Origin of the sequence: Paenibacillus sp. FSL L8-0494 (genome assembly GCF_038003695.1) — a bacterium.
GTDB lineage: Bacteria > Bacillota > Bacilli > Paenibacillales > Paenibacillaceae > Paenibacillus_AQ > Paenibacillus_AQ odorifer.
The window spans coordinates 2,133,845-2,188,691 of the sequence record NZ_JBBOPQ010000001.1 but is presented as its reverse complement, the minus strand read 5'-3'; the positions used below and the strand labels follow the sequence as shown (position 1 = coordinate 2,188,691).

The window sequence follows — 54,847 nt, the reverse complement described above, 5'->3', positions numbered from 1 at the left end:
TACGCCCCTCGATCAGAAAACTACCTTCATTCAGTTTTTCCCCATTTACTACAGTGCTAGCCTTATCCACCCTCACATCTTCCACCTCCTTAGTTTTTAGAGCAGTATACAACCGACTCCATGGAAATTTCGCACCGGGACAATAAGGCTTTCGCACCGGATCAATTTGAAAATGACCTATCACATGTTTCTCGTCCAAGATGATAGCTTTACCGTAGAGCCTTTTTACTTCATCACTAATAAATTTATGTAGCCATACGGAGGCAGCAAACTGCGCCTCTGTCAAACTACCATCCATACCCTCATGCTCGATACTGATAGTGTACTTATTAGGATTCGTTGGTGCTTGTTCCTTGACGATTGCCGCCTTGGCTTTGGGAATTGAATCGACTGTGATTCCGTTACACCAAGCCATTTTTGTTATATCAACGTATTGGTGGATCTCCCCCAATTTAGAAACGCCAAAATGAGCGCTACTAACTAAATTACCAGAAGATTGAAACCAACTATCCATAGAACTCATCGTACCGCCACTTATATGATTTACAATAGCAATCGGTATATGACCACCTCGACCGCTACAATTTGTGTGCTTATTTCCCTTCTGAAAGATTTGCATTACTCATCAACCCCCTTTTTTGCCTGCTTAAGCAACTGATTACCATATACAGCCACAGCTCCGCACAAGATGCCTTGTACAAAACTATCTACATTAAAGCCAAGAGTAAGACATACAATGATGATCGCGGCCAATGTGACCAGATAAATGATTGTCCAATCTGGTATTCTCGGAGTTTGTTTTAAGCAAAAGCCAATCGCCCAACATACAGCAACAATAAATAATATTTCCGGTTTAATAAAATTCGCAACTACATTCCATTCCATATCAATTCATCCTCTCAATATTATTAGTTTCTGTGTGGAAATCTCTCTTTCATTTCACGCAACTCCACAATGATTACATCGTATTTTTCAGAAAACTTACCTAGTAGATCCTGCAATCGTCCTTCCCTCTCTTTATTCGCGCGCATTACGTAGATCAGCAGCCAAACGAATAACACCGCGAATGGACCTTGCGTTAAAAAATATTTAAGTACATCCATTTCTGTCACGATTGCCCCTCCCCCCATCTATCTCCCCAAAATGAAAGCCCCCGGTGATCCGAGGGCAAAATAAAAACGCCTCTATAGGCGCCAGCTTTTTCTATCTATTCTTTTAGCAGTGCTGCTACTTCCTCACGTTTTGTTTCGGGCACCTGCTCCAGTGTCTTCAAATCCTTGCGTATCAAACTTGCATATACTTTAGCCATTATCTTCTTCACCTCCCTCTACGGTTTCTGAAGGTTCTGCCGAATCCTCTGGCGTTTCCGGTTTACCTCCGGTTTGTCCTGCAAGCACCAGCTCATACAACTCAGTTAGTGCCAATTGTGCCTCTACCGCCTCTTGTTTGGCAGTCTGTAACTCTTCATAATTTTCTGTAAGAGCAAGCTGCGCTTCTTGCAATTGGGTTTCAGTTTGCCCCAGTCTCTCCAACGACTCAGCAAGTTGTGTTTCTGTCCACTTGAGTTTCATGTTGGTCTGCTCTAGCTCCTGTGCAGTCTTAGCACTTTCTCCCTCTACCATTTCGATACGTTTAATTAGCACCTCTGCTGGAACCTCGCCCGGATAGGTAAACTCTAAATCTTCGGTATCTGGATTAACACGGTAGCCATTACACTCCGCAAATTCTCGACGAAACTGACCGTATTTGAGCTTTACTACACCAATGGTATCGCGGACCCGTTCAGCCAGTGCCTTATATGTTGCAAAGTCCTGATCCTCGGTTGTCTCCACTACCAACCTACCTACCTGTTCACCCGTATTTACTACCACGTTTCCTGTTGCTTTATCAAAGTATATTTTCATTCCGATTTCCATCATAAAACCTCCTTTTTTATCTCCAAGCTGACCAACTAATGTTAACTAAATCCGGATTGTACGGAAGGGATGAACAAAAGGCATTACTACCCCATAAGTTAGGACTTAGCATCGCACCTGACGAAACTACATTCCCATAAGGGTTAGTCCCCGAAAACTCGGTATAAGACCACATAGTGATGTCAGAAGCAAAGAATACGAATGTACTTTGTGTAGATGCTCTAAAATAAGTGAATCGCACAATACGAGGGCTAAATGCTAACCCACTAACTCGGAATATACCATCTCCTCCACCTACCGAACCTGCATAGCCTTCTGCGTACATTCGCTCCACCAGTGTTCCTGTAACTCCAAATACTTCAACGCCGCTACGAATGTTAGCAGGGGCTAAGTCGCCCTCTACAGATCGTAGTTGTGCTGTTGTTACTTTTATTTCACCCGCCCCAGAGCCACCTTTGCGGTAGCCCTCTCTTGGGTACACCGCTAAGCTACCATCACCCCATTTCCCTACACTAAGAGCCGGATCTTCGCCAGATGTGATAACGGGCATGGTCCCCTGTTTCCCGAACATCGTCCTGTCACTTCTCCAAATGCTAGGGTCCGCTAAGTTATCTTCTCTCACACGAATAGAAGAAGTGGTATTGTAGTACCCCTCCGGTGTATTTAGGTACAAATCATACCCGCTTAATGTTGCGCCCGCCGCATCCTTAGCGACGGAACGATTGTCTGGCATCGTCCCGTTCACCAGTCCGTTTTCTGTGCCTATCGTTTTTCCCGCCAAGACTTCCGCTGCTGTAGCTGTTCCATATTCACCCCCTTCACCCTGTAAGATAAAAGCCGTTCCATCGTATACAACCGTATAGACACCACCAAGAGCCAAAGGCGGGTTATTGCCATTTGGCTTTTTGATAGATTTAGCGCCCAGACCATTTACATTGAGTGTAACCGGACCTGTTGTAGCTGCATGTGCTTTAAAAGATATTCGATCTCCAGCTATAAGAGATGTTATGACACCACCCGCGATACTTGCTGTTAACGCTGGAGCTGTACCTTTAGTTAACCCAGCATAGGTTAAGGTACCGTTTGCGATTTCCCCCATGTTTTTTCCAGCATGTAAATCCGCATCCAGTCCACTACCTACCCCATCCACTGTAAGCAACTTTAATAAAATATCAGCGGCAGTGTATGAAGTCGCTGGCAAAGGGACGAAACCTAACGAAGAACCCATAACAGGCGAAGTGTGGACTCCTACTCCTATTGCACCCGCTACGACTACAGGCATAGCAATTTGAACTACAGACCCCGCCGTCGCAGCTATACCTGGAGCTGCGTTATAGTATCCATTGCTTGCGTGGACTGTTTTTTCGATATGCACCCATCCATCAGCAGGAGTCAAAGAAATATAGTTGGCAGATGTTGATACACCGTTTTTAGATAGTCTGCCATCTCTAGGTATTGAAATGGTTGTTCCCGTCTTAACCCTAACCCAGAAAGATACAGTATACGCCTTGCCAACTCCAGTTGCAGGGAAGTTACTATTTACCGTCATTAGATATGTCCCGGCAACATTTCCCGCATTCGCTGTACCTGAACCCATCGTATAGGACGCTATATAAAATTCTGTGCCGTACCTTGATCCACCAAGACTCATCGCGGTTAATAAGCTAGTTACGTCTTCCGTGAGCGCTCCTGCCGTACCTCCGTTAGTTGTGTTGTCATGGATGAACTTTCCCCCACTAGATACAGTAGTCCCATTCCAAGGAGATAAAAAAGAGTTATTGGCGAATGAGGTGGTGATTTGTAAAGATCTAGGGTCACCATCAATACCCATAAATCTACCTGAGTCCCCAAGTAAATTTACAACTCCCCCGTAAGGCAAATTATTCGCACTTACAAATCCGTTATTGTCTAGTCCCGCATATCCGTTAGCTACGTTCTTTCTATCCGAACCCTCAATTTCGATCCAAGGTCCCCACGTCATTTTTTTGATACGCTCGTATCTAACGTGACGCTCCCCGCTTATGCTCCCGGCGAGTTGTGTAGCCCGTTGTAGGACGTAAGAATCTCCTGTCGTGTGCCGCTGCACTTCTACGTAGTACCATCTATCCGTATAGGTAGTAGGTGCGTTCACTAGGTTCGACCCGTTGTAAAATCCGTTCTCAATAATGGTGTCTAGGTCCGTACCGTTATTTAGCAGGATGTTTCTGCCTATGCTAGAGGTTAACGGGTGCTTTTGGAACTCTCTTCCTGAAAACATTACCGCGTCGTCGGGAAGCACCTGTACAGGCTTCGGAAGTTGGTCGCTAAATCCTCCGGCGTAGATGGCAGACAATGAGAAGGTCGGTATAGGGACACCCGTACCCGATCCTGCTTCGATCTTCACTGTAGGAGTGTTTCCATTTGCGGCGATGGCTTCCACGGTAAACTTCCATTTAGCGAGGGCACTGTCGTAGACAATATCGGAGATCGCCATCATATTCGGCAGATTTCCTGTGACGTCCGTATACTGCGTTACCTGATAGTCTATGGTGCCACCTGCGGACGTGATGATGTTAAAACGCTTTGTGATCTTTCCGCCGCCATTACCTCCACTCCACCCTGCGGAGAGTGTCACGTCCATATACCCGTGTATTTTAGTACCTGTAATGAGAACGTCAAACCTCTGGTTTTTAACGTTCGTGAACGGTGCAGGTACCAGTACGACGCGTGCAGACCTACCGTTAAGAATATCCCCGTTGTACGCTACTAGTCTGGCAGAGTCTAAGCCAAGGTACCCACCCGGGATATCCTTGCGACTGGCGTTTTCATCCTCGATCCACTCTCCCCACACGCTGTTATAGCACTCCCGAATGTACGATCTCGGTACAGTAGCGAAGGTAGTAGCACGTTGGAAGAAGATAGTATTGGGGTTCTGTGAGTGGGAGAACACCTCGATAAAGAACCAAGCACCTGTGTTGTTACCTGGTGCGTTTATAAGAGGGTAACCATCGTACTGACCGTTACGGTTAACTGTGTTCAGGTCTGTACTAGGAGCTAGGCGGATGACCTTACCTGCGTTATCAGTGAGCTTGTACTTCTGGAACTCCTGCCCGGACTGAAGCACGGTGTCGTCGGGAATTGTCTGTACTGCTACAGGTAGTGCAGTAGGTGCTGCGCCGCTGTAAACAGCACTCAGATTCCACGTTGGTGGCGCAGTAGGGCTCGCATGCTTTACAGATACAGCAAAGGCAATAGCAGCCCCTGGCGCATGTCTTGCTTCTATACTTATTTTCCAACGAGAGTTAGTGGCGTCCCAACTAATATCAGATATAGATATGTGCTGATTGATAAGACCCGTTACTTCTGGGTATTGCGTGCTCTGATAATTTAGGGTAGTAGCAGCAGCAGCAACCACATTAAAACGCTTCGTCATTTTACCAGCTGCGTTCACTGCATTCCAACTAGCCGTCACAGTCACCTCAATGTAGCCTGACAAAGCACCAGTTGTAAATAAGTCAATCCTTTGATTAGCTACGCTGTTTGAAAAGGAAAACCCAAGAACACGTTCAGTTATTCTACTAGATAGTACTGTTCCATCAGCAACCATTAGTTTGTTTGCTTCCAAGAGAGCCACACCACTAGCAGCACCTTTCTGCGCCAATGGAATCGAAGCTGCCTTTGCTGCTTCACGAGCTGCGTCCGCCTTTGTCTGCGCTCCTTCAGGAGTTTCTTTGACATTCCATGCGGTTTGTTTAGCTGCTGTGACATGTATATTGTTATCTTCTGTATGCGTATCAAACTTGCTGCGGATCTCCTGGAAAACTTTATAAACTCTGTTAAAATACCAATTTAGCCATGCGGCTGGAGGTTTGTCGTTGATCTGCCAACCTGTCTTTCGCTTACTCTCTGGCGGCTCTATACCTGGTTCCTGCCATTCAGGAAGCTTTTCATTAAATGCCACTTTATTCCCTCCTAAATACTATATAGGTAATGGATAATCATCGCCTGGTGCGTATACCGTTCCTAACTCCCCACCCGTAGTCATATCCGTGTCCGAAAGTCCTAATGAGCTTGTTTCAAGCACATCATACTGAGAGGACAAAGCAAACGTCCCAGCAAGCTCAATTTGAGCCACTCGGACGCCTGCTGCAACCGTCTTTTGTATGATTCGGGCAAACTGTAATGGGGACATGCCAACCTCATTCAAGCGCCGGACTGGAACACGAATCAAGTTGATTGCCGCTGGCTCCGGCTCCAGTGGATCGGCAAATTTCTCTTGGATTTTGATATCTGAGTAATCACAGTCCAAAGCAAGGGCTAGCACCTGGATAATGGTGTTAACGTCCGTTTTAGATAGATTTCGGGCAATCTTGGACTTTAGCAGTACTCGGTATACCTCGTCAGTCGCTGCCCCTCGTGGCTGGACCACATTGGAGCCTATTCGGTCCAGCGTCGTGCCTTGGGCAGCATCAATGTCTTTCCACTCACGGACACGTTCCAGCGTCTCACCGACTCTTGCCAATTCCCCATGCAAAATGCTTATCATCTTACCCAAGTTGCTTTCCGGATTTTTATTATAGGTGTCCGCAAAGCGTCGTAGCATGTCCTTAACACTAAACATGACTGTTCACCATAATATCCGCCGCTCGTGCCCGAGCTACTTCATAAACCTGAATAGGCACATTAGAACTGCCAAGGCCTCCGCTCGTCTTGCCCACTGTTAAGATCATATCTTCGACCCCCTCAACATTGGATACAACACTGATTAATCGGGTATACACTACGGTTGCTCCCATGCTTAAGCCGTTGTAATAGGACCCTGCGGCATCTTCGCCGCCGATATACGTAATAATGGCTGATCGAATTTGGTCATCACCATCGATCGGGTATTGAGCGTTTTTGGTCACAGATACAGATACTTTGATCCCCACCTCGTTTGCACGGGAAAACTTAACCGTGTGCAGCTGTCCACCCAAATCGGCAACTTGCTTACTGATGCTCCCGTGAGCTTCTACGCCGCCGGACTTGGTTGCAAAGATTGCCTTAGAGATTTCCAGCTCATCCCCGCCCAGCACATAAGCTTCGAAAGACTTGGGTGGCCGTCCGGCAGCATCCTTTGTCATACCTGTGTTCTCGATGATCGCTGCTGCTCGGACGGTGGGCATTCTTAGCAGCGCTCCCCGAAGTGCATCCACGGAAGCCGCGCCGCCACCCGCCACGGACAAATCAAAGCGACTGCGAAATTCGGCGTCTGTCTCCTTTTCCCTGCCCCCCGTCACGGCTACAACGTTGGTCACACCAGTAATGTCCGGTACCGGGTTAACTACCACAGATATTGCCCCCGCCGCGACATTGCCTGATACTCCCGGTTCCAACGCCTCAATTGCAACGGTGGCGGCACCAGTGGTCAGTGTAACATCAGCCATTGTCTCAAACACTACACCGGATTTCGTCGCCGCACGGGTACCCGCCGGAACAGTAAAGCCTATAGTTCCCGTGATTTCCAATGATCCCGCTGCCCATTGGGCAAGCGTTCGGGATATACCAACTTGCGGACCCAGCCTATCCAAGTTGTTGCCGGTGGCCGTTGGAATATATCCGCTGTTGTATACGTCCTCTGCGGTGCTCCAAATAATAGCTAAAAACCAAGCAAAAATACGAAGTATAATTCCAAGCGGTGAGCGAACCGAAGTGTTAACCGTGTCTCCAAATGATTCCTTGGCTTTATCCTCCATTTGCGAAAATAGATCATCAAATCGTAGTCGTTTAAAACCTGTGCTATCCAACAACGGTCTCGACCCCCTCAACCGTAATTACATCGCCGTTGACAGCTGTAGCCGTAAAATCTGCTGTAGCTGTTCGTTTCTTTCTGTCAAAGGTTACAGTCACCGTATCTACGCTCTGAATACGCGGTTCTTGTAAAACTCCACTGGTCAATTCGTCGCGAATTTCTTCTTCAGTAACCCCTTTTCCAGTGATCCGCTTAAAATCAATACCCATGTCTGGATCCAGTATCCACTCGCCTTTATTGGTTCCTGCTGCCAAAGTGCAACATTGAGCAATTTCCTCAGGACCGGAGATTAGTTGCAATTCACCGTCTAAAAACACCAAATCACCGGAAATATCTAGTTTTATAGACTGCATGGTAACACCCCTACGATTACAGCATCCATTCGACTGTGTCGCCTTTCGGTGTCCGGGGCTGCCACTTGACCGGATAATGTATTTTTAAGTTCAGCATCAGCACAAACAACATAAACAACGTCTCCAGCCTTTAATAGTGGACGCATAATTGTTTCGAATTTCTGCATCCCAGCACCAAGATTAATTTCAAATTCGACCTTTTGCCCTACGACCGGGACAGACATTATCTGTGCGGGTTGTCCACTCGTCAGTTTAAGTAATGGCTGCACAACAGCATTCAACTTAGCATCATCGAAGGAAATAACCTTGCAAGGCATCGCAACACTGATATCGTCGCCTTGTGTACCCGCATACGCGCCAAGCAAACGGGAAAGTGCTCCTGCTGGATTTGCTCTACTCACATAATCGCCTCCGTTTCTGTGATAAAGTCTCCTGTATTGGAAAACTTATGGGTTCCACTACGAATATGAAGCTTTCCTGACCATTCCCTGCAAGTCAAATTAATAACAGAAGCCGTTGTGATTCGTTGTTGCAGCTGTGCGGAAATATTGTATCCCTGAATGCCATTGTCCTCGAAATATTCTGGAGATCCTATCAAACCCGTTTCTGGAGACAAGGCAAAAACAGAATCAGCACCATTACGAATATTTCGAATATAGAGTTTGCTTTGATTGATATAACAAGATGTTCCACAGTCCTTGCAAACCTCCGATATGATGTCGGTGACTTTTCCCTTTGCTGTGTAACCATCTTGATATCTGTAGTCCTGGTTAAGTGCCATTTGCGCTACAGGCAAACCGATATACCCCGCCATCTGCTTAATGATCGCACTGGCTAGTGTCCCCTTTGCAAAAGCAATCTCTGTAACTTCTCGCTTAGAGAGATCCTCACTATCCAAGACATAAACAGTCGTTATTTTATCTACGCCCTCCCATTTGGTTCGAACCGATGAAATTCGACCATGGAGGATAAGCCCAACATCTCCGGTGTAACCAGCATTCACCATTAGGACAGCGTTACGCTTGATGTTATTTATCGTTGTTTGTGACAGGTTCCATATCCTCAGTTCCGACTCATTAGGTAAAGTGTCGTTGTCAAATGGAACCGTCCCTTCCATCGTGTATTTATCAAGAGTGAATTTCATATTAGCAGTCATAATCTCCACGACACGGCCAAAATTTTTACTCGTCATCTTCCTCATCCTCATCAATAACAAACAAAAAGACGCTTATACCAAGCGTCTCCCATGTTACTGCTGTGCTTATTTCCGATTCATCCCAAGGAACAATAGGTAATCTAGGAAATCGGTTATCTTGGACGTCATAAAAGAGTGTTTGCCCATAAACTAACTTTTCCCCATATACCAGCACTTCTCCATTCTTTTCAAGATCCACCGTAAAAAAATCATAGTCAGCATTGTAATGGACTTCAAACCCAAACATTTCACCAGCGATAGATATGTCAAAACGATAAGGGATGTTGTCCTTCTCTATCTCGATAAATTCCATAATTCACCGCCTCATGTTGCCCATTTACTTCCGGTTTTAAATTTTACTTTCTGAACTTTTTCTTTTTCCTTTTCCTTTACTTTTTTCTTACTTGTATTATTACTTTTCTTCTTAGTAGTCGTTTTTGCAGTTTTTTTCTCCTGGGTTTGCTTAGTTCCAGAATTTACGATCTTAGTAACCTGAGCCTTGATTGGAGGTGGCAACGTCTCCACATAAGAAGACGTTGCAATCTTTATCTCTCGCAGCTCCATCGTAAAAGTAAATCCATCCGCAGTGGTGTAATCATGTCCTGTCGAAAAATCAGTAATGAGACCTTTGAATTGATTTCTGCCGACGTAATTAATGATTGTGCCTTTGTCTTTCGCAGCTATGATATAGGCGCGTGTCTTCGCTGCATCCGTACCAACAATAACTCCCGTTAATGATAGCGTCCGGGCCTGTGCCTGCACATGATCAATTAAGTTGATCCCTTTTTCAACCGGTTGCTCTGTCACAGTTACGGGAAAGGACGGTGATTCATTCTCTACAGTAATGTATTTGCCATCAATAAGTGCCATTTACGCACCTTCCAATCCTACGCTGCGCATATATGATTCAAATACATCTTGCATTTCTTGCCGAATCGTCTCCCGCAGATTTGAAATGGTCTTATCATCGGCATTACCTGAAACCTTAATATTAAAGATTGGCTTAAAATCTGCACGATGATTATTTGTTGTCATTCGTGCTGGGGATGATTCAGGTGTGTGTGGCTCGTAATCAGGCTTTGCTGCTACGGGTTCCTGCTTCGCGAAAGGAATGTTTATCTGAGCTATTTGAAAATCAGGCAATTCAAAAGCCGGCATTTGATAAATTGGGAAGTCAAACTTAGGAAATGTTGCTTCCGGCTGGGAATACGCCTGGTTTTCTTTAGCCGTTAAAACGCGTTCGCCTTTGTGCAATTCACCGATATAACCGTCCCACGGAACGTAAGGCAGCCCATTCGCGTGGCTTCCGTCTACTGCCTTTATGCCAGTAGTTTCAGTAGAAACAGACACGCTTGCAGAGGTTTTAAAACCAAAGAAATCTTTAATGCCATCCGCTATGCTTTTGACCTTCTCCATCAAGGTCGATGCCATATTCGAAATTCCATCTATCAGACCACTAATAATTTTTTTCCCTGTATCAAAGAGGTTGATCCCATTGAAAAAACTTGTCACCTTTCCCCACATATCCGAAACGGCAGTCCAGACATTGACTCCGGCTGTCTTGATGCTTCCAACAATCTGCGCCCATATAGCAGTGATCTTGTTCCAAACTTTGGTCATCAGAGAGTTAGTTATCGAAAATACATTGTTCCATGCCCCGGTAATTGCATTCCACACAGCCCTGACAGCCCCAGAAATATTGCTACTGATGCTGCTCCATATGGATGACAACCAGCTACCAATTGCACTGAACACTGCAAATGTCACTGCCTTAATTTCATCCCAATATTTAACGACCAAAGCAACGATCCATGCAATTGGACCACCAATTACAACCAGAATCGTTACTCCCCAAGTCTTCAAAAATCCAGTCACTGCGTTAAAGGCTGTCATGAAGGTCTGGGGAACTGTAATTTTGAAAAAATTCAGTACTGCCATGGTAGCCGTCTTGATCCCAGACCACATCCCGTCAATAAACGCCCGGAACTTATCTGATTTTTTATAAGCGACTACCAGCCCCACGCCTAAACCCACTAGGGCGGCGATAATTATGCCAATAGGATTGGCAGCCATGACTATACTGAAAGCTTTCTGAATTGCAGTCCATGCTTTGGTCGCTGCTGCTGCAATCTTGGTTGCGACTGTTATCGTGCCTACGACTGTTTTATATGTGACCAGTGCCGCGACAATTCCGCTCACCACCGGTGCAAATCCTTCCCAATCGTAGAATGCTTTAGCTGCATCAGCAATTGAAGAGCCAATTTGCTGGATATGTGGCCATAATTGAACTGCGGCATTTAACAATGTCTCACCGATCATGACGGCCACTGGCTGGATAGAAGTCCACAATTCTTTCCCCTTATCAATCAGGTACCCAAACACCTGCAATGCTTGTGTTCCAAATTGTTGTAGATATGGCATTGCCGCCTGAATCCAACCGCTTACCATATTGATTGCTGCACCAAGCCCGTCACCGATTGCATTGCCCACCGCTTCGATCTGCGGCTTATGGTCAGATAGCCATTGCCCAAAGGCATTCAAGTAAGGTAGCAGCTTTTGACCAATTGGAATTAATATTCCAACCTCGACCTGCCTTCCAAACATTTTAAATGCCTCGCCAGGCTTTTCAAATTTGATTTTATTAAGCTCATCCATCGTCTTTTTTGTTTTATCAAAGGATCTCGTTGCAGCCCCCATTGCCGATATGACATTAACCTCAAGGTCTTCGAACTGCGAACCCATCAAAGCAACACCAATATTGTTACGGGCAACGGGGTCCTCGATATCCGATATCATAGAGACGATATCGCTAAATGCCTGTTTCGCGTCTGGTCCACCTTTGGCAAAGGTCTGCATCATTGCATCAGCGTTAAGGCCCAGCGCGGTAAAGGCATCCATTGATGTCTTACTGGCATCCTTAGACCTTATATTAAATTCCTTCACGGCGTCTCCAACTTTATCAACTTGAAAGACACCTTCGGCAGAGCCAGCGGCAAAAACGTCAAACATCTCGTCAGCCGTAAAGCCCAAGCTCTTGAACTGGTTAGCATATTCATTGGCTGAATCCACCAGTTCGCCGGATTTATCAAGTCCCCGCTGTGCGCCTTGCGCCAGTAAGTTATATGACTCTTCGGAGGTGATCCCAAACTGTCGCATCATAGTATCAGCGGATTTGATGGATTCCGGAATTTCAAATCCGAATTGATCCCGAAGTAGAATTGCGTTTCGAGTGGTGTTCTCAAGTTCTTCTCCTGTTTGGCCAGTAACTTGCTGAACATTTGAAATCGCTGTTCCTAAGTCGTTCCAATCCTCACCAAAATTGTTAGAGTACAGATTTTTAGCAACCTCTCTAGTTGCTTCCATCTGTTTCACGGTTGCTCCAGTTGCCCCCTGAACTTGCTTCATAGCCGTTTCAAATTTAGAAGCAGCATGTACCCCAGCAATTCCGATTCCAGTCATTGCAGCTACACCAGCAGCCCCAAGTCCGACCACAGTTTTTGTGAGTTTACCAACCTTTTTATCTGCATCGTTTATTCCCTTAGAGTTGAACTTGAACCCAACTGCATACATTAGTGAACCGATTATACCGCCTGCCATAGTTCCTCCTTTCCGAACAAAAGAAGACGCCCTAAAGGACGTCTCCTATTTCTTCTTATTTGCTTTGTTTGTCTGTTCAATATGAAGGTCTAAAGCTGCGTTCGCTTCGGCAATGTCATCATCATCCATACTATTTAGATCATTATACGTAATGCCCATATCGGAGAGTAGCAGCCTCCATTGACTCCAATTAGATCGTGCTCGTTTCTTAGCTTCCTTCTTGCTGATCGCCATCGTCGGCGCCCTCATTTTCATCATTTCCTGTCACAAAGGCGTATGCTGCATTAACAACTTCACTATATTCCGTGTAATCGTTGAAATCATCAATTTTCATTTTAGGATCCACGATAACATGTTTGAGTACTTCTTCAGATAAGCGTTCTTCCAGAATCACTCCAAATTTATTTTTTGAGCCATCATTGATTTTAGATATTGCGCGTACGCCTGGATGCTGGAAGGTATAACTTTTTCCTGATTTAGATTTGTACTCTTTCTGTTTAAAATTAGCCATTGATATAGGCCCCTCTCAATTTTGGATTTTAGTTCATGCTTAAATCAAGACATTGAAACTCATAGGAACGATCGCCAGCTTCTCCGCCATATTCCCGGTCAGCTGGTTTTTTCAGATAAGCTTGTGTTGCAGTATTCGTTTCCTTTGGCGTACCCGAGTACATAACTGATACAGGTACAATCTTCTGGCTGTTAGCCAGTCCATCCAAATATGCGGCTTGTGGGCTGGTGCTTTGAAGGGTAACAGTAATTGTGCCAAGTGGGTTATTAACCTTCGTTCGGACCACATCTCCTTGTGCCCCTACTTTAGTTGAAAAGTTTTCTTCGTCCTTCGCCACAGTTACTAGGTCTTCTCCGAATCCCGTTAAAAAGACGCCTCCAACAATTACAGAGACGTCCATTGCATCATATGTTTTTGCTTCTGACACCCTAACCCCTCCTATGCAAATTTAATAGTGCCACGAATGGCCGTTTTGTGTATGGCTCCCGCCTGAACAAATTCAAACTTTCCATCTGGATAATTGCGTGCTGCCACCTGTGCCGGATCAACTTGACTACGTGGTGGAAACGTCGTGTTATACAATGGAACGTTATCATCGTCAGTAGCAATCATGCCATTTAGAAATGACCGATGCAGAACCGTCCGAACGGCACTCTCAATTTGAGCGATACCCGTATTGTTGTAACTGATCTTTTGTAATGCGTGCTGTGCCTGATTGAATAAATCTTGAACGGCGTATTGAATGCTAAAAACAATGTAGTCCTGGGAGTGAATGAAGTCGATATAATCACCGCTACCAGACTTGCATTCACTGGTGACATTAGTTCCCGCTTTGGTCACGTATGTGTTGGCACCAAGTGCGTGGATAGCTGCTAACTCTGTCGCTGTAACATCCAGTGGTGCAATACCGGTTAGTGTCCATCCCATCCAAGTAATCGAGCCAGGTGGGAGACTTCCAGCTGCGCCGATCCAGCATGCTTCTGGATATTTAGCAACTTCTGCTGCAATATGATAAACACCATAGGTTCGAGTGTATTTCTTAGCCAAGATTGTAGCCAAATCGGCTTTATCGCTTGTACGGAAGAAAAATTGTCTGGATTTATCTGCCTCGATAGCATCACCTATAGTGGTAATGTCCAATACAGCCGTGCTCGTCGTAACGAGAAAATGCCAATCTTTCAAAAACAGTTTTGGTAAAATATCTGTCAATGTCTCAGGTGTTGCGCCCGTTCTCCTAGATACAATCGCAATTTCTGCTGGCGGGTTCTTCTGTGCAAAAAGCGCAGCCGCCGCTTTATATTCCTCGGTACTGGCAGCATAATCAGTCTTCACGGCATCTATATCTAAGTAATCTTTAAATTCTTTACCCGCTGTACTGGATCCTAGAATTAAGGGTTTGCCAAACCCACCCAAAATAGGTGTTGGCTTCAGTACAGCTATGTTTACAGTAACGTCGCTAATACTCAAAACTTATCACTCCTTTGTATTGGTGCAGTATCAATCCAGCCTGACATGTCTGTTGCTACAACATCCGTGGCCCGAAACTCAACATCAAAGCCCTGACGCCGTTCCCACTCTTCACCAATGTTAATGTCCCGGTTCTGGATCTCTCCAATCTCAATCACGATCACGTCAAGTTTGTCCTTTAACAGATCATGTCCATCTGACTTAAACCAATCTCTCGCCCTCATGGCGTTAACTAGAGCTATGTCTGAGTCATCCGCATAACAATTAAAAGAGACGGTAAATGTCACCGTCTCCATCCTGTACTGCTTTCCTAACTGCTGGGTAATGATCGGTTGTCCTCCAGTGGAAGCGAAGCCGCCAACGAAACTATAAGTCATGAAATCACCGGAAGGAGTATCCCCTCCGCCGTTCATTTCAATGACCAGACCACCGGAAGCCGATTCCATACCCTCAACAATGGCAACTCTAATATCCTCAAACGGGAGCATTGGCGACCACCTTCCGCAGCAGATATTGATTGATATCGGAATACTCTCGATCTGGTGATTCATTAACGGTGTACTGTACGCCCATGTAGTCAATACGTTCACCAGTACTGTGCGTCGAAGTCGTATATAACATTCGATCTGTCTCGGTATAGTTACCGCCCTCTGTCGCTTTCAATCGAGCGCTCACAGGCTGGATGCTGCCGCTCCGTGTTAGTCGTTCCGGTTGACTTGGAACCCATTTTCCCTTGACCCATGCACCTCCACTGTCTCGGATCAGGGTATAAGGTCTGAAATATTTTCGAATGACGCCAGCAAATCTAAATTGCCGCATGATTACCTTCCCTTCGGTACAATGTCATAAATCAGGGAGTCGCGCAGCTCGTCTTCCCGGTGCAGCAACTTTCGGGAGCCAGTCTTTCTTGAAGCATATCGGGCGGATAAGGGCGGCTGCTTAATTCGTTCAAAATTTTTCTTCATTCGATCAAGTCCCGTCTCACCAATCTCCGAAAACAATTCGTCTACCCGCTTACGCCCGTGGGCAATCTCTGTTACCCCAGCCCGGACCAACTTACCTATGGGAGCCTGACCTTTCTTTTTCCCTGTCCCGATAAACGAACGGGCAGGAATCTTCATTTTCACAGATCCATATTCGTGGACTCCGGCAATCATAGCCAGTTCAGCATCACCCTGCATACCAATACGAATCTTATTCTTAGTCAATGGGCGAAGTCGCTCGGCTAGTTGCCGCAGATTATCTTCGCCGGTGACTTGCACACCGACCCGCCTCGCCCTGGATCTTGATCCTGCCATGCTCTCACCTCATAATTCTGGTCTAATATGGGGATTAATCAAAGACTTTACTGCCATAGGCATGTCTGCTTCTGCTGCCGCATAGGTTACTGAGATATCCCCAACCCTCTCTGATGACACCCCATGTTCACGCTGAAGGTGTTTTGCCAGTAACACGCAAGCATATTCCAGTGTCTCCGGCAACGTAGCCGGATTCTCCTCTGTTGCATCATTTGGCAGGACATAACCCGCTGTGTAGTTCACGGTCAACCCCCGCTCCCCGCCCGGCCAGCCACAGTGTCGGAATAAGATTCCATGCTCCAGCCTTTCCACATCTTCAAAGGGGCGGTTCGCCATTTCGTAAATCCTCACTTCGTGAACAGGATAATTAGGTAGTCTGAGATATGACCCGCGCATCCCGCTCACCCGTTCAGAATAGGATTGCAGCTTGAAATTCCGGCGGCAGACCTCTTCAATAGCAACGGATGCTATGGTAAGAAGCGCGGCAAGCTCGTTATCGGGGATTTCACCACTTGGATCAATCCCCAACGTTCTCGCTTTGTCCAGGGTGGTAAGCATTAGCTACCACCCTTTTCTAGTGCAGCCACACGAGCAGCTAAAGCATCATATTCCTTACGGCTGACTTTTCCCGCTTCCAAATCGACCTCGCGGCCATCCTTAGTAATTTTCCCGTTTCCCGAAATTTCAAGAGTTCCTTCAACAACCCAACGACTCCCATTTTGATCTTGATAATTTTTGGTTTGCACCCTTATAACCTCTCTTTCAAATTCCTAAGCGCTTGCGATTTTAGGATAGGGTCAACTCACCATAAATTGCGGCTTCCGCATCCCATTTCTGGATATCATCGCGGATAACAGTTCGCAACTCTGTGGTACGTCGTCTCCAAGCGTCTCCACCTTCAGTTGTGCTAGCAAGCTCATAAAACTGGCGACTAAATAGAGCGATGGCCTGCTTAAGATCTCCCATAATAAGTGGAGCTTTAACGCTTGAAGATCCAACACTAGGCAAATAACGGTTCGCCACAACTGAAACGGGGCGGCCCTTAAAGAGCTTGCGTCCTGCTTGTGTAAGGTCGTCTGTAAGCAAGTAACGCCCGTTACTGTCCTTTTGCTCATCCAGCCAATTATATCCATCCTGGTTGGTCAAAATAATTGCAGTTGCACTAATCGCCGGGTCAAGGTCGACATTCAATACTTTTTTAACAGCATCAACGTTGGTCAGCGCCTTTTTCGTCCAGGTAGACAAAAGTTGAGTAATTAAGGTGTTCCGAGTAACAACAGACTTCCGTCCGATCCAACGGGTGATATATCGCAATAACGCTTGATCACTATCTTGTAGAAGATTGCTAGTAAGGGGAAGGAAACCGCCTCGATCTTTCAATTTGTATTCTACCGGACGGAACTTTGGTGAGTCGTGTTCTTCCATTGGATCATATTCACTAAGCTCTTGAAACGGAGTCATAGTCCCGTATGCCTCTAACACACGACTGCCGGACAGCGCCGTCACTTGCTCTACGCTGACGTATTGTGAAAGATCATCTAAGCTACGAATCACTTCGTTAATCTGAGTCTGAACATCTTTTGGCACTAAAATAGACAAATCACCGTCTGGAATGGCAGGATCAGTTTGCCCTTCATTCAGCACAGTACGTTTTTCATATTCAGCAATAACGCTTCTCATGTCCGCTGTGATTCCTTTACGACGCAGACCACGTAAGAAAATACCCTGGTATTCTTGCTCGAGTTCCACATCCTCACGCGATTCAAGATCCGGTGTTTCCTCTCCGGCTCTGTGACGTCCTCCGTTACCTAATCCGCCGCGTTCTTCAACTTCAAGCTCTTTCTGAATGTCAATTCTCTCCTGAAGAGAACGAACCTCTTCCATCTTCACTTTTGCATCAGCGGTTTTATCAAGGTTTAATAATGATCGTACTTCCGTTTTCGCTGAATCCAATTTTGCTAATAGCGCACGCAATTCTTTTGACACTGTTCATCACCTCATATAAATTTTGGTCAAACAAAAAGGAACCGGATTATAGTTCCAGTTCCAAGAGTATTTTTTCTTTTTCAAATTGATCTGCAGCCCGCTTTTCTTCAGCCTTGAATTCTTCAAGGGATCTAACAGATACTTCATTCTCGGGGTAAGCTGCAAAAGGAGTCATTGAGATTTCAGGGAGTGTCGCAAGTAATACTGTTCGTTTGTAAAGTGTTTTACCGTCCCTTTCAATTTTTGACCATCGATCTCCATTTGTGCGGACGTTAAACCCAAAGGAAACACCGTCAACATCACCTCGGTCGATGCTCTCATAAGCATCATTTCCCCAACTGCTATTCGGTAGATCAAGTTCAAACCTCAGCTCAGATTGACCGTCAAATAGTTTTAAGGTTCCAGAACGAGTATTTCCAAGGATCTGATCTGTTCGGTGACACCAAAGAGAAACGGTATTGTTCTCTCTCATAAATTCTGCAAAGGCCCCAGGAGCAATAACCTCTACGAATTCGTCACCATACCAATCCTGCATAACATGGGACTCTGAATCGTACTTAATTGAACCGATGATAGTTCGTTTACTTGTCTCCCCCTCCATCGTCTCCCGTATCTCCAGTGTCGCCGGCATTGCTCTGTTCTCCTTCGTCGGAGTTGGGTTCGTTCTCTTCTGGCTCAGTTTCTTCACCCCCCTTCACGTATTGTTGGCCTGCCATTGTCAACGGAATTACATTACCGTTGAATAGGAGTTGATCTCCACCAGGAAGTGGTGGCTTATCTTCGGCAGCTCGTGCCTCATTTGGGGTAATGAACCCTTTTTCAATCCCCTTTCCGTGAGCTTCGTAACGAGTTTTAAGGTCAGCTCTCAGAATCGCATCTACATTAAACTTGGAGTAATACCCTTCGTCCAGTTCATCATCCGTAAATAGCTTGTACGAAAGTTCCTGTTCATAGGTAGTGAGTATTGGCTGCTGTGTATCACTATAGAAAGCAAGTTGCTGCTGCTCCACATTGCTGTATGTGGCCTTCGCCAAGTCGTTAAGTTGGTGCATTTTGACGCCGAATGCATTCGCAATTTGGCGGAAAGTAAGCTCCGTGTTCTGCAAAAATTGAGCATCAGCCATACTAATTGCAATTGGTGTAAATTGATACCCGTATGGCATCATAGCTACTCTGTGGCTGTTCTTTAGGCCAGATGTCATGCTCTCGAAATTATCTTTGAATACTTTTTTGGAGCCATCATCTAATGTTCCGGTATACTGTACCAGCCCCTTGACCTGTAACCCTTGCTTGTAGAAATTATTAATGAATTGAGAAGCAGAGGCGGCGTTTTCTGCTGTGCATTTCAAGTAATCCATTGTATGGATACCTACAAGACCATCAAGTGTCACACTGCCCTTGAAATGAAGCATTTCATCCGGCATTATCTTCCTTTTAACACCATTACCAACATCAACCTCATACCAAAGACGGGTTCTCCCGCTTAAATATTTGTTATTTACATCCGGCAACAAGCACGCATCATCAATCCAAACCTTTACTCTGCTAGATGGAATAGGCCAAAGACCGATTACCCGACCCGTACGCTGATCAAATTCAATATTTACATAGGCATTCCCCATCGCTCGGTTTGCTTCTACACATTTCCAAAAATCAGATGCCGACATATACGGATTAGGACGCAGCTTTAGTAGCCGGAAAAGATAATGTTTCGCGGCCTTTGTAATGCCGTATTCATCCTCTTGATATACCTTTAACGGCAACTTAGAAAGAGAGTCGGATAGGATTTTAATACAGGCATATACCGTATCTACCTTCAAAGCGTTCCAGCCCTTAATACTTATCTCTCCGGGAGCTACATCAAGCCCAAGTATACGTAAAAACTCCCTGTCATTAATGCTTATTTCTTGACTTCGCCGCTCTGTATCGCGCTCGCCCCCAAATATTCTAGTTAATAGATTTGTTTTCACACATTCCCCCCCTCCCTCGGAGTTTTAACCCCATAATTTCTTCAAGAAATCATCTTCCGCAAACTCTTCAACACCCAAATCAATTTCTTCAAACAACATGGCGGTTGCCATCGCATTAATCATGGCCACAATGAGGTCAATACGTTCTTTTGACTTGTTCTTCATAGGTTTAATATTCTCGTTACCATCCATAGCTACAACAATATTTCCCCAACACCATCGTGCAACTGGATTGATTTCATGACTCATAAGCCCACGCTTCATGAGTTGTTCAATCATCTTCATGGCAGGACTCATGTGTTTCATATCTTGAGGAATTTCGACCACATCAACACCGCCACGCATAAGTCTTTGGGCAAGCATTCGACTGTTCCAAGGGTCCGTACCAAGTGTCTGAACAGCATATTGTTCGTTAGCTGCTAGCAACCTCGTCTCAACAAAGTCATAATCCACGACATCACCTGGTGTGGTAAGGAGATATCCCTGTTTGACCCATCTATCATAGGAAACTTTGTCTCGTCTGACCCGCTCTTTCATGTTGTCTTCCGGAATCCAAGCGTTAAAAACCACCCTCCAGTCTGGAACTCCCTCCTGTGGTGGGAACAAATAACAGACTGCTGTAATATCCGTTGTACTGGACAAGTCAATCCCTGGATAGCATCGTTTACCATCAAGTTCTGATAAATCCCACTCTCCGCCCGTCTTGTCCCATAAAGTGAGCGGTTGCCAACCTGTTTTCTTTAATGAGATCCATTGATTAAGCCGCAGCCAACGAAAAAGGCGCTCTGCCGACTCCTTATTTCGAGCGGTTAGCGCCTCTTTTCTCACGGCTTCTATGTCAATCGTATGACCCAGGCTTGGATTAACTTCATACCAAAGATTTTCATCAAAGATATCAATCTTATTCCCGTTCGCATCCTCGCCATCTTCAGGAATTCCGTATATTTTCACATACCAAGATGGGTCCTCTTTCTCACCATCTCGGATTTGTTTTGCATATTCGTGCTGTTCCCAACCAATAGAGCCTCTATCTGGATCATCTCCAGCTGTAGTTATTACCCACCAAAGTGGTTCTTTACGGGCAGCTCCTGCACCAAAGGTCATAACATCCCATAAATGCGGTTTGGCTGGGCATGAAGCTCGTCGAATATAACAACAGTAGGATTAATCCCGTGTTTGGTAAAAGCTTCAGCTGAAAGAACCTTCATGACGGTTCCAGTAATCAAGTTTCTAATTTCTTTGGAACTATCCAGTACCTTTAAAATACCTTCAAACTCGGGTTCCTGCTCGATCATTGCGGCAGCAGCTTTGTAAACCAACTTGGCCTGTTCCTTATCAGCTGCGCAGCAGTAAATCTGTCCACCTGGTGGATCACAAACGAGATGATAAAGAGAAACGGCCGCGATAAGACTTGTTTTCCCATTCTTCTTTGGGATTTCCAAATAAGCGTATTGGTATTGCCGATAACCGCGCTCGGTTACCGTACCATAAACATTCCGAAGAATGTCATACTGCCAGTCAAGCAGTATAAACGGTTGACCATAGAAATCGTCAACTGCATGGAGCATTTGAATAAACTCAATCGGTTCTAGCGCACGTTGCTCATCATGTGCCATGGCCGCCAGCTCTTCTATTCAAGAATTGGGCCATTGCGGAGGATTTTTTGTCATCTTTCTTTGGCATCGCCACATTTTTGATTTTAGCCAGTGGATTAAGGAATAGGCGGTCCTGCAATTTAAGAAGCATATCCACCTTTTTATTGATCGCAGTCTCAACCTTCAATATCCCCTCTAAACTAGCTAATTGCGAAAGATATCGAAGCGCCTTTAAATTCACTTCCTGTTCAGCCTCAGCCGCTCCAATGTACTCATCCAGAATGTGTTCATCAATAACGATGTTCTCCAAGCGTTGGTACTGGTCAAGAAGGTTTTCATACTCACTGTACGTCTTACAGTACAATGCAAATGTCCCAACGTCAGAACTGGTTAATAACGCAACTCCTTGTTTAGCTGATTCCTGATACTCTTTAATCAACTCGCCCCAAAGCTTATTAGCGATCTTATCCTGAGAAATGTACTTGGGCTTTTTCAACTTCTTCAAATCACTTTGCCCAAGCTTTAGCTCGGATTCTTCCCGCTGCTTAATCTCTTCCCTGGTCAAACGATTTGGGTTGCCCTCTGCAATGTGCAGAGCAACCGGCTTGGCGTTTCTCCCTGCCATGAGGGCACCTCCAATTTCTAAAAAGTTTCAAAAAACGAAAAAAATTTGCGTTAATGTCCGATGCGGTCTATTCCATTTCATTTTTAAATTTTTTTCAGGCCCCCCCGGGGTCAAGGTGAGCTGACCTTCTGGCTCTCCACCGTTTTAAACGCGGTCTGGAAGACTTCTCCAATCATATAGATTGGAATATCATGCTTCGCCAGTACTTGAACAACGTCAAGAGCAGCCTTGTTAACATCGATCTGTTTAACCATTACCGAACCCACCGTCCTCTCTTGCGGTCTTCTCGCTATGGTGTGAAGCACACAACGGTTGCCAGTTACTCCTGCGCCAGAACAGCTTATCGTCGCCCTTATGCGGGATGATATGATCGACCACAGTCGCAGCCTCTATCACTCCAGCAGCCTTGCAAATCACGCATAGCGGATGTTGCTCCAAATACTCCAGTCGTTCCTTCCTCCACTTGTGCCCATAGCCTCTACTGGCTGACGTCCCACGACGCTGTTCACGTTCCTTGCGGTGCTTATCGCAGTACTGGCCGACACTTACCAGTTCCCTGCAACCAACCTTGCCACAAGGGCGTTTAGGCTTTCTCGGCATCGCATGAGCTGACCTTAACTGAAACAAATTCATTGAGCGGTGCGGATAATATTTCCCTTACCCTGTCTATCTTTTCTTCAAATTGAGAAGTATCCATATCTACCTTGACGCGTAAGCCACCAATGGAATGTTCTTCCGTATCCTCTTCGTTTTCATCCTCCGTAATGGTCACTGCGCCAGTTGCTAATTCAAACACTTTATGGCGTTCATCGGTAGTAAGCTCATTAAGATTATCAACCTCGATAGTTCTTTCAATTTCATGATCGCCGTTCCTGTACGTTGCCCTGACTCTGAACATAATCTAAACACCCTCTCAAAAAATTATAAGTGCGATAATGGCGCTATAAGAAAGACAATAGAATGCCTCCTGCCAGTCCTTTCTTATGGCTGCTTTACCTGACCTACTAAGCAAGAAATACATACAAGTGATGCCGACTATACTGCATCCTAGAGATGTCCAATCCATTCATGCCACCCTTTCTCCAACAAATATCACGCTATGCATAAGTATGCATTGATGATTTCCCGTTGAAACTCAAAAAAAGTCCTTTTAGAATAGGGCATTTTTCTGCTGCTATTTAATAGATAATCATTAAAAACACATGTAAAATTGCATACTTTGCATAGAATACGAGTTCCTCATATCTTATTAGAGAGCATAACTCGCGGCGTTGCTACTTTCCCTTGCCGATCAAGGGTTTGTCAACCGTTCCCTGTTATCAGTTATACACTCGCTAACTATGAATAACTCATAGGCCAAAACGATTCATGGCATTGTTCATCATGTCCTGATCCATGCCGATGTACCTCATTGTGATACTCTTATCTGAATGGTTCAGTAGGTTTTGAACAAGCGTAATATCCTTGGTCTTTTGGTACATGTGATAACCAAAGGTCTTCCGCAACGTATGCGTGCCTATGTCCACTAATCCAAATTCATCAGCAGCCTTGCGCATTACCTTATATGCCATGTCTCGTTTGATTGGCTTGTTCTTACCACCTTGCCTTGATGGGAACAAATAATCATCCTTGTCCATATCAGCCGTATATTTCTTAATCTCCCGTTTCAACGTTGGGTTGAGTTGAATGAACTTCCGTTTCTTAGTTTTCATTTCAGTCATTACAATTTGTTCACCACTAACATCCCTGACTCGAAGCTTCAATATGTCCTGAATCCTTAGTCCAGTGTTAATGCCAAAAACAAACATCAGATGATTCCGATCAGATTGCCCCTTAAGGAACTCCTTGATCTCGTCGATCGTCTCTTGATCACGTATGGGCTGGACAAAGTTCATTTGCCCTCACCAACGTCTGCCCTTACACAGCCAATAGGCTTTGAACAGAATTGAACAGGTGCCTTCCATACTCCCCATATGCAACCTTTGCACATAAATAGCTGCTTAGAAATCGGCGGTTCCTTCAAATTCTTTATCCTTTTCATTACTATTCCTCCATAGGAAAAACAAAAAGGCCGCCCTGGTATGAGCGACCCTCAGATAATTATGTTTTTCCCCTTCAAATTTCTACATTACCAATGTATCATGGAAAGCCAGTCATATGTTGTTCAACTTACGGTCAATATACGGTCATAATATGTTCAACGTCCGGGGTTTCCCACGCCTTTATGTTCTCAGCAAATATGATCAAACTTTTCAATTCCAGCAAAAACCCCGTAGCCATTAAACTTTTCTTGGGGATACTTTTACGCACTTGAGTCCGATGCGGTCTCTAGCAAGCTAAATGTTTTTTCTGACCCTAGGGGGCATAAAAAAAGCATCCAATGATAGGATGCTTAATACAAACTCACATTAACATAAATCTAAATTTCAATAACATCTAACTTTGTGATCTTTTCTTCATCGTTTTCTTTCCCAACATCAACTAGAGCTAAGAATCGTTCATCATCTCTATATTCGTCAAAAACAGGCCAATCTATTAAGTCATCAATTGTAATTTCATTAAACTCAAGCCCTTTTGGAATTATTCGAAACATTTCTTCAGTGTTTCCTAGTATTGCATAGTAACAAATTTGGAATTCTCTAGTCTTATCTGAAAAATCACTACTTTTAAGCTCTTTTTCTATTTCGCTGAATTTCCCAAGTCTTTTCATACTAAGCCAGTAATTTATTTGCGCAACAGTTTTACTCTTACTATTAATTGATTTTTCAAAAAGGTTAAAACGATATATATCTCTAGTAAGTTCCCATTCATTTCCTAACATAAAATCCATACCCTTATTATTGATAAAGCGTATTCGTTCGCTGGATTCCTTTTCCATCATACGCCAATACTCTAATCCTATAAGAACACCAATGTGTCGAATTGTATCTATACTTTCATCTATATACTGAAGAGAAATTGAAAGTTTCTCCCCTAGTGCTCCCTCACTAAATACTTGGGTGTTGATATTACTCAGATATATATTATTTACAATTCCTTCATTATGAACAAACAAATTTCTTCGTTGAATTATTTCTATTACCTTGTCATTTAACGGTGCGATGTTATCTAATTTCAACTTCATATTTGTCTTAAAATAATCAATCCAATCGAGATACTTTTTACGAATTAAAGTTTCTACATCTTGCTCAATTAAATATTGCTCTGCATTTTCAAAAGAACCTAACTTCCTTATTTCTTCAATAGTTAGAACTTTATTGTCAATATCTGATGCCTTAGGATGTTTTACTAATCTGTGCTTAATAATTGTACCTATAAGCATTTCAAAATATATAACTAGGCTTATAAGAGTACTCTGATATAAAATACCTAATTGATTATGTCTTGACCTATAATCATTAATCGCTTTACTTGTGGTCGATTTATGTGGTCCGTAAATCTTAAATCGAGATTTATCAAGTAATATTACACCATGTTTTTCATCAAGTATTTTTTCGAGATTTTCTATTCCTAGCTCTTCTAAATTGGGATCTTCAAGTAACCCGTATTTCCTTTGTTGTAATAATTCTATAAGCAACTCAACAGGCATTTCTTCTACTTTTCCGAATTTTCTCTTACGAATAATTTCATTTACAAGCACTGGTCTTACGTTATTTGCGAATGATTTCAAAGAGTATAAATTTAAAAGAAATGAATCAAGAAAATGATAATATGGATTTTTTCCTATTGGATCTTCTTGTTCAAACATGCTTTATCCCCCATCATAATTAATTCATTTATTTTATCACATCATTGGATAATTTTCTCTATTCATTTCCTATTAAATCCAAACCCTCCATCCTCACGCACTGTCTTGGCATCGTGACAAGCCTTGCAGAGCGCCTGCCAGTTGTTTCGATTCCAGAACAATTCCTTGTCACCCTTATGCGGCTCAATATGATCAACCGCCGTAGCGGCCTCTACCTTATCGACCTTCAGGCAATCCACACACAACGGATGCTTCCGCAAGAATTCCAGCCTAGCCTTTCGCCATTTACTGTCATATCCGCGCTGTGAGGCCGTGCCACGGTATCTATCATAGCTATGTTTCTCTTGTGTATGGTCGGCACAATAACGCTCTCTAGTGAGGTTCCTACAGCCCACACGACTGCATGGTTCAAGTGGTGATTCCGCCAACATTAACCCCTCCGTTGCTGCTGAATAACTGGTAAATCCTGAGCGATCTAATTACACATATCTTACATTGTGTTAAACCCATGCACCCGCCTCAAACCCATACTCTATAAGCCCTCTCAGCCTGTCCAGAAAACGAGTTTCACCTGTCCTTAATATGTGTAACTGATCATGCTTTGTGGCGTCTCAAGGCCATATCCATGCTGTCTTGAGCCATGCCTATATAACGCAGCGTAATCTTTGGTGAAGCATGATTAAAGAAATCCATCAACATGCCAATGTCCTTGTCTGTGGTCTCGTTATAAAATATATAACCGAATGTTTTCCGCAGCGTGTGACAACTCATGTCAGAAAGACCGAACTCATCCCCGATGTCCCGCATAACCTTATAGGCCATTTCACGGGTGATAGGTCTGTTAATAGCTTCCCTACTCTTAATCAAGAATTCATTCAGCGGCTTGCCTTCGATGTAAGTCAACAGCGCTTTCTTGAGTTCAGGAGCCATAAGAATTCGTTTCTGCTTATTCGTCTTCTTTTCACGAATTGAGATATGAGAGCCGGTAACATCCTTTACTCGTAATCTCAAAATATCGCTGATCCGAAGCCCTGTGTAAATACCTATCAGGAACATTATGTAATCTCTAGGGTTCTTGTCCATGAGATAGTCTTTTATGTCCTGGATTGTTTCCGGGTCACGTCGGCTGAACAAAGTTCATTCAACTTCACCACCACCTGCCCATACACAACCAATAGGCTTAGAACAGAATTGAACAGGTGCCTTCCATGCTCCCCATATACAACCTTTGCACGTAAATAGCTGCTTAGAAATCGGTGGTTCCTTTAAACTCTTTATCCTTTTCATTACTATTTCTCCATAGGAAAACAAAAAAAAGTCACCCTCTATGAGCGACCTTCAGATAATTATGTTTTCCCCTTCAAATTTCTACATTACCAATGTATCATGGAAGACCTGTCATATGGTGTTCAACCTACAGTCAAGTAACGGTCATATTTAATTAACAACTATTCGATTAGGTATATTGCAGTTAGGATATTTAAGATATTTGATTATTTGGCAGGATTGTATAATAAAATCACGAATACTCCACTAATATAATTTTATACTAGTTTTGACTAATTATTAGAAAATGTTGATTTGTAAAATAGGAGGAAATTACATGATCGCAGAATTAGAGACACTGAAAAATGATTATGATTTAAAGCAACAGTTATACAATAGTTTATGTAATGAATTTATTACTCAACTTAATGCACTTTTTAATGAACACAATATTTCACTTGTAGCTCCAATACAATATCGAGTTAAAACATGGAATTCAATAGTTGATAAATGTCAAAAATACAATTTAACTCCTGAAATTGTTGGGGATATAAATGATATAGCAGGTTTAAGAATAATGTTACTCTATAAAAAAGATATTTTGAAAGTATGTGATATTATAGAAAAAAATTTCACAATAATGAGAAGGGAAGATACTGGAGAGAGGTTAGGAGACAATCAATTTGGCTACGGATCAATACATTTTGAAGTAACACCTCTGAATGAATGGACTACTTTACCTACTCTAAAAAGATTAGCGGGCTTAAGAGCGGAAGTACAGGTACGAACTGCATCACAGCACATTTGGGCAGCATCCTCTCATTTACTTCAATATAAAAATGAAGAACATGTACCCATCCCCCTAAGAAGATCATTGAATAGAATTGCTGCAATTCTAGAATTAGTTGATATAGAGTTTGACCGCTTATTAGAGCAAAGAGATACATATATAAATAATATAGATAATTTAGAGAAGAAAAATATTTTAAATGTTGATATTTTAAGTTCGTTGATTCAAACTCTCTTACCTAAGAACCAAACTAAGTTTGAAGAAAACGATAAACACTATGCAGAAATTATTGATGATCTCAACTTTTTTGATATCAATACTATAGAACAATTTGAAGAATTAATTACTAATAATGCGCCCGAAGTCTTCTTAAGAGAGAAAAAAAGAGCTGAAGAAGAACTTGTCAAAGTAGCTAATGGAATTTCATATTACCAAGACGACGAAGGAGAAGTAACTCGTTTAAAGGCAGGACATTTTTACACTCCTACTGGTTTGATAAGAATATCATTAAGAGTTCAATTTGGAGATGATACTTTTGATCAATATATGAAAAGATTTGATCATGAGACAATTGATAACACAAAGATAGAAGTAGAAAGCTAAACAATATTGTCATCTTCATCTTGTAACACAGAACCCGGTCCATTTAGTGTAAGAAAGATTCTATGAAAAAATTCAAGCAAAACACAACGAATTCCCCTTAGATAAGAACTATCCAAGGGGAATAGCGTTTCATGAAATTTCAGATGTAAATTTATCCAAGAGTATTTCTTCTAAAAATAATATTTCTCTTCAACCTTCACTTCACTAAATTCATAGTTTTTAGAAATTTTACGATCAAAGCTCCAAATTATATTGCTCAAAGAATCCCATTAATTTCAGAGTGTTGGCCACACTTTCAAATCCCTCTCTAAGCTTCCGGCGAATCGTACTCTCACTCAACCCATGCTTAAAAAATAAAATTGTTTCCTTAAAGGAATGACCCTCAACGTAACGAAATCTTATAGCCTGCTTAGCTTCGTCGTCTTGAATCAATAATACAGCCCGTTGGATAGCACTCGTGAAAAGTTGGTACTGTTCGTACACCCAACGCTGTTTATCCATTAAGATAACAGCATTGACCGTCTTATCCGCATGTAACTCATCAGAATCAATCCGACGAGCTACTTCTCCATCAATCCCGATCATCTGCATAGCTTTGGTGTTTTTCTCATAATCGTCCATTAATAGTTTCATACTTTTATATTTGCCTAGAAGAAATTTTGTTCGTTGACTCTCTAAATCACTTGCTTTAGGAAAAAGCTCCCCTTGTTCCCACACCAATGCCATTCCCCTCATTCCCCTTTGTGTTATAATGGGTTTGAGGTATTATTTACCGTTTATTGACCCCGCCCGGCCAAGGATTAGGGGTCTTTTCTTTGTCCATTATGCATATCTGGATCCACGAGGCATTTTCCCATCTTCGTCGTGAACAATATCACTGAGTATAATTGCTGATGATGCTGGGATATACTGACCTTTGAATTCTCCGAATGTTATGCTGTACCCATTCTTTTCACGCTGCGCCCGGAATGACACTCCTGAAACAATACTTCCAACTGGCGAATTAATATTTTTGACTGTTTTGATGATCACTTCTACGCCTCCTTTTGCCGATTTTCTGTTATCCTCGCATTTTTAGGTATTGATACCCAAGCAAATCCTCTCTTATCTCCGCCTGGATCTTCTAGTACATAAGAATATCCTTTAGGAACAAAATCATTTAAATGAATCCGCAAGTCACCGAAAGCTGTCTGAATAACCTGATGCTGAGCTAGTTCTGACCGCGGGCATACATAAAGCTGCATTCGCTCGATTTTTCTACCTCTGCGGCTTACCTGGTTCAGAGCAATGTTTATCATATTAACAGCCTGCGGATGGATTGATGATAATACACTCATAAAGGACAACGCTCCTTCAACAAATCTTCGAACTATTAAATTATCCGTTGTAGATCATCAACATTGATATCCATGCATCCCTTAACTCCACCAACGATAAGTGTCGTTGAGTCTATATAAGCGAAAGCGTAATACCATGGATCTCCGTTGCATCCGGTTGGCTCTGACGTAAACATTAAATGTCCATCACATACACCTTGATATACAAGATAATATCCATCCAGCATTTCAAACATAGAACGCTTTTTATTGCCGATTTTCGTGATCTTATCACCTGGAATAATCAGATATTCGCCAAGTTGAATCATGCTAGGATTGATCTTATCTCCTTCATCGAGCTGACCATACATTGCTCCCCATTTCATCACGGTTTGCATATCATTTAGCCTTTCTGGTTAGAAGTTTCTTCATGCCCTTCCTCCTTCGCTATATGCGTCATTCTTGACTAATCAGCCCAAGGTTCTCCAAGTCATAATCGTCCACATGTTTTCTCAATTCTTCCTCAGTAATGCCCGACTCTTTAAGAATCTGCTCTGAATCACTTCCGAAACGTCTGACAAGCCCTCCTGCATAAGCTACGCCTTGAGTAAAGCCGATCTGCCTTGCATCCATTTCTTTTTTCATTTCCAATTCATCCTTTCTGATACGCCGTAACTTCGGACTGTGCAATAGAATATTTTTTCTTCTTAAAGAGATACTAATCAAAAATTTAATTATTTCACTGGGAGGCAACAATGCTGAAAAAACTAATAATTATTTTTGCTTTTTGTTTTATAGCTGTTGGAATTTCTCCATATGCTGCTGTAGCATCGAATGATCTTTTCAAAACACCCACATCAAAACAATCTGATCAGTGGAAAGTTGAAATCAAAAAAGTTGAGAAATATGACTCTAAGATGTCAAAACCTCGTGAAAATGAAAGTGAAATGTACAACATTATCATCACCAATATCGGAGTTGGATTAAAAAATGTCGTGTTTAACTCCTACAGAGATGAACCAAATACCCAAACAAAATATGGATTAAGCATTTCAGACGATCATCGCAAAAATTTTAAACATGGAGAAATAGTCGATTTTTCTAATTTCCCTATTTCTATTAATTCAAAGGAGCTTCAAATTGAAATTAGCTGGTACGGAAAACCTTCAAACAACGAATCCCATGATAGAAAATACAAGGAAACCTTTACTTTCACACCAGCAAAATAATATTAAAGAGAAATGAATGATTGGGCACTGCACTTTTAGGTGCCTTTTTTAGTGCGCAGTATGCGTCTACCTTGCAGCACTTCGGGCAGATCATGACGCATGCGCCCGTTCGTAATTTACGAATTTATTAAATTGCTTGAGGAATATTAGTTCCACAGTTCCCACCGGGCCATTGCGCTGTTTGGCAATGATAATTTCGATGATGTTCTTTTTCTCTGAATCAGCATGATAGTAGTCATCCCGGTAAAGGAAGGCCACTACATCCGCATCCTGCTCAATAGCACCAGACTCTCGAAGGTCGCTCATCATTGGGCGTTTGTCCTGGCGTTGCTCGACTCCCCGACTGAGCTGTGAAAGTGCAATCACCGGCACATCTAGTTCACGGGCAATCTGCTTAAGCGTCCGTGAAATCTCTGATACTTCCTGCTGGCGGTTTTCACCGCCTTTCCCCCTGCCTTGAATCAACTGTAGATAATCAATGACAATCAGCCCGAGACCTTGACTCTTCTTCAATCGGCGGCAGCGCGTGCGGATCTCCTGAACAGTGATTACGCCTGGATCGGCAATGAAGATATTAGCATCACCGAGAATGGAAGCAGCCCCAGCCATTTTGTCCCAATCATGTGCTTTCATTTCTCCGGTCCGCATCGTATTAGCATCCAGATTAACTTCTGCGCTAACCATGCGCTGCACTAGCTGCGGTGCAGACATTTCCAAACTAAACACTGCTACGGTTTCCTTGGTTTTCACAGCCACGTTCTGTGCTATGTTCAGAGCAAATGCGGTCTTGCCTACGGATGGACGGGCAGCGACTATAATTAGATCACCTTTATGTAGACCAGCCAGCATACCGTCTAAATCCGTGTATCCAGTGTAAAGCCCCGTTGTGATGCCGTTCTTAACATTTTCACAACGTTCCTCTGTTGTTTCGATTACCTTGAATAGCACTTCTTTTATTGGTTGGAAATCATCATCTGAGGAAGCTTGATCCGATAGAGCAGCTGCTTCATTCAGCATGCTATTAACAACCAGCCCGGCATCATCGCTTTCGTAAGCTTGCTGCATCTGCCGTTCAGCCGCATATATGGCTTTTCGCAAAGTGTGCTTGTCCTCAAGCAAGCCGATGTAATAGCCAACATTTGCGGCAGTCGGCACCGCATGAGCTAACTTAGCCAGATAGCTAACCCCACCGATTTTCTCCAGCTGCTTCATTCCGTTTAGTTCATTGACAAGTGCCGGCAGCTCGATAGGATCATCGGTTCTATGAAGGTTAAGCATGGCCTTGAATATCTGCTGATGTGCCGGATTAAAGAATGTATCAGGCTGTAGACTGGAAGCAATCTCTGCGGCATCCCCTGTTTTGTCAATAAGGATTGCACCGAGAACTGTTGCTTCTGCTGCTGGGCTATTCGGTAGTTCGCGTGTATCCAAGCTTTGCATATAATGACTCCTTCCATCCTGTAGGCGGCAGAACCACTTCTGTACGGCTGTTTTCTCTTTCTGCCAAAATGTGAGCAGCATCTACTTTGCTCCGAAAATCCTCTTTCATGTCTCCCTGCCCACCACGTATCTGAGCGATTTTTGGAGGCCATGAGTTTGTTAAAATGTGCTGCCGCACGTTCTCGACAGCCTTGTCAAAAGGAAAATCCTTAAGATGCTCGTGGAGCCGGTCTATTTCTGTGTCACTGGTATCAATCTGATGCGCGTATTCTTCCTTAAGCTTAATGAGTAGATCAATAACTTGTGCTCTCTTCAAGCTGCTTTGCCTCCTTTGCTCGACGTTTAAGGTCTGCAAGCTCTTGCTGCTGCTTGGATAGTCGCTGCGGCGGGGCTGGCATTGGTGTTTGGGTTATTGACCCTTTAGGCTTCGTAGTCTTGTTAGCGTTCCGCCATGCTGATTTCAAGCCTTTCACGTAATAAGTAAAACTGTTTGGCTGCTCGAAATCTTCTCCCTCGCGTTTTCGCTTTGCCTTGTATTGGCTCTCCATAGTTGTGATGGTAAAGGGTACTGGCATCCCTGCGGCGACCATCTTACCCATGGCTTCGCGATCGTTTGTGGAGACGTGAATGTCGAACTTATCATGCAATTTGCAATAAGCATTTAAAATTGCGATCATCCCGTCCGTTTTAGGATCTGGGCTAATTTCTTCTGAAAACTCATTTTCTAAAATAGTAGTAGTAGTAATAAGATCTTTAATATCTTTTGCATCGGACAATATTGTCTGATCACTCGTTAAAATCGCTTCATGATCGGACATTTTTGTCTGATCACTGTCATTGTGAACGGACAAATATGTCTGATCACTGTCATTGTGAATGGACAAATATGTCTGATCACTGTCGGACTGATCGAACAAAATTGTCTGATCACTTTCGCTGTGAACGGACATTTCTGTCTGATTATTATCCTGCGAACGGACATTTTTGTCTGATCTCTTCAATATGCCTTTCTTGGACTTTCTAACCTTTATGATCAAACCCCGGGGCGCTCTAGTGATATGGATGTAACCGTGGTTCTGGAGATCATTTATCCATCTGCTGATGCTTTTATCGGTAACCCCAAAGTTCTCACCGATTTCAGAAAGCTTCATCGGCTTGCCACCCAGGACAAGTCCCCAAACAGTTCCGTCCTCTTCGACTTCCTTAGTCGTGGAGCTAACACACCAAGCGAATAGCCATATCGCCGATCCTATTTTTTCGTAGTGCTGTGGCGAAAATAACCCGGAGAAGATCGGAAAAGGAAAGCTATCTGTTGGCATAAGCTCACCTCTGTTATAATCATCGTTTTCCCTTCTTCGGTTTGGGGCGATTTATAATTTCTGTGACATTCGTACGCAGGATGAATGCTAATTCTCCATTGTCCTTTCGAAGCTTAGCCCAAGGTCGGGCAATGCCCCATATATCCAGTACCTCACCGGACAGGCCACAGCTTGTTAGGACTGTATCACCCTTGAGAACAAGAAGCATATCAATCGCCTCCTTATCTCGCTAAGCGAAGTTGCAGAGCTTCTCGCAGGATTGCTGTACTCTTGTCATCTAAACGGTCTGCCTGTGAAAGATCAATTTTGTTGATGCCATTGAATAAATGAAGAGCACATGTGAGCATAAATCTCTCGGAAGGACTCCAACCTTTTGAAGCTTTAATCAATTCATCCACGTGGACAGTAAGTTCTTCAAAATCAACAAATTCCGGTTTCGACAATAATTGCTTAAGCTTGTTATGATTCATAAAGATATGAAGCAGCCCCCGCCAGTAACGATCCTGAAGTAAGTGATCAGGTATCATAATGCCATTCCCCTTTCAAATTAAATTGTGATGCGTCAGCCGCATCTTGGAATCCCGGACGGAGGAAGGTTATTTCTAAGGTCCGACATTCCAAGACAGGGGCCGAAGTATGCCTGTCCAATTTAATGAATGCCATAGCGTCCACTCTGTTACCTTGCTAAAATGGTAGTTGTTCAGACCGACCAATTTACGAGGAGAGATACTATGGAAAGCAAAAATCCTGGGAAAATAATTAAGAGTTGTCCATCATGCCATTACGCGACATACGATGAAGAGAAAAAATATTGTGTTCGCTGTGAAGAAAAAACTGAATTAGGTGTCAATTGTCCGTCTTGTAAAAAAACAATCATTTTGGAAGAAGAACAAATTAGATGTGGATCGTGCGGTGAGGATCTACGTGATCCTATGTACAAAATCCTTGACTTCAAAGGTATCTAGTTTTGTCTTTTTCTCGCAAAACTTGCAATAATGATGATCTGGTGAAAATACTCGTTCATGAGTTGAACAGTATTTTTCACCATGATTAACTTCACGCATACTCCCACCACAAACTCCGCAAGTTTTATGACTTGGTGTAGAACTCATCCTTCCGCAATTACTGCAACATTTAGTATGATCTGAAGTAAATTCGGACATCTTCGAACACTCTCCTTTCAAGTTATTGCGGATATCCGCGACCCCTTGCGGGGGGTTTCGGCCTGTATCCATCAGGCCTCATCAGGCGGGAAAACTATGATAATAGGAATCATTTAAAGCATTTAACTCAGTGATTTTCTCTGTATCTCTCACGTAATCTCTCTTTAGAATGGAGTTTGATAAGGAAACATAGAACCTTCTTGATAAATCCTTCGCTAGATGTCCATCTTTGTAATCAGTCTTAAAATTACTAAACACCTCTAAAAATCCATGATAGTGATTCTCATAGTCCATATATCTCAACCCCCTTGCGCTTGTGCCGATCTAAGGTTAAAATAGACACAACGAGACTCTTAAGATGGGTTCTCAACTGCGACTGCCCTTGCCGGCGGTCGTTTTTCATTTCTAGTTTCGCAATACGAATCATGTTATTTAGGTAAGCTTCTGCATCTCCAACTTTCCCCTGCAGCATTATTTCAGGATTCTTCCGAATCATCCGCAAGTTATACGGGGCGTTCTTTCCGGTTGTTATTGCTTCGGAAATCAATGCGCTTCTCTCCATTACAGTTCCTCAATTCATATATTTTTTTTGTCTCAGTTCATTTCGATGATCCGCCCATAATCCAAGGTAAGAAATATCATATTTCCGACAAAGGACTGCTGTATTATGTGTGAGTGCCGTTATGGCTTCAATTTGCTCCATTAGTCCATTTTTGACGTTCTCGTGATCAGCAGGCGTCAACTGGTCTGATCTTTTAGTGATTGGAATTGACTGCAAAGCCAGTAATGCTTCCTGCATCTCTTCGATTGTTTTTATGTATGTTGAACTTGGATGTAAGTCAGCGCCATCTAAGTAAGGTACACACGCGCCACCTGTAACCTCTTCTGCTGCACCAATAATCAACTGAATATCATCATAGTGTCTGACTGCGGCTTGCATAACTGGCTTAGATGGCTTACGAGTGCCACTTATGATTTTTCCTATCTGTGAACCGTCAACATGTGCAGCTCGTCCAGCCTTTTGATATGAATCACCTGTACGTTTTAGCACTTCTGCAAGTGCTACAGGAAATTGTCCAATTGTCACCTTAATTGCCCCCTTATTTGTCCAAATTGATGGGATGCTATTGGACAAGGGAATAATGTATGATTAATCCAAGCAATTCCCCTTGCCGCATTCCCCGCCCGCCGCTGCCGATAGCTCGGCGGGTTTGTTATATTGCTGATTTCCAGCTGAGACTGGCATTCTGACTCATCCACTCACTATTTTCCTCTGCCCATAAAAGGAGCAGACGTGTGATTACTCGCGGATTGCCAAACTCCCGTGTAACAGGGAATCCGGGTCGATTGAAGAGTTCTGCGGCTTTCGTCGCTCCGATCTCTAACAATTCCATGAATTGTTGTCTAGTTAGTAGTGGAGGTAAGTTATTGCTCACGTGACCTTCTAATGCAATAGAGACAGCTTTGTTGATGATCTTCTCTAATTCATCAGTTTCAATAAGAACAATGCTCATTTAGACAATCTCCTTAGTTGCAGAATGTTCATGTCCGCAATTTCCTGTTTCGAATTTCAACACATCCGGATTAAAAAAAATATCACCTAAAGGACGCTTTAAAGCATCAGATATTTTCCTCATAGTTTCAGCACTAGGGTTATACGCTCCTGTTTCGATTTGTGACAAAGAGGTGCGCTCCATTCCAATCGAAACAGCTAATTCTTGCTGTGTTATCTTTTTTTCTTTACGAATAGAAGCAATATTGTTTCCCAATACCTTACTCATGTGATCACCTCACTATCTGTTTTGTATTTCTAAACAAATAATAACTCGGGCTGTTTTGTTTGTCAACACATGTTTTGAATTTAAGAACAACTTTGTGGTCATACATTGTGTTTTGCAATACAAAACGCTTAAAATAAAATTAGGTGATGCTGAGATGAAAGATACACTTAAACTTGGAAAAAAAATAAAAGAACTTCGTTTAAAAAATGATTTGTCTTTAAGAGATCTTGAAAAGAAATCAAAGGTAAGTTACTCCTTCATCAGTTCGATTGAGAACAACAGGTATCAGGCTTCAAGAGATAAGATTATTAAAATCGCAAACGCACTTGAAGGCTCAAATGTTAATGAATTGTTGTTACTTGCAGGTTTTGCTCCAGAGAGTGAAGTTTTAGACGAAAGTGATGAAGTTAAGTCTCTTACTTATGAAGAGTTTATCAACAATCCCGAACATGGTATCTTTTTTAGAGATTATTTAAGCGCCCCAGAAGAACGACGCGAAGAAATGCGGGAAATATTTAAAATACTCCAGGATAAAGAGAAAGGCCGTAAGCCTGGAGATGTCCAAGGAGAAAAATGACCAAAAGAAATTTTAGCCAGAAATGGCTTTTCTTTTTAATATAAATCAGAACATATGATCGCATACAAGGAGAATAACATGATTAATAACTACCAAACTCCCCCACTTGAAAAAAAGATTTCTGAATTATATCAGAGCCATAACATCATCGAGCCATCACATTTATCTATTGAATTGTTAGCAAAAAAATTCAATGTTTGGATTCATTATCATAATAAGAAGAGCAAAGGAATCGAGGTTTCTAATGGGGTGTACAGTATGTTTCTTGACAATCGCCTTTCGGAAGAATCACAACGTCTTGAGTTTTTTCATGAACTCTGTCACTTACTCCGACATGCTGGAAACCAATTATTGATGCCAGAACAATTTACAAAAGCACAAGAGATTGAAGCAGATCGTTTTATTTTTTACGCTGCTATTCCTTTCTTTATGATTGAAAAAATAAGCCTTCCTTCAAATAGAGCCGAAGCAATTGGATATTTATCTCGTGAATTTAAAGTTCCACTAAATTTTGCGAAGAAGAGATTTGAACAAATTGAGGATCGAATAAGGCAGGGGCTATATTTGTCCACATTCAAATATATTTCTGCATCTGAAGAAACTCTCTGTGAATCAACTGAAGGTTCTAATAACTCAACTTATGGATTTGGATCAGAAACTCGCATCCAAGCATATTACAATTGGGATGGAGATTGTTCCCGTCCAGAAATACTCATCATCGAACATCCTGAGGGATTCGACTGGGACAAACCACTAGACGTTGAGGTTGATAGAAATTATGAAAGCTGCGACTTACCTTCACACACCTCCCGAGAATTTGCAACTGTGCTCACTGGAGATCTCTCCATTCCTAGCCGCAGAGGATATGTAACCATTAACCTGTCTAGGGTAGCTTGGCGCCACGGAACAGCAGTTTCGCGTTTGTATCTACCTATGGAAGCTATAGAAGATGCTATAAATTTTTAGTAAAGGAGGCGTTTTTTCTTGGCGTACTTAAAGAAAATACCCGCAAAAAATAAACAAGGATACAAATGGCTGTGTGTCATGGAAGGACCAGCAGACCCGTCTACTGGTGAGCGACGACAAGTTTCTCGCCGTGCGGACACTAAAGGAGAAGCATCAAAGCGCGCTCAAGACGCTGTAGAGGCGTTGAAGTTTGGACTAGACGCAAAGAAAGCAAAATCAGCCAAATTCATGACAATAGCTCTTGACTGGCTGGAAACATATGCTTTAGGTGAGGTTAAAGAAAGCACCGTTAGAATTCGAGAGAGTCAGATAGCTATTCTGAATAAGTACATGGCTAATTTGGTAGTCGAAAAGGTAACTCATGCCTATTACCAGAAAGTGATTAAGAAAATATTTAATGAAAATTATACAAGAAGCACTATAGAAGGTGTACATAGTACTGCTAATCAGATTATGAAGTACGCGATCAAAAATAAACTTAGATTGGACAATCCTTGCACGGGAGTTGTAATACCGTCCAAAGTTCAAACGGTGGAGGATATAGAGAAAAATAAATTAGAAGATAAATATTTAGAAATACATGAACTGGAAGAATTTTTAAAGGCTGCTCGTGAACATGGAAAGGAACGAGATAAGGAGTTTTTCTATCTGATGGCTTTTAGCGGTCTACGTCCAGGGGAGGCAAGTGTATTGAAGTGGAGTGATCTTAACAAAGATACAAATGAAATCAGAGTCACAAAAACGTTATACAATCCTCATAACAATATGCTAGATTACCGATTAACCCCTCCCAAAACAAAAGGATCAGTTCGGACTATAGATTTAGACCCATCCATTATTGACATGTTATTAAAATTTAAAGTAAAGCAAAATGAAATTCACAGAGAATATAAAAAGCATTATTCAGATTTTCATAATGGAGATTTTATTTTTTGTCGTTCTAACGGATATCCTTATACTCAAAAAGCCTTCTTAGATAGAATGAAAACATTACTAAGAATGACAAGCATCACCAAGCCAGCTACACCTCATATATTTCGACACACACACATTAGCATGTTGACTGAAGCCGGAGTGGATTTGCCTACCATTATGAAAAGAGTCGGTCATGAAAGTCCAAAGACGACATTAAAGATATATACTCATATCACCAGTAAAATGAAGCAGAGTGCTGGAGAAAAGGTGAAGATAAAGTTCGGGAATGTTCTGGACTTTTAATTTTTTGCAAGAAATGTTATTTATCCGTTATTCATCACATGATTTCATTTATAAAATAGTTAGAAATACCAGTATCTTAAAGGATTTATTAATCCTTCGTGTATAATTGTACCTATTATACACGGATAGAATGGCTCAGTACAACCGATTCATAAGCTTCGGATTCGAATTTCACTCTCCTTACACAATCTACGATTAAGGTAGGTATTGCCACATAGCAAGTTTAAAAACCACCTTAAAATCGAATTTTTTGAAACTGAATATCTCTGATGCGTTTTAAGCTGACCTTAAAAATTCGCTGCCTTTATTTAGCAACCTTTTCCTCTTTTTTATAGTCTGAGAATTAATGAATGTGTAAAGGAGCATTGAAGAACAAGACCGCTTTATTACTACTTACCCTTACTTTGCTTTTCATAGGACTGGTCAGCTGTGGAAATACGGGAAACGAAATAAAACAAGCAGACCAGATAGAGCTGGATGCAAATAATATAGTTTCTATTAACTTAATTGAAAGAAAACAGCCAATGGCCACTATTTCGGATACATCCTCCTTTGAACGTTTCGTTCAAGCCATAACTACTGCTGAATATGATAGAGGACAACTAGATATTGCTCCCAGCGATTACAGAACCACTGTGAACATGAAGGATGGCATAAGTTATGAATTCTCTTTTTGGATCGTCGGAAGTAACAATGGGTTACTCATTAAATCAGGACAAATGGGCCACTATCGCCTGTCAGATACCAGCAAAAAGGATCTATTGGACTTGTTTCAATCAACTTTTAATGAAGATAAGAATTCATCAGAAGACACTGTTAACCCACAGCCCCCAAGCGTTCAAGTTACTGTTGGCGGTGAACAGTTCGAGGCTATTCAAGGCTCTTATTGCTGGAACGACAATGGCAAAGGCGTATGTGTGGATATAGCTTCTAACGTTGAGCTGGTTTCCATACAGAAGGTACATCCCAAAGCCATCAGCGGTGATCAGGTAGAACTCGAATTCTCATATGCACCCAAGGAGATGGAGGTTATGGCTTCATTTCCTGGTGAGGAACGACCGGACGAAGCCCTTTCCGTGGACAAAAACAGTTTTCAACTCGCAGCAGGTAGCGGCAGACACCTATATATCATCCATGCAAGATGGCCTCAGGGAAGCGCCAGTTATGTATTTGAAGTTCAATGCTCGGTCAGTAAAAAGTAATCGGATTGTTTTTGCTTAACACGTGGATGGGATGGTCGGATGATGGTCGGATGATAGTCGGATGGTAGGATGGTAGGATTATGTCCATCCTCTCTACGATCAGGAAAAAAGTTTATACTATCGACGTGAAAGGAGCTGAGCTTATGCAATTTCTTTTTATACTCGCGGTCCTCGTTCCTGCAGTGTGGTATTACGCGGCTCTTGGTAAACGGATATCTGCCGAAGAAAAGAAGGCTGGAAGAGATCTCACCAATGAGATCAATCCTTTTACGGGTGGCAAATAACATTTAGCCCCCTGCAAGCAATGCAGGTGCATATTAAAGCCCACTGGCTTAGGCTAGTGGGCTTTTTCGTATGAGTGTGTCTTTTTTGTATGCCTCTTTGTGTGACTTTTGCGCTTGGCTCGGCATTCTACGGTATTTATACTTCTCTTTTGGGTACTTGTGCGATTTCCGCGGCATTCTACGGTATTTATACTTCTCTTTTAGCTACTTTTACGATTTGCGCGGCATTCTACGGTATTTATACCTCTCTTTTGGCTACTTTTACGATTTCCGCGGCATTCTACGGTATTTATACCTCTCTTTTGGGTACTTTGGTATTTTGCGCGGCATTCTACGGTATTTATACCTTTCTTTTGGCTACTTTGGTGTTTTGCCCGGCATTCTACGGTATTTATACCTCTCTTTTGGCTACTTGTGCGATTTCCGCGGCATTCTACGGTATTTATACCTCTCTTTTGGGTACTTGTGCGATTTGCGCGACATTCTACGGTATTTATACTTCTCTTTTAGCTACTTTTACGATTTGCGCGGCATTCTACGGTATTTATACCTCTCTTTTGGCTACTTTTACGCTTTGCGCGGCATTCTACGGTATTTATACCTCTCTTTTAGCTACTTCTACGCTTTCCGCGGCATTCTACGGTATTTATACTTCTCTTTTAGCTACTTTTACGATTTGCGCAGCATTCTACGGTATTTATACTTCTCTTTTGGCTACTTGTGCGATTTGCGCGGCATTCTACGGTATTTATACTTCTCTTTTGGCTACTTTTACGATTTGCGCGGCATTCTAAGGCATTTTTGCCTCTCTTTGCACGACTGCCGTGCTTTTCGAGAGACCTGAAGCTAATCTAGCTTTTTTAGTAATCGACCCCAACTCTATTATCTTTGCGAAACTCTAGTTTCTTCATTCCACTTTGTCTGCCATTGCTCCAGCTTTGCTTTTCGCACAGCTTCCAAACGTTTGGTCTTTTCCTCATCAACCCCGATAATAAAATGCAGATGTGCCGCAATGACCATAAACGCAAAAAGTGACCAGACGACTCCAAAACCAAACACCCAACTCGGTCCATTCGCAAGCGAAAGCTTCGGCAGTGCATACAAAAGCATGGCCAACGCCAGCAAGAGATAGACACCGTGTTTGAACTTGTTTCTTTTTCTCATTAATAACAGCTCCTTCGTAGACAGGATATTCGATTGAATCTATATCTCTACTCTATGAACATGAGGCCCGTAATATGAGACAAGTCCATTAAAAATATAACCTTTTCAAAATTATGTATAAAAGGTTAGCATTTATATAGCAAGAGACGCTTATATATGAGATGATGATTTCATTTAGGGGAGGCGTTTTTGAATTGAATGCAGCTTATAATCATACCGAATACATAATTCGCAAAAAGGTATTTTCGATCATGGGTGCGAAACTTCATATTTTTGACAGCTCTGAGCAGCTTGTGCTCTATTCACAAATGAAAGCGTTCAAGCTTAAAGAAGACATTGCACTTTATACGGATGAATCTATGCAGAAGGAGCTTCTGCGCATAAAAGCCCGTAGCGTCGTCGATTTTAGCGCTACTTATGATGTACACGATACAGAGTCCGGTGAGCATATTGGTGCTTTTCGCCGTAAGGGTCTCAAATCTATTTTGAAGGATGAATGGATTATTCTTGACCGTCATGATCAGGAAATCGGAAAAATCAAGGAAGACAGCACCGCGATGGCTTTACTGCGCCGCTTCATCGCTATTATTCCGCAGAAATATAATATCGAGATGGATGATACTACGATCCCTGCCTTCAAGCAAAATTTCAATCCATTTGTCACCAAAATTATGGCTGACTTCTCGGAGGATCGAAAAGGCAAGCTTGATCGCCGCTTAGGTTTGGCAGCTGGTATTCTTCTCTGCGCAGTCGAAGGTAAACAAGATTAGTTGAGGTTGAGGTTGAGGTTGAGGTCGAGGTCGAGGTCGAGCTTGAGCTTAGGCTAGCCATATAGTCACAGCCACAAGAAAGAGGGTGCTTCCAGAGCCATCGGCTTCGGGAACACCCTCTTTTGATTTTCATTGCTGAAATTTATTCACCGTACAATTGGGACAAACTCTCGGTGATAATTTTATTTACATCCTCGATTACAACGCTCAGACGGCGTTCCGCATCGAACAGACGACGAATGCCAAGATTCAAATTAAGCACCTCGAACAGCTTCTCCATCTTTTCCATTTCTTCCTGTGGAGGCATTTCTCCGCTCATCATCCGTTGTTGCAGCTCCATCTGACCTTGGCGGAAATTGTCCAGCATCGCTTTCGCTTCAGGATCCGTTTCTACGACCTTCATGGCATTTCTGATGTCCGATACCTCGCTGCTCTCTTTAATGGCTTTCGCCAGTTCATGTGCTTTGTCGTGAATGCTCATTATGATTCCTCCTAAAAGTTTTGTTAGCGTACACTCCTCAGATCGTCTTCGTGCAAAACTCACTTCGGAAACTTACGCTTAAGTTTTGTTAGCGTACACTTCCTATCGTCTTCGTGCAAAACTCACTTCGGAAGCTTACGCTTAGGTTTTGTAACAGCTGCTTCCTGAATCTACTCTGCTCTAAAAACTCACTCCGAAAACATACGCTTAAGTTTTGTTAGCAGCTGCTTCCTGAATCCACGCTGCTTTAGTTTCCAATATTCGCTCATTCCATGCTTGTTTCGCTTCTTGGGCCTAGCTTATGAAATGACTGGGCAAGGTTTTTAGCGGTTAGGTCAATCACCAAGGGTCATCTGTCTCCATATGATGAATGATATGTAACCCTTAGCTACCAAATTGCCGGCATCATGCTGCCTACCGGAAGGAGATCCACGATGTCCCAATTCAAGATCCCGGTCCATACGGTCAACTCGGGCATCCTGCAGGAAAACGCTATAATGCTTGGCGAAAAATCCATGAAAAGACTCAAAATCCCGTCTCACGGAACACTCCAGCTGGCATTCGGCTCTTTCCGGCAGGAGGTTACCATTATCTCGGCTCCCAAATCCGACATCCTGCGTGTAAGCGAAGGACTGGCGCGGCGGACCGGATGGAAACACCGACAAACCCTCAACGTTTCTTACAGCTCTGTAAGCCGCACCTTGCGGCTTGGACCGTTGATCGGCGTGCTCGTCAGTCGTGACCATCCAGATAATCTCGACAGGTTGTTTGGACCCATTACCATGTTCTGCCGGGAATTGACAAATGCCTGCCACACACAAGGCGCCTATGTATATTTCTTTACCCCGGAAGCGCTGGAAACACGCAGTTCTTCCATTCAGGGCTGGGTATACAACGAGGGTTGGAGAAAAATGAGTCTGCCCATTGCCGATGTAATCAACAATCGGTTAACGACGCGAAAGGTGGAGAATAAACCTAGCGTACAGCATTTTTTGGCGGATGTAAAATCGCGATATGGAACGCATTTCTTCAACGAAAAATTTCTTGACAAGACAGAGGTATTTGAAGCTTTAGCGCAAGACCCTTCCCTGCAGCGGTATTTACCTGAATCGCATGCGTTGAACGGCTTTGCCGTAATGAAGAAGATGTGCAGCCATTACCCAAGTGTATTTTTGAAACCTGTACGAGGCAGTCTCGGCAAAGGCATACTTCGTATCTCTAAAGAAGAAGGCGGAGGTTACCGTCTATTGTCTACTACCTCCATAGGTACACGCAAGCAAAGCTACACCACTCTCGCTAAATTGTACCAGTCCATCGCTCCCAAAATGAAGACCACTCGATACCAGATTCAGCAGGGATTGCCTTTGATGGAGCTAGGAAGGCGACCTGTAGATTTCCGGGCACTTGTTCAGAAGAATGGCAGCGGAAAATGGGGAGTTACCTCCATTGTCGCCCGCACCGCCGGAAGCAATCACTTCGTGTCTAATTTAGCTAGAGGTGGCAGTCTCAGCACAGTGAAAGAAGCGGTTAGCAAGAGCAGTCTTCCTCCGGGCGCAAAAGAAAACGTTCAGCTTCAGCTGCCCAGAGCAGCACTTGCCATTGCAAGAGGGGTCGAAACCTTTATCCCCGCTCATTTCGGAGAGCTCGGAATCGATCTGGCACTGGATCAATCAGGACGAATATGGCTCTTAGAGGTTAACTCCAAGCCCTCCAAGAACGATAATACACCGTTAAACGATCAAAAAATAAGACCGTCCGTCAAGCAAATGATTTTATATTGCCGCTACTTGGCCGGTTTATAAGGAGGACACGATGACTGAAAAAGAAGTGGGGTTCCTCGGCATTATGACAGGCCGCCGCAACGGGAATCCACCGATCGCCGAGCCAGAGTTTTGCAGTCATTTATGCCGGGCAGCTCCTCTATACAGCCTAAAAGTCCTCGTATTTCATCCAGACGGAGTAGCGGCAGACGGTTCCTCCATTACCGGCTATACCTGGAAAGATGGAAGCTGGCAGAATACCACTTCTTCACCGCCAGATATTGTCTATAATCGCTGTTTTCACGAAGGTCCGAAAGAAAGAAAAGAAGCTTCCGCTGCACTTTCTTCTCTTCATCGTTCTCTACCTTGGTCTCGAGGTTTGCCAGATAAATGGGGTGTACATGAGATATTGAAGCGCGACCGGAGAGCAGCGGCAATACTGCCGGAAACTGTACTCTATACCGGTACCCGCAGGTTAAGTACAATGCTTGCTGAAAGAGAATATGGAGTTTTTCTAAAGCCCAAGGCCGGCACCCATGGCAAACGTACATTACATGCCATACTGCAGAACAGAGGCATGAGAGTACGAGGGCGTGACGGAACAAATACACCATTTCAATATGTTTTCGACTCACAGGCTGAAGGACTGAACTGGATTCATGAATTTATCGGCTCACGCCGCTATATTATACAGCCTTTCCTGCACCTAACTAATAGTAAGGGGCAACCGTTCGATGTGCGTGTATTGATGCAAAAGAATGGCCTTGGCCGCTGGACTCTTACCGGCATGGCCGTACGGCTGGGTAACCAAGGTTCGCTGACTTCGAACCTGCATGGCGGCGGAACAGCTGTTTCTCCCCTGCCTTTTTTGCTTGCAGAATATGGTCAGGGTGGAAAAGACATCATGCGTGAGCTTGCTGCAGAAGCTGCATACTTGCCTCCACTACTGGAGGCTGCATGCGGCAGGCTTGGAGAACTCGGCCTTGATTTCGGTATTGATTCGAGCGGTCGGATTCATTTACTAGAAGCAAATTCCAAGCCAGGGCGCACGGTATTCCGGCTGACGGGCGACCGCCGGGCTGCTAAGCTCGCCGCCGAGAATCCACTGTCTTATGCGCGCCATCTACTGCTCACACAACGACGGATACCATCCCTATCTACGGACAGCTCCGTTACAAACGGGAGAATGATAACAATGGTTCCTAAGGAGGATTCATAAATGAGTCTCACTTTTTGCAATGTGCATTTCACTAAGCAGCCCCAAAGAGTTGTATATGTATCAGGTGCACTGATGAAAAGCTTGAAGTTAACCGGGAAAAAAAATATACGCTTAAGGCTCGGTAAAGATGCCACCCCGACCATGATCAAGCCCATCAAGCGCGCCGGAAATCACCTATATCTCGCCTCAGGCGTAAAAAGCGCTATCAAGGTTCCGAAATCAGGCGGTGTCTATTTACGCAATCTACAGAATGACGAGGTGCAGCTAGGACCTTTAGTTGGCATATTGTCCGATGGTCCTGCTTCCTCGTCTCAGCCTTTCGGTTCTCGCACAGGGTTCATCAAGCAATTACTGCGGGAAGGCAGCAACAAATGTTATATATTTGCCTTTATGCCGCGTGACATCAACTGGCAACAGGAACAGGTCTATGGATATTTTTTGACTTCAAGCGGTAAGTTTGAACGAAAAATGGTCCCTCTGCCTGATGTTGTCTATAATCGCTTGCCCAGTCGGAGAGCTGAGACCTCACCCTATATCAACCAACTTCGCGAACGATTTATGCGGAAAAGAATTCCATACTTTAACTGGAGCTTTTTCAATAAATCCGATATCTATAAGCTTTTAGAAAATGATGGGGCGGCAAATCGTTACGTACCTGAAACCCACAGCAATCCGTCCACGGAAAAAATGAGAGAAATGCTGGATCACCATCATTTTGTATACTATAAACCTTCTGCGGGAAGTCTGGGTCACGGCATTTATCGGCTTACCTATCTCCCGAAAAAGGGGTATTTTGCCCGCTACCGTCGGGGAGGAAAAAACGTTCTTTTACGCTTTACCACCTTTGAAGCCCTTATGCGTATGCTTCGTTCGCGTCACGGTCAAAATCTGCAAAATTATATAGTTCAGCAGGGAATACGCCTCATTGAAATAGATGGCTGCCCGATTGATTTCCGGTTCCATATGCATAAAAACGGCAGTAATCAGTGGATTGTAGTCGGCATAGGCGCTAAAAAAGCCGGCCGTGGCAGTGTCACCACTCACCTTAAAAATGGAGGAGCATTGCTTACACCTCAGCAAGCACTCGGACGTGTATTCGGCGCAAGAGCTGACGAAGTACTGCAGCGTGCAAAGACTACAGCCATCAAGCTGGCAGAATCACTAGAAGTCCAGCATCGTCATTTGCTCGGTGAAATTGGCTTTGATCTCGGAATTGATCAGGATGAAGACATCTGGATGTTCGAGGCCAACGCCAAACCAGGTCGTTCCATCTTCCGTCACCCTTCCCTGCGCGCTGAGGGCAAAGCTTCCATCGAGCACATTCTGGAGCATTGTCTATACCTCAGCAAATTCCGCAGGAGGGATGAGATGTGAGCACCCATAATCCGGAAGATACAAAACCTGTTATTGCCATACTGACAACCAGCGATAAAGTACGGCAATTTAATGGCAACCGCAGCAACTTCCGGGACATTATTCGCACAGGCAAAGAAATGGGATTTCTTGTCTACGTCGTCACTGTCCGTGACCTCAAGCTTGAGGAACGGATGGTGAACGGATATGTCCCATCGTCCAGCGGTAAAATCTGGTACAGCATTCCTGTACCTCTTCCACAAATCATTTATAACCGGATTCCCACCCGTGAGGATGAGGAAAAACCTGCTGTGGTACGTAAAATAGCTCAATGCCTGGAACATCCAGGCATTAAGCTATATAATCCATATTTTTTCAATAAATGGAGTCTATTCGAATGGTTAAGGGGTTCGCACTCCACCTCAAAGCATGTTCCAAAAACGAGACGATTACGCAGTGCAAACACCCTTACTGCCATGCTGAACCAGCATACCAGCCTCTACCTTAAACCAGAGAACGGCAAAGCAGGAAAAGGAATTATGCGCCTGAAATATCGTGCAGATACCGCTTTGCCTTACCGGCTTCAAATTCAAAGCGGCAAAAAAAATGTGACGTACAAAGCAGCTTCCATGGACCGGCTCTGGGCAAGAATCGGAAAAGAAAAAGGAATCTCTCGTTATATTGTGCAGCAGGCTATTGAACTGGCGACTCATCGGGGAAGACCGTTTGATCTGCGGGTGCTGCTGCAAAAAAACAGCAGAGGCGGCTGGGGAGTGACCGGCATAGGCGCACGCCTCGCCGGTGCCCGAAGTATAACGACACATGTACCACGCGGCGGTAGTATTGAAGAGCCTGCCAGCATGCTGGAAAGTACATTTGGAACCGAAAGAGCAGCCATGATCCTGAAGAGCGTGCCTACAACCGCCCTTCTTATCGCTAGACAAATCGAAAGAGCTTCTGACTCTATGCTCGGAGAGATGTCGATGGATCTGGGTGTAGATGAGAACGGGGGACTCTGGTTCTTTGAGGCCAACTCCCGGCCGATGAAATTTGATGAACCCGCGATCCGCAAGCTGTCCCTAGAGCGAATCTTTCACTACGGCCAGCACTTAGCGCGCCAGTTTAAATAGAAATCATTAAAAGGATGTGACACAGCATGCAGATATCCTCCATCTATGACACAAATGCCAAACAGTGGAAATCACGGCTGGCTGGACTGCTTGAGTTTATAAGAGCGCATGGGGAGAAGCGAATCACAAACCAAGCTTGCAAAGTACTGGCCCGTTTAACACCGGATCAGTTGTCAGAGCCGGGTATCTCGCTGCTTGTTGCCACCGTACGCGGTCAGAATGGGCGCCAGCTCGCAGGAGTCAGCTTCGTATCCGGTTTCGGTGCAGAAGCCTGTCTTGTCGCTGTGCACCCCTTCTACCGGAATAGACACACCGGCACTGCCTTAATGGCTGCCCAGCTGAAACGCCTCGGGCATCTGCAATGCAGTGTTGCCTGTGACAATACAGCTAGCCTAAAGATGTGCTTCAATATCGGCCTTGCTGCCGACACACTTACCACTGGTCCTACCGGCAAGCCAACATTACTGCTCCGGTCACCCCATCATACCGGCAGCACTACTAATTCTCCACAAGAAGGTGAACTCCTGTGCCAGAGCCCGTCTTAGGCATTCTTACTTTATATATTAACGAAGCCAAGCAGCTTGAAGAAAAGGCCGTGTACCGGAGAATGATCGTCGAGGGCAAACGAATTGGCTTGGATGTCTTTGTATTCACTCCCATGGATGTTCATCCCAGTAAAGAGCAGATCCATGCCCTTGTCTTTGATCCCAAGAGCGGAAAATGGTCACGCAAATGGCGTTCTTTTCCGAACATGATTTATGACCGTTGCCGTATTCAGCGCAGCTCACGCTTTCAGCAACTGCTTCGTTTCCGAGAACGCTACAATCATCTGTTATTTCTGAATCGTCCACTGCGCAACAAATGGACCATTCACCAAACCTTCTCACAAAAAAGCCGTTTCCGGCAACATATGCCAGAAACTTTACTCTATCAGTCCTCTGCCGACCTGCGCCGGATGCTGAAAACCAATTCAGTAGTCTATATCAAGCCGGCAAACGGCACAGGTGGACGTGGCATCCTCAGAATTGAGAGAATGAAGAATGGGCGTGGGGTATATGATATTCAAGGCCGTCGCCAGGATCGCCGAATCATTCCCACACGTAAAGTCTCTTCTACTCGGCTGGATTCCATCGTACGGCAATGGTGCATCGGCGGACGTTTCCTTATCCAACAAGGGATTCCATTACGTCTGCCGGGCGGACGTTTCCATGATTACCGGATGCTCGTTCAAAAGAATGGGCAAGGTGTCTGGGAACTCACAGGTATGGCAGCACGGGTCGGTGCAGCGCGGAGTGTAACCTCCAATCTTCATGGCGGTGGTCATGCCGTTCGAGCGGAAACACTGCTGAAGGAATGGCTGGGTAGTCAGGATAAAACCGATAAGGTCATGAAGACTGCCGAGAGGTTAGGCCTTGATGCCGCAGCCTTCCTGGAAGAAAGTTACGGAGCCTTATGTGAGCTTGCATTGGACCTCGCCATTGATCGCGAAGGGAAAATTTACGTGCTGGAGGTTAATCCAAAGCCCGCCCGTGAAGTGTTCGCAAGATCAGGTGACGGAACCACATACCGCAAAGCCCTTATTCGCCCTCTGGAATACGCGCTGTGGCTCTACAATAACAAAGGAACCCCCAGCACAGCTAAAACGACTGAGGAATAAAAATTATCTTAATAGTCATCAAAAAAAGACGCCCCTAGCTCGTATTAATACGAAGCCGAAGGGGCGTCTTTTCGATTTATTTGGCCAATGATCCCTGCAGGGAACCTGCATCGAAGTCCGGCTGTGCTTCGATATCGGTGTCACCTGCGGCTTTGGCTTTTTCAAGTGCCGCATTATAGCGAGTATTCAAGTCCTGAAGCTCTTTATCTAAATCTCCACCACCAAAAATGTATCTATTGAAGACATCAACCTTCTTTAGTCCTTCCAGACGTCCCTCACTAATGACCATCGGAGTCGCTGGATAAATCCCGTCTAACTTTGTAGGCAGAAAATCTTCAATCCCTGCAATGTCTGGTGCCTTGGCAACAGTAGCAACCGATGGAATAACCGAAACCCCGTACCCTGCTTCCTGATAAGCAATCTGCACATCATCACTGTACATCCATTCAATAAACTTCCAAGCTTCTTCCTTATGCTTAGAATCCTTGCTCATAGCCAAATAACTTCCTGCAATAACTTGGCTGACACCCTTCTGCTCCCCGTCAATAGTTGGAGGAATCGCAGCTGCCCAGCGAATTTCAGTTGGGAATTGGGTTTTGTAGACCGTCGGCTCAACGGAATGGTTGAAATACATACCGATCTTGCCTTGAGCAAATTGCGCACGCAGCGGGTCGATATCAAGCGATTCCGATCCTGGCATCATGCTTCCATCCACCTTAATCTGCCGCAGCGCCTCAGCAACCTCTTTATATACGCTAAAATCAAATTGCCCGGTCTGGAAGTCGAAGCCCTCTGTGCCCTTAGTCTTGCTAAGTGTTGTTATTGGATAAGCGATACGCTCAAATCCGCTGGTACTTTTGAAATTACCCGCGAAGCCGTAAGCGCCTATATCTTTTCCCGCTTCCGTAATTTTCTTGGCATCCTCGACCATCTCTGCGAGTGTGGTAGGCGGCTCTGTAATGCCAGCCTTCTCGAACAAATCTACGTTATAGATGAGGCGCCAGAACTGACCGATATTGGGAAGGCTATATATTTTGCCGTCAACGGTATTTTTCTCGTTGATAAGTACGTTCTCGAACCGGCTCTTCATCTCTGGTGAAATGTAGCTATCAAAAGATTCCAGATACCCTCTTTTGACCCACGTTGGCACGTTATAAGTATCCACCCGGAGAATATCAGGCGCCTGCATGCTGGAGAAGGCAATATCCACCGACTGGGTATAGTTCTCTGCCATAACCTTCATTTCAATCTCAATATTGGGATTAAGACCTTCATACTCGCTGATTTTTTGTTCAATAAAATCAGAATCGTGACGATCAATGGTCCAGTAGACCAATTTTGTTTTTTCGGAGTTTGTATTGCTGCTGCTTACCTCCGTATTAGATTCGGATGATGAACAGGCGGCCAACGAGCCAGCCAGCATCAGCGAAACTCCAGCTAATATCCATTTGTTTCTTTTCATCTAAAATGCCTCCCTTTTCTTTTGAAATCGCATTCATTTCTTAAGAAAATTATAATTCCGCTGCCCTTTTATCAGTGAAGGAGAAAACAACTGTCAATGGGAGACGAAATCACTGTTTCCCTCCACTTTGGGTAAGGTATATTTTGCACGAAAGTCAGTCGGCGTCATTCCGGTATATTTTTTGAACTGCTCTGTAAAATAGGGTCGATCCTCATAGCCCAAAGAGATGGCAATATCCTGAACCTGTATGCCTTCCAGCACTAGCTCCTTGGCTTTGTCCATTCGTCTCCCGATAATATATTGGGCGAGTGTCATCCCTGTCTCCTTTTTAAAAAGATTGGAGAAGTAGCTAGGACTAAGATGCACCTCCCGTGCACAGTCGGCGACGGATAGATTTCGATGCAGATTTCCATTGATATGAGTGATGGCCCGATCCACAAGCATACGCGCGTCACTGCATTGGCGTTGTTGCAAATACGTACAGCCCAAACGGCAAAATTCCCGAATCTGGCGGCTAAGATCTTCAAAAGAGACTGCACTGCTCATGTCTGCAAGTTTGTTTTCCAGAGTTTTAACTTCCGAATCTGTTGCTTTTTCCGAAAAAATCCGATGGATAGAATGAGCCAGTTCAAGACAGAGTGTCTTAACGATGGACGGGTTAGGCGTTGCCGGTGCAGTAATCCAATCATGCCAAATGTTATCCAGCTGCTCCTCTGCTTTGGACAAATTTGCCGAACGCAGACAATAAAGCAATTCTCTCTCCTTGTCATATGAGTATCTGGGTAGCGCGGCATTCACGACTGCATCTTCAACATAGGTGTACACGCTGTTCCCACCATTTAGAAAGGTGTTCGCAAGTGCAGACAGTGCCTGCGCATAAGAAGCAGAAAGCTGCCCTACCTCTTCTACCTCTCCACCCAGTCCAATGGACACCGTCTGGTACGTATACCGATGTACATTTTCCCGGCATTTCTCTGCAAGTTGCTCCATATTCGGCTCCGCCAGAGGGTTCATCACAATAACGAATTGATTCACATTTTCCCGGAACACAATGCCCCGAGTGTATTCAGATATTGTATTTTCCAAAATATTCTGTACGGCAAAGCGGATTAACTCCACCTCGGAAACCGTAAGTTCTGATGTACGTTCCACAAAAAAATCCACTTCCGCTACCATCACGCAAAAGTTATGGTTATTCATCTCGATATTGTAAAAATCCCACTGCTGGCTCAAATGCTGCTGTCTAGTTCCGTAACGGATGAGCAGACGCATATATTCCTGACGCAAATAGGGTAAGCTCTCGCGCAGCTTTTGTTCCATGTCCATCATCTGCTCAGCTTGACTGCGTTCCCGTTCCAACACTTCCTTGGCCTTCAACACGGATTCAAGCACTTGAACCTTGGTGTACGGTTTTACAATCAGATCAAAGGCACCCAGCTTAACAGCTTCCTGGGCATAAGTGAAATCAGAATAACCCGTCAAAAAAATCAGTTTGATGCCTGGCTGCTCCGCTTGAAGGCTCCGCATCATCTCTAAACCATCCTTAAAAGGCATTCGGATATCCGTCAATACGATGTCAGGACGATGCTTGCGGATCTGCTCCAGACCTTCTTCCCCGTCTGCCGCGGTGGCCGCGATCACAATCCCATGTTCCTCCCAAGGAATCCGCTGCGACAATCCGCGGACCACTGCAGGAATATCATCAACAATACATATTTTAATTGAATGGGCGCTCAGGATTTATTCCCCCTTCCACAGGAATGGATAGAACAGCTTCGGTTTCAACACGCGGACTGCTTCGAAAGACCAATCCGGCTTCTTTGCCGTAGTACAGCTGCAGTCGGCTACATATATTAGACAGAGCGTACCCTCCACTGCCGTTCGGCTCCTTCAGCCAGGCATTGAGTTTCTCCGCATTCATGCCGGTTCCGTTATCGGTAACCCGGATGAGCAGTGTATTTTTGGCTACTTCTACGGAGATCCGGATCACTCCCCCTCCCCTTAATTCCTTAAGACCGTGCAGGATAGAGTTCTCTACCAAGGGCTGAATAATAATTTTCAACACAGGAAGCTCCAGCAGTTCCACTCCGGCATCAATTGTATAGTCAAACAACCCTTCATAACATTGCTGCTGAAGGTTTAGATACTGGCGGACATGTTCCAGTTCCTTGCCTAAGGTCGTAATTTCCTGCCCGTTGTTCAGTCCCAGCTGAAACAGCGCAGACAGCGAAATGACCATCTGTTTCACGTCCTCATATTCATCCATCTCACATTTCCAGAAAATCGTGTTTAATGTGTTATATAAAAAATGAGGCTCGATCTGCGCCTGAAGCGCCTTGATCTCCGCTTTTCTCTTTTCTTTTTCTGTATCCTTGACTTCAACAATCAACTCGCCGATCCGGTCTAACATCTGGTTAAATTTGCGTCCTGCCTCCCCAATCTCATCCTGGAAAGGACTCTGGAAGCGAGCACTGAGATCCTCCTGCTCTACACGAGACATCGTCCGTTGCAGTTTCAGCAGCGGTCCCAGTAGCAAAGCGGACAGATACCTTGCAAGAAAAAGCGCGATGACGATACATGCCGCCATGATCATCAACACCAGCCATTGAATACTCCGAACAGGTTGCAGCAGTTCCTTTTTGGACAGGTAGCTGACCAACACCCAG

At 43.9% G+C, this 54,847-nt stretch carries 70 protein-coding genes and 1 pseudogene (2 of these 71 cut by a window edge); 16 read left to right on the top strand and 55 right to left on the bottom strand.

Features of this window, described 5'->3' with window-relative positions:
• From NYE35_RS09715 to NYE35_RS09540, 36 genes and pseudogenes are all read right to left on the bottom strand, one after another.
• Nucleotides 1–619, bottom strand: the 5' portion of a protein-coding gene (locus NYE35_RS09715) for an N-acetylmuramoyl-L-alanine amidase (protein ID WP_076098421.1). It extends 95 nt beyond the left edge of the window; only the first 619 of its 714 coding nucleotides appear in the window; it begins with the start codon at nucleotides 617–619; its stop codon lies beyond the left edge, outside the window.
• A complete protein-coding gene (locus NYE35_RS09710) occupies nucleotides 619–885 on the bottom strand; it encodes a phage holin family protein (protein ID WP_341120820.1) in 267 nt (88 codons plus the stop codon). The genes NYE35_RS09715 and NYE35_RS09710 overlap by 1 nt, the downstream gene beginning before the upstream one ends.
• Nucleotides 886–908: 23 nt before the next feature.
• Nucleotides 909–1,130, bottom strand: coding sequence for a BhlA/UviB family holin-like peptide (locus NYE35_RS09705; RefSeq protein WP_051491604.1), 222 nt, complete (start codon nucleotides 1,128–1,130; stop codon nucleotides 909–911).
• A 77-nt stretch (nucleotides 1,131–1,207) separates the two neighbouring features.
• Nucleotides 1,208–1,309: a CD1375 family protein gene (locus NYE35_RS09700; protein ID WP_340395306.1), complete on the bottom strand. Its 102-nt coding sequence runs from the start codon at nucleotides 1,307–1,309 to the stop codon at nucleotides 1,208–1,210.
• Entirely contained in the window at nucleotides 1,302–1,916 is a 615-nt protein-coding gene (locus tag NYE35_RS09695) for a hypothetical protein (RefSeq protein WP_341120818.1), read from the bottom strand. Before NYE35_RS09695 ends, NYE35_RS09700 begins: the two co-directional genes overlap by 8 nt.
• Nucleotides 1,917–1,932: 16 nt before the next feature.
• Nucleotides 1,933–5,856: a pyocin knob domain-containing protein gene (locus NYE35_RS09690; protein ID WP_341120817.1), complete on the bottom strand. Its 3,924-nt coding sequence runs from the start codon at nucleotides 5,854–5,856 to the stop codon at nucleotides 1,933–1,935.
• A gap of 18 nt (nucleotides 5,857–5,874) precedes the next feature.
• A complete protein-coding gene (locus NYE35_RS09685) occupies nucleotides 5,875–6,516 on the bottom strand; it encodes a hypothetical protein (protein ID WP_076316786.1) in 642 nt (213 codons plus the stop codon).
• Nucleotides 6,509–7,684: a baseplate J/gp47 family protein gene (locus NYE35_RS09680; RefSeq protein ID WP_341109813.1), complete on the bottom strand. Its 1,176-nt coding sequence runs from the start codon at nucleotides 7,682–7,684 to the stop codon at nucleotides 6,509–6,511. The genes NYE35_RS09685 and NYE35_RS09680 overlap by 8 nt, the downstream gene beginning before the upstream one ends.
• Complete coding sequence (locus tag NYE35_RS09675) at nucleotides 7,674–8,039, bottom strand: DUF2634 domain-containing protein (RefSeq protein WP_341120815.1); 366 nt, start codon at nucleotides 8,037–8,039, stop codon at nucleotides 7,674–7,676. Before NYE35_RS09675 ends, NYE35_RS09680 begins: the two co-directional genes overlap by 11 nt.
• The gene (locus NYE35_RS09670; protein WP_341120813.1) at nucleotides 8,027–8,440 is read right to left on the bottom strand and encodes a Gp138 family membrane-puncturing spike protein; all 414 of its coding nucleotides are present in this window, start codon (nucleotides 8,438–8,440) and stop codon (nucleotides 8,027–8,029) included. Before NYE35_RS09670 ends, NYE35_RS09675 begins: the two co-directional genes overlap by 13 nt.
• Entirely contained in the window at nucleotides 8,437–9,231 is a 795-nt protein-coding gene (locus tag NYE35_RS09665) for a phage protein (RefSeq protein WP_076316782.1), read from the bottom strand. Before NYE35_RS09665 ends, NYE35_RS09670 begins: the two co-directional genes overlap by 4 nt.
• Entirely contained in the window at nucleotides 9,221–9,547 is a 327-nt protein-coding gene (locus NYE35_RS09660; RefSeq protein WP_341120811.1) for a phage baseplate plug family protein, read from the bottom strand. The genes NYE35_RS09665 and NYE35_RS09660 overlap by 11 nt, the downstream gene beginning before the upstream one ends.
• An 11-nt stretch (nucleotides 9,548–9,558) precedes the next feature.
• Nucleotides 9,559–10,104: a phage baseplate protein gene (locus tag NYE35_RS09655; protein ID WP_341086045.1), complete on the bottom strand. Its 546-nt coding sequence runs from the start codon at nucleotides 10,102–10,104 to the stop codon at nucleotides 9,559–9,561.
• Complete coding sequence (locus NYE35_RS09650) at nucleotides 10,105–12,831, bottom strand: phage tail tape measure protein (RefSeq protein ID WP_341120809.1); 2,727 nt, start codon at nucleotides 12,829–12,831, stop codon at nucleotides 10,105–10,107. It lies immediately after the preceding gene.
• A 45-nt stretch (nucleotides 12,832–12,876) separates the two neighbouring features.
• Complete coding sequence (locus tag NYE35_RS09645) at nucleotides 12,877–13,065, bottom strand: hypothetical protein (protein ID WP_280787001.1); 189 nt, start codon at nucleotides 13,063–13,065, stop codon at nucleotides 12,877–12,879.
• Nucleotides 13,040–13,342 (bottom strand): hypothetical protein, encoded by a 303-nt coding sequence (locus tag NYE35_RS09640; RefSeq protein WP_340395297.1) that lies wholly within the window; start codon nucleotides 13,340–13,342, stop codon nucleotides 13,040–13,042. Before NYE35_RS09640 ends, NYE35_RS09645 begins: the two co-directional genes overlap by 26 nt.
• Nucleotides 13,343–13,370: 28 nt before the next feature.
• Nucleotides 13,371–13,769: a phage structural protein gene (locus NYE35_RS09635; protein ID WP_340395296.1), complete on the bottom strand. Its 399-nt coding sequence runs from the start codon at nucleotides 13,767–13,769 to the stop codon at nucleotides 13,371–13,373.
• A gap of 11 nt (nucleotides 13,770–13,780) precedes the next feature.
• Complete coding sequence (locus NYE35_RS09630) at nucleotides 13,781–14,809, bottom strand: DUF3383 family protein (RefSeq protein ID WP_341120808.1); 1,029 nt, start codon at nucleotides 14,807–14,809, stop codon at nucleotides 13,781–13,783.
• Complete coding sequence (locus NYE35_RS09625; protein ID WP_341120806.1) at nucleotides 14,806–15,297, bottom strand: phage neck terminator protein; 492 nt, start codon at nucleotides 15,295–15,297, stop codon at nucleotides 14,806–14,808. Before NYE35_RS09625 ends, NYE35_RS09630 begins: the two co-directional genes overlap by 4 nt.
• Nucleotides 15,284–15,628 carry a hypothetical protein gene (locus tag NYE35_RS09620; RefSeq protein ID WP_341086039.1) on the bottom strand — a complete coding sequence of 115 codons (345 nt, stop codon included), beginning with the start codon at nucleotides 15,626–15,628 and terminating at the stop codon, nucleotides 15,284–15,286. Before NYE35_RS09620 ends, NYE35_RS09625 begins: the two co-directional genes overlap by 14 nt.
• 2 nt (nucleotides 15,629–15,630) lie before the next feature.
• Complete coding sequence (locus tag NYE35_RS09615; protein ID WP_341109805.1) at nucleotides 15,631–16,107, bottom strand: hypothetical protein; 477 nt, start codon at nucleotides 16,105–16,107, stop codon at nucleotides 15,631–15,633.
• Nucleotides 16,108–16,116: 9 nt separating this feature from the next.
• Nucleotides 16,117–16,665, bottom strand: coding sequence for a phage gp6-like head-tail connector protein (locus tag NYE35_RS09610; RefSeq protein WP_341120802.1), 549 nt, complete (start codon nucleotides 16,663–16,665; stop codon nucleotides 16,117–16,119).
• Nucleotides 16,665–16,853 (bottom strand): hypothetical protein, encoded by a 189-nt coding sequence (locus NYE35_RS09605; RefSeq protein WP_341109803.1) that lies wholly within the window; start codon nucleotides 16,851–16,853, stop codon nucleotides 16,665–16,667. The genes NYE35_RS09610 and NYE35_RS09605 overlap by 1 nt, the downstream gene beginning before the upstream one ends.
• Before the next feature lie 40 nt (nucleotides 16,854–16,893).
• A complete protein-coding gene (locus NYE35_RS09600; protein WP_341120800.1) occupies nucleotides 16,894–18,093 on the bottom strand; it encodes a phage major capsid protein in 1,200 nt (399 codons plus the stop codon).
• Between the two features lie 46 nt (nucleotides 18,094–18,139).
• Nucleotides 18,140–18,724 carry an HK97 family phage prohead protease gene (locus NYE35_RS09595; RefSeq protein ID WP_341120798.1) on the bottom strand — a complete coding sequence of 195 codons (585 nt, stop codon included), beginning with the start codon at nucleotides 18,722–18,724 and terminating at the stop codon, nucleotides 18,140–18,142.
• Complete coding sequence (locus NYE35_RS09590; RefSeq protein ID WP_445321950.1) at nucleotides 18,675–20,063, bottom strand: phage portal protein; 1,389 nt, start codon at nucleotides 20,061–20,063, stop codon at nucleotides 18,675–18,677. The genes NYE35_RS09595 and NYE35_RS09590 overlap by 50 nt, the downstream gene beginning before the upstream one ends.
• Before the next feature lie 24 nt (nucleotides 20,064–20,087).
• A complete protein-coding gene (locus NYE35_RS09585) occupies nucleotides 20,088–21,167 on the bottom strand; it encodes a terminase TerL endonuclease subunit (RefSeq protein WP_341120796.1) in 1,080 nt (359 codons plus the stop codon).
• The gene (locus tag NYE35_RS09580) at nucleotides 21,164–21,679 is read right to left on the bottom strand and encodes a terminase large subunit domain-containing protein (RefSeq protein WP_341120795.1); all 516 of its coding nucleotides are present in this window, start codon (nucleotides 21,677–21,679) and stop codon (nucleotides 21,164–21,166) included. The genes NYE35_RS09585 and NYE35_RS09580 overlap by 4 nt, the downstream gene beginning before the upstream one ends.
• Nucleotides 21,669–22,283 carry a terminase gene (locus tag NYE35_RS09575; RefSeq protein ID WP_341109799.1) on the bottom strand — a complete coding sequence of 205 codons (615 nt, stop codon included), beginning with the start codon at nucleotides 22,281–22,283 and terminating at the stop codon, nucleotides 21,669–21,671. Before NYE35_RS09575 ends, NYE35_RS09580 begins: the two co-directional genes overlap by 11 nt.
• A 110-nt stretch (nucleotides 22,284–22,393) precedes the next feature.
• A complete protein-coding gene (locus NYE35_RS09570) occupies nucleotides 22,394–22,537 on the bottom strand; it encodes a hypothetical protein (RefSeq protein WP_341120793.1) in 144 nt (47 codons plus the stop codon).
• Nucleotides 22,530–22,883 carry an HNH endonuclease gene (locus NYE35_RS09565; protein WP_341120791.1) on the bottom strand — a complete coding sequence of 118 codons (354 nt, stop codon included), beginning with the start codon at nucleotides 22,881–22,883 and terminating at the stop codon, nucleotides 22,530–22,532. The genes NYE35_RS09570 and NYE35_RS09565 overlap by 8 nt, the downstream gene beginning before the upstream one ends.
• Nucleotides 22,867–23,181, bottom strand: coding sequence for a hypothetical protein (locus tag NYE35_RS09560; protein ID WP_341120789.1), 315 nt, complete (start codon nucleotides 23,179–23,181; stop codon nucleotides 22,867–22,869). Before NYE35_RS09560 ends, NYE35_RS09565 begins: the two co-directional genes overlap by 17 nt.
• Before the next feature lie 451 nt (nucleotides 23,182–23,632).
• Nucleotides 23,633–24,178 (bottom strand): site-specific integrase, encoded by a 546-nt coding sequence (locus NYE35_RS09555; protein ID WP_341120787.1) that lies wholly within the window; start codon nucleotides 24,176–24,178, stop codon nucleotides 23,633–23,635.
• 524 nt (nucleotides 24,179–24,702) lie between these two features.
• Nucleotides 24,703–26,031 (bottom strand): hypothetical protein, encoded by a 1,329-nt coding sequence (locus tag NYE35_RS09550; RefSeq protein WP_341120785.1) that lies wholly within the window; start codon nucleotides 26,029–26,031, stop codon nucleotides 24,703–24,705.
• A gap of 62 nt (nucleotides 26,032–26,093) precedes the next feature.
• A complete protein-coding gene (locus NYE35_RS09545; RefSeq protein ID WP_341120783.1) occupies nucleotides 26,094–26,462 on the bottom strand; it encodes an HNH endonuclease in 369 nt (122 codons plus the stop codon).
• 163 nt (nucleotides 26,463–26,625) lie between these two features.
• Nucleotides 26,626–27,172 (bottom strand): annotated as a pseudogene (locus NYE35_RS09540) (site-specific integrase).
• 462 nt (nucleotides 27,173–27,634) lie between these two features.
• Between NYE35_RS09540 and NYE35_RS09535 the strand changes: the two are divergent.
• Nucleotides 27,635–28,690, top strand: coding sequence for a GTP pyrophosphokinase (locus NYE35_RS09535; RefSeq protein WP_341120781.1), 1,056 nt, complete (start codon nucleotides 27,635–27,637; stop codon nucleotides 28,688–28,690).
• Between the two features lie 234 nt (nucleotides 28,691–28,924).
• On the opposite strand, the gene NYE35_RS09530 is transcribed toward NYE35_RS09535, so the two are convergent.
• From NYE35_RS09530 to NYE35_RS09510, 5 genes are all read right to left on the bottom strand, one after another.
• Entirely contained in the window at nucleotides 28,925–29,416 is a 492-nt protein-coding gene (locus NYE35_RS09530) for a hypothetical protein (RefSeq protein WP_341120779.1), read from the bottom strand.
• A gap of 96 nt (nucleotides 29,417–29,512) precedes the next feature.
• Nucleotides 29,513–29,722 carry a hypothetical protein gene (locus NYE35_RS09525; protein WP_341120777.1) on the bottom strand — a complete coding sequence of 70 codons (210 nt, stop codon included), beginning with the start codon at nucleotides 29,720–29,722 and terminating at the stop codon, nucleotides 29,513–29,515.
• 2 nt (nucleotides 29,723–29,724) lie between these two features.
• Nucleotides 29,725–30,027, bottom strand: coding sequence for a hypothetical protein (locus NYE35_RS09520; protein ID WP_341120775.1), 303 nt, complete (start codon nucleotides 30,025–30,027; stop codon nucleotides 29,725–29,727).
• 35 nt (nucleotides 30,028–30,062) lie between these two features.
• Complete coding sequence (locus tag NYE35_RS09515) at nucleotides 30,063–30,404, bottom strand: hypothetical protein (RefSeq protein WP_341120773.1); 342 nt, start codon at nucleotides 30,402–30,404, stop codon at nucleotides 30,063–30,065.
• Nucleotides 30,405–30,462: 58 nt separating this feature from the next.
• Nucleotides 30,463–30,651, bottom strand: coding sequence for a hypothetical protein (locus NYE35_RS09510; protein WP_341120771.1), 189 nt, complete (start codon nucleotides 30,649–30,651; stop codon nucleotides 30,463–30,465).
• 110 nt (nucleotides 30,652–30,761) lie between these two features.
• On the opposite strand from NYE35_RS09510, the gene NYE35_RS09505 reads away from it, so the two are divergent.
• Complete coding sequence (locus NYE35_RS09505; protein WP_341120769.1) at nucleotides 30,762–31,235, top strand: hypothetical protein; 474 nt, start codon at nucleotides 30,762–30,764, stop codon at nucleotides 31,233–31,235.
• Between the two features lie 90 nt (nucleotides 31,236–31,325).
• Here NYE35_RS09505 and dnaB read toward each other — a convergent pair whose 3' ends face one another.
• From dnaB to NYE35_RS09480, 5 genes are read right to left on the bottom strand one after another with little or no spacing between them, the layout of a single operon-like run.
• Nucleotides 31,326–32,675: a replicative DNA helicase gene (dnaB, locus tag NYE35_RS09500; RefSeq protein WP_341120767.1), complete on the bottom strand. Its 1,350-nt coding sequence runs from the start codon at nucleotides 32,673–32,675 to the stop codon at nucleotides 31,326–31,328.
• A complete protein-coding gene (locus NYE35_RS09495; protein ID WP_341120765.1) occupies nucleotides 32,641–32,991 on the bottom strand; it encodes a hypothetical protein in 351 nt (116 codons plus the stop codon). Before NYE35_RS09495 ends, dnaB begins: the two co-directional genes overlap by 35 nt.
• Nucleotides 32,969–33,994, bottom strand: coding sequence for a hypothetical protein (locus NYE35_RS09490; protein ID WP_341120763.1), 1,026 nt, complete (start codon nucleotides 33,992–33,994; stop codon nucleotides 32,969–32,971). Before NYE35_RS09490 ends, NYE35_RS09495 begins: the two co-directional genes overlap by 23 nt.
• Nucleotides 33,995–34,013: 19 nt before the next feature.
• On the bottom strand, nucleotides 34,014–34,202 hold the full coding sequence (locus NYE35_RS09485) for a hypothetical protein (RefSeq protein WP_036679404.1): 189 nt from the start codon (nucleotides 34,200–34,202) through the stop codon (nucleotides 34,014–34,016).
• A gap of 13 nt (nucleotides 34,203–34,215) precedes the next feature.
• Nucleotides 34,216–34,521, bottom strand: a complete 306-nt coding sequence (locus tag NYE35_RS09480) for a hypothetical protein (RefSeq protein ID WP_036679401.1) — start codon at nucleotides 34,519–34,521, stop codon at nucleotides 34,216–34,218.
• A 204-nt stretch (nucleotides 34,522–34,725) separates the two neighbouring features.
• Between NYE35_RS09480 and NYE35_RS09475 the strand changes: the two genes are divergently transcribed.
• On the top strand, nucleotides 34,726–34,959 hold the full coding sequence (locus tag NYE35_RS09475) for a hypothetical protein (RefSeq protein ID WP_341120762.1): 234 nt from the start codon (nucleotides 34,726–34,728) through the stop codon (nucleotides 34,957–34,959).
• 481 nt (nucleotides 34,960–35,440) lie between these two features.
• Here NYE35_RS09475 and NYE35_RS09470 read toward each other — a convergent pair whose 3' ends face one another.
• The 4 genes from NYE35_RS09470 to NYE35_RS09455 form a co-directional block, all read right to left on the bottom strand.
• Complete coding sequence (locus NYE35_RS09470; RefSeq protein WP_341120760.1) at nucleotides 35,441–35,719, bottom strand: hypothetical protein; 279 nt, start codon at nucleotides 35,717–35,719, stop codon at nucleotides 35,441–35,443.
• Between the two features lie 9 nt (nucleotides 35,720–35,728).
• Nucleotides 35,729–36,244, bottom strand: coding sequence for a helix-turn-helix domain-containing protein (locus NYE35_RS09465; RefSeq protein ID WP_341120757.1), 516 nt, complete (start codon nucleotides 36,242–36,244; stop codon nucleotides 35,729–35,731).
• Nucleotides 36,245–36,371: 127 nt separating this feature from the next.
• A complete protein-coding gene (locus NYE35_RS09460) occupies nucleotides 36,372–36,671 on the bottom strand; it encodes a DNA-binding protein (RefSeq protein ID WP_341120755.1) in 300 nt (99 codons plus the stop codon).
• Entirely contained in the window at nucleotides 36,672–36,938 is a 267-nt protein-coding gene (locus NYE35_RS09455) for a helix-turn-helix transcriptional regulator (RefSeq protein WP_341120753.1), read from the bottom strand.
• 154 nt (nucleotides 36,939–37,092) lie between these two features.
• Between NYE35_RS09455 and NYE35_RS09450 the strand changes: the two genes are divergently transcribed.
• From NYE35_RS09450 to NYE35_RS09425, 6 genes are all read left to right on the top strand, one after another.
• Entirely contained in the window at nucleotides 37,093–37,515 is a 423-nt protein-coding gene (locus NYE35_RS09450; RefSeq protein ID WP_341120751.1) for a helix-turn-helix domain-containing protein, read from the top strand.
• A 78-nt stretch (nucleotides 37,516–37,593) separates the two neighbouring features.
• The gene (locus NYE35_RS09445; protein ID WP_341120750.1) at nucleotides 37,594–38,481 is read left to right on the top strand and encodes an ImmA/IrrE family metallo-endopeptidase; all 888 of its coding nucleotides are present in this window, start codon (nucleotides 37,594–37,596) and stop codon (nucleotides 38,479–38,481) included.
• A gap of 18 nt (nucleotides 38,482–38,499) precedes the next feature.
• On the top strand, nucleotides 38,500–39,699 hold the full coding sequence (locus tag NYE35_RS09440; RefSeq protein ID WP_341120748.1) for a tyrosine-type recombinase/integrase: 1,200 nt from the start codon (nucleotides 38,500–38,502) through the stop codon (nucleotides 39,697–39,699).
• 365 nt (nucleotides 39,700–40,064) lie between these two features.
• Nucleotides 40,065–40,901, top strand: coding sequence for a hypothetical protein (locus NYE35_RS09435; RefSeq protein WP_341120746.1), 837 nt, complete (start codon nucleotides 40,065–40,067; stop codon nucleotides 40,899–40,901).
• A 143-nt stretch (nucleotides 40,902–41,044) separates the two neighbouring features.
• On the top strand, nucleotides 41,045–41,185 hold the full coding sequence (locus tag NYE35_RS09430; RefSeq protein WP_176462548.1) for a hypothetical protein: 141 nt from the start codon (nucleotides 41,045–41,047) through the stop codon (nucleotides 41,183–41,185).
• An 89-nt stretch (nucleotides 41,186–41,274) separates the two neighbouring features.
• On the top strand, nucleotides 41,275–41,979 hold the full coding sequence (locus NYE35_RS09425) for a hypothetical protein (protein ID WP_341120743.1): 705 nt from the start codon (nucleotides 41,275–41,277) through the stop codon (nucleotides 41,977–41,979).
• 88 nt (nucleotides 41,980–42,067) lie between these two features.
• Here NYE35_RS09425 and NYE35_RS09420 read toward each other — a convergent pair whose 3' ends face one another.
• Nucleotides 42,068–42,349, bottom strand: a complete 282-nt coding sequence (locus NYE35_RS09420) for a hypothetical protein (protein ID WP_036683968.1) — start codon at nucleotides 42,347–42,349, stop codon at nucleotides 42,068–42,070.
• Between the two features lie 194 nt (nucleotides 42,350–42,543).
• Here NYE35_RS09420 and NYE35_RS09415 point away from each other — a divergent pair, with 194 nt between their 5' ends.
• Nucleotides 42,544–43,119, top strand: coding sequence for a hypothetical protein (locus tag NYE35_RS09415; RefSeq protein WP_036683971.1), 576 nt, complete (start codon nucleotides 42,544–42,546; stop codon nucleotides 43,117–43,119).
• Nucleotides 43,120–43,261: 142 nt separating this feature from the next.
• On the opposite strand, the gene NYE35_RS09410 is transcribed toward NYE35_RS09415, so the two are convergent.
• The gene (locus NYE35_RS09410; protein ID WP_036683973.1) at nucleotides 43,262–43,600 is read right to left on the bottom strand and encodes a YlbF family regulator; all 339 of its coding nucleotides are present in this window, start codon (nucleotides 43,598–43,600) and stop codon (nucleotides 43,262–43,264) included.
• 434 nt (nucleotides 43,601–44,034) lie between these two features.
• On the opposite strand from NYE35_RS09410, the gene NYE35_RS09405 reads away from it, so the two are divergent.
• From NYE35_RS09405 to NYE35_RS09380, 6 genes are read left to right on the top strand one after another with little or no spacing between them, the layout of a single operon-like run.
• Complete coding sequence (locus NYE35_RS09405; protein ID WP_036683975.1) at nucleotides 44,035–45,402, top strand: YheC/YheD family endospore coat-associated protein; 1,368 nt, start codon at nucleotides 44,035–44,037, stop codon at nucleotides 45,400–45,402.
• Between the two features lie 10 nt (nucleotides 45,403–45,412).
• Nucleotides 45,413–46,579, top strand: coding sequence for a YheC/YheD family endospore coat-associated protein (locus NYE35_RS09400; protein WP_076099995.1), 1,167 nt, complete (start codon nucleotides 45,413–45,415; stop codon nucleotides 46,577–46,579).
• The gene (locus NYE35_RS09395) at nucleotides 46,580–47,953 is read left to right on the top strand and encodes a YheC/YheD family endospore coat-associated protein (RefSeq protein WP_036683976.1); all 1,374 of its coding nucleotides are present in this window, start codon (nucleotides 46,580–46,582) and stop codon (nucleotides 47,951–47,953) included.
• Nucleotides 47,950–49,062 carry a YheC/YheD family endospore coat-associated protein gene (locus NYE35_RS09390; protein WP_036683979.1) on the top strand — a complete coding sequence of 371 codons (1,113 nt, stop codon included), beginning with the start codon at nucleotides 47,950–47,952 and terminating at the stop codon, nucleotides 49,060–49,062. Before NYE35_RS09395 ends, NYE35_RS09390 begins: the two co-directional genes overlap by 4 nt.
• A 26-nt stretch (nucleotides 49,063–49,088) precedes the next feature.
• The gene (locus tag NYE35_RS09385) at nucleotides 49,089–49,607 is read left to right on the top strand and encodes a GNAT family N-acetyltransferase (RefSeq protein ID WP_036683981.1); all 519 of its coding nucleotides are present in this window, start codon (nucleotides 49,089–49,091) and stop codon (nucleotides 49,605–49,607) included.
• Nucleotides 49,589–50,719, top strand: coding sequence for a YheC/YheD family endospore coat-associated protein (locus NYE35_RS09380; protein ID WP_036683982.1), 1,131 nt, complete (start codon nucleotides 49,589–49,591; stop codon nucleotides 50,717–50,719). Before NYE35_RS09385 ends, NYE35_RS09380 begins: the two co-directional genes overlap by 19 nt.
• Before the next feature lie 76 nt (nucleotides 50,720–50,795).
• On the opposite strand, the gene NYE35_RS09375 is transcribed toward NYE35_RS09380, so the two are convergent.
• The 3 genes from NYE35_RS09375 to NYE35_RS09365 all read right to left on the bottom strand — a co-directional run.
• Nucleotides 50,796–52,181 (bottom strand): ABC transporter substrate-binding protein, encoded by a 1,386-nt coding sequence (locus NYE35_RS09375; RefSeq protein ID WP_036683984.1) that lies wholly within the window; start codon nucleotides 52,179–52,181, stop codon nucleotides 50,796–50,798.
• Between the two features lie 93 nt (nucleotides 52,182–52,274).
• Nucleotides 52,275–53,891 (bottom strand): response regulator, encoded by a 1,617-nt coding sequence (locus tag NYE35_RS09370; protein ID WP_256715441.1) that lies wholly within the window; start codon nucleotides 53,889–53,891, stop codon nucleotides 52,275–52,277.
• A 7-nt stretch (nucleotides 53,892–53,898) separates the two neighbouring features.
• Nucleotides 53,899–54,847: the 3' portion of a cache domain-containing sensor histidine kinase gene (locus NYE35_RS09365; RefSeq protein ID WP_036683988.1), read on the bottom strand. It continues 821 nt past the right edge of the window; only the last 949 of its 1,770 coding nucleotides appear in the window; the start codon falls outside the window, past its right edge — the gene reads right to left on this strand; the stop codon is at nucleotides 53,899–53,901.

What these genes read in the sequence shown, in the direction of transcription:
- NYE35_RS09710 (WP_341120820.1), bottom strand. Translation starts at nt 885, where the DNA reads ATGGAATGGAATGTAGTTGCGAATTTTATTAAACCGGAAATATTATTT.
- NYE35_RS09705 (WP_051491604.1), bottom strand. Translation starts at nt 1,130, where the DNA reads ATGGGGGGAGGGGCAATCGTGACAGAAATGGATGTACTTAAATATTTT.
- NYE35_RS09700 (WP_340395306.1), bottom strand. Translation starts at nt 1,309, where the DNA reads ATGGCTAAAGTATATGCAAGTTTGATACGCAAGGATTTGAAGACACTG.
- NYE35_RS09695 (WP_341120818.1), bottom strand. Translation starts at nt 1,916, where the DNA reads ATGGAAATCGGAATGAAAATATACTTTGATAAAGCAACAGGAAACGTG.
- NYE35_RS09685 (WP_076316786.1), bottom strand. Translation starts at nt 6,516, where the DNA reads ATGTTTAGTGTTAAGGACATGCTACGACGCTTTGCGGACACCTATAAT.
- NYE35_RS09675 (WP_341120815.1), bottom strand. Translation starts at nt 8,039, where the DNA reads ATGCAGTCTATAAAACTAGATATTTCCGGTGATTTGGTGTTTTTAGAC.
- NYE35_RS09665 (WP_076316782.1), bottom strand. Translation starts at nt 9,231, where the DNA reads ATGACGAGTAAAAATTTTGGCCGTGTCGTGGAGATTATGACTGCTAAT.
- NYE35_RS09660 (WP_341120811.1), bottom strand. Translation starts at nt 9,547, where the DNA reads ATGGAATTTATCGAGATAGAGAAGGACAACATCCCTTATCGTTTTGAC.
- NYE35_RS09655 (WP_341086045.1), bottom strand. Translation starts at nt 10,104, where the DNA reads ATGGCACTTATTGATGGCAAATACATTACTGTAGAGAATGAATCACCG.
- NYE35_RS09650 (WP_341120809.1), bottom strand. Translation starts at nt 12,831, where the DNA reads ATGGCAGGCGGTATAATCGGTTCACTAATGTATGCAGTTGGGTTCAAG.
- NYE35_RS09645 (WP_280787001.1), bottom strand. Translation starts at nt 13,065, where the DNA reads ATGGCGATCAGCAAGAAGGAAGCTAAGAAACGAGCACGATCTAATTGG.
- NYE35_RS09640 (WP_340395297.1), bottom strand. Translation starts at nt 13,342, where the DNA reads ATGGCTAATTTTAAACAGAAAGAGTACAAATCTAAATCAGGAAAAAGT.
- NYE35_RS09625 (WP_341120806.1), bottom strand. Translation starts at nt 15,297, where the DNA reads ATGCTCCCGTTTGAGGATATTAGAGTTGCCATTGTTGAGGGTATGGAA.
- NYE35_RS09620 (WP_341086039.1), bottom strand. Translation starts at nt 15,628, where the DNA reads ATGCGGCAATTTAGATTTGCTGGCGTCATTCGAAAATATTTCAGACCT.
- NYE35_RS09615 (WP_341109805.1), bottom strand. Translation starts at nt 16,107, where the DNA reads ATGGCAGGATCAAGATCCAGGGCGAGGCGGGTCGGTGTGCAAGTCACC.
- NYE35_RS09610 (WP_341120802.1), bottom strand. Translation starts at nt 16,665, where the DNA reads ATGCTTACCACCCTGGACAAAGCGAGAACGTTGGGGATTGATCCAAGT.
- NYE35_RS09595 (WP_341120798.1), bottom strand. Translation starts at nt 18,724, where the DNA reads ATGCCGGCGACACTGGAGATACGGGAGACGATGGAGGGGGAGACAAGT.
- NYE35_RS09585 (WP_341120796.1), bottom strand. Translation starts at nt 21,167, where the DNA reads ATGACCTTTGGTGCAGGAGCTGCCCGTAAAGAACCACTTTGGTGGGTA.
- NYE35_RS09580 (WP_341120795.1), bottom strand. Translation starts at nt 21,679, where the DNA reads ATGGCACATGATGAGCAACGTGCGCTAGAACCGATTGAGTTTATTCAA.
- NYE35_RS09575 (WP_341109799.1), bottom strand. Translation starts at nt 22,283, where the DNA reads ATGGCAGGGAGAAACGCCAAGCCGGTTGCTCTGCACATTGCAGAGGGC.
- NYE35_RS09570 (WP_341120793.1), bottom strand. Translation starts at nt 22,537, where the DNA reads ATGGTTAAACAGATCGATGTTAACAAGGCTGCTCTTGACGTTGTTCAA.
- NYE35_RS09565 (WP_341120791.1), bottom strand. Translation starts at nt 22,883, where the DNA reads ATGCCGAGAAAGCCTAAACGCCCTTGTGGCAAGGTTGGTTGCAGGGAA.
- NYE35_RS09560 (WP_341120789.1), bottom strand. Translation starts at nt 23,181, where the DNA reads ATGTTCAGAGTCAGGGCAACGTACAGGAACGGCGATCATGAAATTGAA.
- NYE35_RS09555 (WP_341120787.1), bottom strand. Translation starts at nt 24,178, where the DNA reads ATGAACTTTGTCCAGCCCATACGTGATCAAGAGACGATCGACGAGATC.
- NYE35_RS09550 (WP_341120785.1), bottom strand. Translation starts at nt 26,031, where the DNA reads ATGTTTGAACAAGAAGATCCAATAGGAAAAAATCCATATTATCATTTT.
- NYE35_RS09545 (WP_341120783.1), bottom strand. Translation starts at nt 26,462, where the DNA reads ATGTTGGCGGAATCACCACTTGAACCATGCAGTCGTGTGGGCTGTAGG.
- NYE35_RS09535 (WP_341120781.1), top strand. Translation starts at nt 27,635, where the DNA reads ATGATCGCAGAATTAGAGACACTGAAAAATGATTATGATTTAAAGCAA.
- NYE35_RS09530 (WP_341120779.1), bottom strand. Translation starts at nt 29,416, where the DNA reads ATGGCATTGGTGTGGGAACAAGGGGAGCTTTTTCCTAAAGCAAGTGAT.
- NYE35_RS09520 (WP_341120775.1), bottom strand. Translation starts at nt 30,027, where the DNA reads ATGAGTGTATTATCATCAATCCATCCGCAGGCTGTTAATATGATAAAC.
- NYE35_RS09515 (WP_341120773.1), bottom strand. Translation starts at nt 30,404, where the DNA reads ATGCAAACCGTGATGAAATGGGGAGCAATGTATGGTCAGCTCGATGAA.
- NYE35_RS09510 (WP_341120771.1), bottom strand. Translation starts at nt 30,651, where the DNA reads ATGAAAAAAGAAATGGATGCAAGGCAGATCGGCTTTACTCAAGGCGTA.
- NYE35_RS09505 (WP_341120769.1), top strand. Translation starts at nt 30,762, where the DNA reads ATGCTGAAAAAACTAATAATTATTTTTGCTTTTTGTTTTATAGCTGTT.
- dnaB (WP_341120767.1), bottom strand. Translation starts at nt 32,675, where the DNA reads ATGCAAAGCTTGGATACACGCGAACTACCGAATAGCCCAGCAGCAGAA.
- NYE35_RS09490 (WP_341120763.1), bottom strand. Translation starts at nt 33,994, where the DNA reads ATGCCAACAGATAGCTTTCCTTTTCCGATCTTCTCCGGGTTATTTTCG.
- NYE35_RS09485 (WP_036679404.1), bottom strand. Translation starts at nt 34,202, where the DNA reads ATGCTTCTTGTTCTCAAGGGTGATACAGTCCTAACAAGCTGTGGCCTG.
- NYE35_RS09480 (WP_036679401.1), bottom strand. Translation starts at nt 34,521, where the DNA reads ATGATACCTGATCACTTACTTCAGGATCGTTACTGGCGGGGGCTGCTT.
- NYE35_RS09475 (WP_341120762.1), top strand. Translation starts at nt 34,726, where the DNA reads ATGGAAAGCAAAAATCCTGGGAAAATAATTAAGAGTTGTCCATCATGC.
- NYE35_RS09470 (WP_341120760.1), bottom strand. Translation starts at nt 35,719, where the DNA reads ATGGAGAGAAGCGCATTGATTTCCGAAGCAATAACAACCGGAAAGAAC.
- NYE35_RS09460 (WP_341120755.1), bottom strand. Translation starts at nt 36,671, where the DNA reads ATGAGCATTGTTCTTATTGAAACTGATGAATTAGAGAAGATCATCAAC.
- NYE35_RS09455 (WP_341120753.1), bottom strand. Translation starts at nt 36,938, where the DNA reads ATGAGTAAGGTATTGGGAAACAATATTGCTTCTATTCGTAAAGAAAAA.
- NYE35_RS09450 (WP_341120751.1), top strand. Translation starts at nt 37,093, where the DNA reads ATGAAAGATACACTTAAACTTGGAAAAAAAATAAAAGAACTTCGTTTA.
- NYE35_RS09445 (WP_341120750.1), top strand. Translation starts at nt 37,594, where the DNA reads ATGATTAATAACTACCAAACTCCCCCACTTGAAAAAAAGATTTCTGAA.
- NYE35_RS09430 (WP_176462548.1), top strand. Translation starts at nt 41,045, where the DNA reads ATGCAATTTCTTTTTATACTCGCGGTCCTCGTTCCTGCAGTGTGGTAT.
- NYE35_RS09425 (WP_341120743.1), top strand. Translation starts at nt 41,275, where the DNA reads ATGCCTCTTTGTGTGACTTTTGCGCTTGGCTCGGCATTCTACGGTATT.
- NYE35_RS09420 (WP_036683968.1), bottom strand. Translation starts at nt 42,349, where the DNA reads ATGAGAAAAAGAAACAAGTTCAAACACGGTGTCTATCTCTTGCTGGCG.
- NYE35_RS09410 (WP_036683973.1), bottom strand. Translation starts at nt 43,600, where the DNA reads ATGAGCATTCACGACAAAGCACATGAACTGGCGAAAGCCATTAAAGAG.
- NYE35_RS09405 (WP_036683975.1), top strand. Translation starts at nt 44,035, where the DNA reads ATGTCCCAATTCAAGATCCCGGTCCATACGGTCAACTCGGGCATCCTG.
- NYE35_RS09400 (WP_076099995.1), top strand. Translation starts at nt 45,413, where the DNA reads ATGACTGAAAAAGAAGTGGGGTTCCTCGGCATTATGACAGGCCGCCGC.
- NYE35_RS09395 (WP_036683976.1), top strand. Translation starts at nt 46,580, where the DNA reads ATGAGTCTCACTTTTTGCAATGTGCATTTCACTAAGCAGCCCCAAAGA.
- NYE35_RS09385 (WP_036683981.1), top strand. Translation starts at nt 49,089, where the DNA reads ATGCAGATATCCTCCATCTATGACACAAATGCCAAACAGTGGAAATCA.
- NYE35_RS09375 (WP_036683984.1), bottom strand. Translation starts at nt 52,181, where the DNA reads ATGAAAAGAAACAAATGGATATTAGCTGGAGTTTCGCTGATGCTGGCT.